The sequence below is a fragment of the Streptomyces sp. AM25 genome (assembly GCF_058146165.1).
The window spans coordinates 1-55,543 of record NZ_JBKIWN010000001.1 but is presented as its reverse complement, the minus strand read 5'-3'; the positions used below and the strand labels follow the sequence as shown (position 1 = coordinate 55,543).

Here is a 55,543-nt window from a genome sequence, read left to right as displayed (position 1 = left end):
AAGCAGCTCGGCGACCTCGGCCAGGGGCTCGCGCAGCGCCGAACCCGGCTGCCCGGTACCGGGCTCGACGCGGTCGGCCGGGTCGTCGGGCTGGTTCCCGTGCCTGGTCCGGCGCACGGCAGCCGCCAGCAACTCCTCGCGTTCCGCCGGCTGCAGTCCGAGCGCATCGGCAAGCAGCCGCACCGTGGTCACCCTGGGATCGGCACGCTCTCCCGTCTCCAGCCCCCGGATGGTACGCACGCCCACTCCCGCGCGCTCTCCCAGGGTCTCCTGAGTCATTCCCGCGTTGTGCCGCAATTGCCGTAACAGTGTGCTGAATTCAATGGCCACAGGTCACGCCCTCCCCCTCGGACATGCGTTTGCCCAGGCGGGACTCTAGCGCGGCACCGCAACCTCGTGAGGGTGCGGGCGCTGGAGACCGGGCGGGAGGACGCGCTGTTCCGCGACCCGCTGGTGCAGGCCTTCGCCACCGCCGGCGGCCTGTGGCCCTTCTCTGCCCGAGGATGCGGTGAGTTGCTGCTGGCGCGGATCGGTGCGCAGTCGGCGGCGGGCAGTCGGATGGGGCTGACGTTGGGCTCGCGCGGTGTGATCGAGCGTTCGGTGCGGATGCCGTGCCGGGATCGGCGGCGTCCCTGTGGGTCTCGGAGATGCCCGACGACCCGGTGGGCTGGCCGGCCGGGCACGGCTGGGAGGCCGACAGTCACACCCTGCGCGAGCGCGCTGCCGCCTACGGCCGCCCGATCAGCATTCCGCCGCAGGGCGGGGAGCGGCCCGGCGGACTGATCTCGGCGGTCCGCCGGTAGCGCGCCTCCCGGTCCCCTGGCGGACCAGAGCCCTGACAGAGCCCCGGGCCTGACGACTGATTGCCGACAGCGGATGGTCGCCGCCCGATGCGGACAGGGTGGAGGGCCGACGGATCCTACGGTTCCGGAGAAATCAGTGCTCTGGAGGCGTACATGGACGGCTATCGCGGTGTGCGGACAGCCCTGATCGTGGGTGCGGGTGCCGCCGGTCTGACGGCGGCCACTGCCCTCGCACGCACGGGGTGGCGGGTCGAGATCGTCGAGGCCGGCCCGTCAAGAACGACTTCCGGCTGGGGGCTGTGCCTGACCGGACCTTCGCTGCGCGCGCTGGCGGAGTTGGGGCTTGCGGACGCATGTCTGGCCGAGGGGCACGGCATGAGCGTGATGATGCATGTGGACGTGCACGGCGAACCCGCGTACCAGGTCCAGCTGCCGCGTCTGATCGGTGCGCGGCGGCCGGCGATGGCCGGCATCGCACGCCCCGTACTGCACCGCATCCTGCACACGGAAGCCGAGCGGCGCGGCGTGGTGGTGCACCACGGACTGACCGTCGTGGCGGTGGACCAGAAGGCGGAGCCGGTCCGCGCGCGGCTGTCGGACGGAACCGAGAGACAGGCCGCGCTCGTCGTCGGAGCGGACGGGATCCGTTCCTCGGCACGGGAATTGCTGGGCCTTCGGACCTCGCTCGGCTATCACGGGCAGATGGTGTGGCGGGCGCTGGTGCAGCGCCCGTCGTGGGGCACCGGAATCCATCAGTTCGCCGGCAAGGTCAATACGGCGGGACTCGTACCCCTCTCGGACAATCACGCGTACGTCTTCCTGACGGAGAACGGGGTGAGGCAGAGCATCCTCCCGGACACCGAACTCGCCCCGCGCCTGGGACAGTTGCTGGAGCCCTTCCCCGGCCGGGCGGCGGAGCTCGCCCCGCTGGTGTCCGCGTGCGAGTCAGTGGTGCGCCGCCCGGTGCAGACGCACTTCCTCCAGGGCGACGGGAGCCGCGGCAGCGGCGTGGTCATCGGCGACGCCGCCCACGCCCCCGCACCACAGATGGCCAGTGGCGCGGCCCTGGCCATCGAGGACGGCCTCGTGCTGGCCGAAGAGCTGGGGCGGCACGCGTCGGTCGGCACGGGGCTCAAGGCGTTCGTGAGCCGACGCGCACAACGGTGCCGAACGCTGGTGGAGGCCTCGGTGGCCATCGCCGCTCTGGAACAGGCCCAGCGGCACGACGAAGCGCATCTGCTGGTCGACGCCTGTCACCGCCTCATGGCCGAGCCCGCGTAGCCGGCCGCGGCGGCTGTTCGTATGCGACCGAGCCGGACCAGGCACCCGACCGAGTTGAACGCACGTCCAAGGGAGTGCACTCACCATGAGCAACAGCAGCCTGATCACCCACCTGCGGCACATCGATGTCGCCATGCCCAACTTCGCCGAGCAGCGCCGCTTCTACACCGAGCTGTGGGGCCTGACGGAGACCGCAGCCGACACGGGTGTCTCATTCTTGGCGGCCGAAGGCTCCCCGGAGCAGTACGTGGTGCGACTGCGCGAGGACGCCCACAAACGCACCGACCTCATCGCCTTCGGTGCCGGTGATACCGACGACGTCGACACCCTGGCCTTACAACTGATCGCCCAGGGCGTGCGATTGGTGCACGAGCCGAAACCGCTGGACACTCCCGGGGCGGCTACGCGGTCCGCTTCTTCGACAACGAGGGCCGCGTGGTCGAGGTCTCCGCCGGCGTCGCCACACGCCGGCACCGCAAGATCGAGGCCCGCGGGCCGATCCCCGTGCGCACACCGACAAGCTCCGAGACGACCCTCAACCCGGCCACCCGCGCTCCTTGCGCGCAGCCCTGGCGTTCATCGAAGCCAACATCGCCGGGCGCATCGCCCTCGGCGACATCGCCAAGGCGGCCGACTGCGCCCCGCGGACCATCACCTCCGCATTCCGCGACCGGCTCGGCCTGTCGCCCATGTCGCACGTACGCAACCTGCGGCTGGACCGGATCCGTCAGGACATCCTCACCACTACTGACAGTCATAGTGATACGCGGGTCCCCGGTGGTCGTGACTCAATCACTGACTGACAACGTCGGCGCCATCGCCTATCGATGGGGCATCTCCCACCTGGGCCGCTTCGCCGGCGACCACCGCGGCTGTTTCCACGAGCTGCCCTCCGACACCGCGGCCCGCCGGTAGCACCAACCATGTTTGTGTCGTCTGCCCGGTCCGCGCAGTGGGCGTCTCAAGGTCACGCCCCACGTAACCTCTTCCTGTGCCAGCCTCCCGCCTGTATCGCGTCGCCGTCCTCGTGCTCGAAGGTGCGAAGCCGCTCGATGTCGGCATTCCCGCGCAGGTGTTCACGACCCGCGCGAGCATGCCGTACGAGGTGCGGGTGTGCGGGGCGGCACCCGGTCTCGTGACCGGCGGCGACGGCCTGTCGTACTCCGTCGCCCACGGTCTCGACGCGCTGGCGTGGGCCGACATCGTCTTCGTTCCCGGCTACCGGCATCCGGACCGCGACGACCCGCCGCAGGCCGTCGTCGACGCACTGATCGCCGCCCACGACCGGGGCGCGCGGCTCGCCGCCATCTCGACGGGTGCCTTCGCGCTCGCCGCCACGGGCCTGCTCGACGGCAGGCGCGCCACGACGCACTGGCACTACACACGAGCCCTCGCGGCCAGGCATCCGCTCGTCCAGGTCGACGAGAACGTGCTGTTCGTCGACGAGGGCGGCGTGCTCACCTCGGCCGGCGCCGCCTCCGGCATCGACCTGTGCCTGCACATCCTGCGCGGTGACCTCGGTGTGGCCGCGTCCAACCACGCGGCCCGCCGCCTGGTCGCCGCCCCCTACCGCAGCGGCGGCCAGGCCCAGTACGTGCCGCACAGCGTTCCCGAGCCGCTCGGCGAGCGCTTCGGCGCCACCCGCGAGTGGGCGCTGCACCGGCTCGGCGAGCCCCTCACCCTCGACATACTGGCGCGGCAGGCCGGCGTCTCGCCGCGCACGTTCTCCCGGCGCTTCGTCGAGGAGACCGGCTACACGCCGATGCAGTGGGTGATGCGCGCCCGCATCGACCTGGCCCGCGAACTGCTCGAACGCTCGCAGCGCAGCGTCGAGCAGATCGCCGCCGACGTCGGCCTCGGCACCGGCGCGAACCTGCGCCTGCACTTCCAGCGCATCCTCGGCACCACCCCGAGCGAGTACCGGCGCACCTTCACCCGGGGCGAATGACCCGCCCGGCGCCGCGTGGCGCGATCGTGGCGCGATCCTTTCGAACCGTGGCGATCCCGCCACTGTCCGCGGCGCGAGCCGCGGGCGAGCCTGGTGGCGAAGGGAAGGGACAACACACACATGACTCGCATCGCCATCAACGGATTCGGCCGCATCGGACGCAATGTGCTGCGCGCACTGCTGGAGCGCGACAGCGCCCTCGAGATCGTCGCCGTCAACGACCTGACGGAGCCCGCCACGCTCGCCCGGCTGCTCGCCTACGACAGCACGGCCGGCCGGCTCGGGCGCCCGGTGACCGTCGACGGGGACGCCCTCGTCGTCGACGGCCGTCGGATCACGGTGCTGGCCGAGCGCGAGCCGGCGCAGCTGCCGTGGGCCGAACTCGGCGTCGACATCGTCCTGGAGGCCACCGGCCGCTTCACCTCGGCCAAGGCGGCCCGTGCCCACCTCGACGCGGGTGCGAAGAAGGTGCTCGTCAGTGCGCCGTCGGACGGGGCCGACGTCACGCTCGCGTTCGGGGTCAACACCGACGCCTACGACCCGGCCGTGCACACGGTCGTCTCGAACGCCTCCTGCACCACCAACGCAATCGCGCCGCTGGCCGCGGTCCTCGACGAACTCGCCGGTATCGAGCACGGGTTCATGACGACGGTGCATGCCTACACGCAGGAGCAGAACCTGCAGGACGGTCCGCACCGCGACGCCCGCCGCGCCCGGGCCGCCGGCGTCAACATCGTGCCGACCACGACCGGCGCCGCCAAGGCGATCGGCCTGGTGCTGCCGAACCTCGACGGCAAGCTGTCGGGCGACTCGATCCGCGTACCGGTGCCGGTGGGCTCGATCGTCGAACTCAACACGACCGTCGCCCGCGACGTGACACGCGACGACGTCCTGGCGGCGTACCGCACCGCAGCGGAGGGGCCGCTCGCCGGCATCCTCGAGTACTCGGACGACCCGCTCGTGTCGTCCGACATCACGGGCAATCCCGCCTCGTCGATCTTCGACTCGGCCCTCACCCGCGTCGACGGCCGCCACGTCAAGGTGGTCGCGTGGTACGACAACGAGTGGGGCTTCTCGAACCGCGTGATCGACACACTCGAACTCCTCGCCACCCGCTGACCGGAAGCCGGGGGCGGTACGCCGCCTCCGGCCGTTGCGCCCGTGGTGCGCGGCGCCGACTCCAGCGCCGGCAATGGGCAGCCCACCTGCTGAACGGTCCAGCATACAGTCGCCGGGCAGACCCCGAACAGCACGGCCGGCAAAGGAGCACACCATGAAATCCGTCCGAGAAGTCGAGGCCCTGGCGCACGACGCGCACACCGGACAGGTCGACAAGATCGGTGTGCCGTACATCGAGCACGTACGTGCGGTTGCCGCGGGCCTCGCGCCCTTCGGTGACGAACTCGTCATGGCCGGGCTGCTGCACGACGTCATCGAGGACACCGACTGGACCGCCGAGCGTCTGCGTGCCGCCGGTGTCCCGCCCCGGGTCGTCCGGATCGTCGAAGCGGTCACCAACGAGGCGGGCCTGACGTACGCCGAGAAGATCCGGCGGATCACCGGCGACGGGCAGGCGACACTCGTGAAGATCGCCGACAACGCGCACAACTCCCGCCCCGAACGGGCCGCCCGGCTGCCGCAGGAGAAGCGCGAGCGCCTCGCGACGAAGTACCGCGCCGCGCGTGCCGTGTTGTGGCCGGCCGCGGACCGGGACGACATCGAGGCCATCGTGCACGTCGTCAATCCCTCGCTGCTCACGGAGCTGGACGAGCACTGTTGATCTGAGGCGGCCGCGTCCCGGCGCGCGCCCCTCGGCGGCCGTGTCGAGGGGAGTCCGCCTCCTGGCCCCGCGTCCGCCGCGATGTCTGTTTGAGTCCACCCGACACCCGTTTGTGTTTACTTTGCGGATGTCCTGGCGTAGTGTGTCCGCGAAACCACAGGTTCGGGCATGGAACGGACACAAACCTGATGTACGCACCGGAGCGCCAACAGGAGATCCTGCGGCTCGCCCGTGAGAGCGGGCGGGTGGATGTGCTGTCCCTCGCGGAGACGTTCCAGGTCACCGCCGAGACGGTACGGCGCGATCTGAAGGCTCTGGACCGCGCCGGTCTGGTGCGCAGGGTGCACGGCGGCGCCATCCCGGCCGGCCGGCTGGACTTCGAGCCGGATCTCGCCGAGCGGGACGCCGTCGCCGCCGACGAGAAGCAGCGCATCGCCCGCGCCGCGCTGGCCGAACTGCCCGGCGACAGGGGCAGCGTGATCCTGGACGCCGGCACGACGTGTGCCAGGCTCGCCGCCGGGATTCCGCCGGAGGCCGAGCTGACCGTCGTCACGCACGGCCTGCCGGTCGCCGCCCGGCTGGCCGACTGCCCCGGGCTCACCCTGCACCTCGTCGGCGGCCGGATCCGGCACCGTACGCGCGCCGCCGTCGACGACTGGGCGTTGCGCGCCTACCGGGAGATCAACGCCGACGTGGTGTTCCTCGCCACCAACGGCTTCTCCCTCGAAGGCGGCCTGACCACCCCGGACCTCGCGGAGGCCGCGGTCAAGCGGGCGCTGATCGCCGCCGCCCGCCGGGTCGTCCTCCTCGCCGACTCCGCCAAGTCCGGGCAGCAGCACTTCGCCCGCTTCGGCGAGCTGTCGGACGTGGACCTGCTCATCACCGACACCGGACTGAGCCCCGACGACGCCCTCGCCATCGAGCGCGCGGGCACGGAAGTAGTGCGCGCATGATCCTCACCGTCACCCCGAACCCGAGCCTGGACCGCACGTACGAGATCCCGGCGCTGGACCGCGGGGCCGTGCTCCGGGCCACCGCCGACCGCATCGACCCGGGCGGCAAGGGCGTCAACGTCTCGCGGGCCGTTGCCGCGGCCGGACACCACACCCTCGCGGTGATGCCGCTGGGCGGCCCCGCGGGCGCCGCGCTGGCCGGACTGCTGGGCGCCGAAGGTATCGAGGTGGCGGGCGTGCCGGTGACCGGCCAGACCCGTTCCAACATCTCGGTCGTCGAGCCCGGCGGCACTCTCACGAAGATCAACGCCACCGGGCCGGAGCTGACCGCCGCCGAGTCGGAGGCACTGCTGGCGACGGTCGGCGAACGTTCCGAAGGCGCCGACTGGGTCGCCTGCTGCGGCAGCCTGCCGCCCGGCCTGCCGCCCGAGTGGTACGCGGAGCTCGTCGCACGGGCACACCGGGCGGGCGCCCGTATCGCCCTGGACACCTCCGGCCCGTCGCTGACCGCGGCGCTGCGCGAACGCCCGGACGTCGTCAAGCCGAACGCCGAGGAACTGGCACAGGCCGTCGGACGCCCGCTCGCGACCCTGGGCGATGCCGTCAAGGCCGCCGAGGAGCTGCGCGCGTCGGGCGCCCGCGCCGTACTGGCCTCGCTGGGCGCCGACGGACAGCTGCTGGTCGACGACGACGGCGCACACTTCGCCAGCGCCCCCGTCGCCACCGTCCGCAGCAACGTCGGTGCAGGCGACGCCTCGCTGGCCGGATTCCTCGTGGCCGGCGGCACAGGCGTACGGGCACTGGCCGCCGCGGTCGCCTACGGTGCGGCTGCCGTCCAACTGCCCGGCAGCCTCATGCCGGCCCCGGCCGACCTGACGCCGACGGCGGTCAGTACGACGGACGACGTCCCCCTCGCCCGCCCGCTGACCGAGCCGGTCCCGTGACCGCGCGAGGCCGCGCCGGCCCGGGAGGACCGGCCGACCGGACGCCGCCGAGCCGGAGCCGGAAACCCCGCCGCCCGCAGCCGGACCCACCGCCGGCCGGACCCGCCGTCCCGCACACCGGGCCCACCTGACCCGGCCGGCCCCGGCCCCCGATCCCCTGCCACCCTCCGTCCCACCCCCACCGCCCACAGCGGTCCGCGTGCAAGGGAGCCCGCGATGAGTGAGTTGATCACCGCGGAACTGGTCGACCTCGGCCTGTCCGCAGAAACCAAGGAAGCCGCCGCCCGGTCCCTGGCCGAGCGCATGGCCGCGCTCGGCCGCGTCACCGACCTGGAGGGCTTCCTCGCGGACGTGGCCGCACGCGAGGCCCAGATGCCGACCGGCCTGGACGGCGGCATCGGCATCCCGCACTGCCGCAGTGCGCACGTCACGGAGCCGACGCTGGCCTTCGGACGCAGCACCACCGGCATCGACTTCGGAGCGCCGGACGGCCCGGCCGACCTGATCTTCCTGATCGCGGCCCCCACGGGCGGCGACGCGGACCACCTGACGATCCTCGCGTCGCTCGCCCGCCACCTGATGGACGAGGCATTCACCGGCGCGCTGCGCTCGGCGACCGACCCGGCGCGCGCCGCCGCCCTGATCCGCGGCGACGAACCGGCGGCGGAAGCGGCCGACAGTGCGGAGCCGGACGAGGTACCGGCCGCCGAAGACCAGACTGAAGCGGCGCCGCTCGAACTCATCGCCGAGGTAGGGGAGAAGGCCGGTCGCGGCGACGCGAGTGCCCCGGCGCGCGCCACCACCGCGCCGATGGACAAGGGCAGCGACGAGGCCGACGGCTTCGGCACCCGACTGCGCAAGTGGCTGATGAGTGGCGTCAGTTATGGGACCTATGCAGGAAACCCTGGCGTTCGCGTCGGGGATGAATGCGTCTCAAGACTGCTCTGACGTGCGCTTAAAGGCGGACGATGTTGCTGCTCGATGTACTGGGTGGATGATCGCTAACGGTGCTCCGTCACGGGATGCCTCGAAATACGAGGGCGACCACAGGTGCATGGTGGCACGGTTGACGCATCCGGTGAACCCCTGGCGCAGTCGGCGAGTGGAGACGCCCTTGAGGCTGTTGACCAGCTTGGAGACGGCGCCCTTGGGTGGGTAGTTGATCAGGAGGTGGACGTGGTCGCGTTCGCTGTTGAAGTTCTTCGGTTTCGCTTTGAGTTCTCGCGCACATTGCGCGTGATCTCTTCGCAGTGCATCAGCATTTCGTCGTTGAACACCCCGCTCCGGTGCTTCGTCACGAGGACCAAGTGCACAGCATGGCCGGAACTACGTGTCTTCCCCGTATGTGGTCGTTCTGCTCGTCCGTGAGGCCAATCGCAGTAGGATCCCGGTCATGCAGCTCCGCTACAACTACCGGGTCTACCCGGACGCCGCTCAGTGCCGTGCGTTGGCAAGGGCGTTCGGGTGTGCCCGTGTGGTGTGGAACGACTGCCTGCGTGACCGGAAGGAAGCGCATGCGGCGGGGCTGGCATATGTGACGTCGGCCGAGCTGTCCCGGGTCCGCATCACTCAGGCCAAGCGCACCGAGGAACGCGCCTGGCTCGCCGAGGTATCGGCGGTCGTCCTGCAGCAGTCGTTGCGGGATCTGGACACCGCGTACAAGAACTTCTTCGACAGTCTCAAGGGCAGGCGGGAGGGCCGCAAGGTCGGCCCTCCCCGCTACAAGTCGAAGAAGGACCCCCGGCAGTCGATCCGGCTCACCATCAGCGCCTTCTCCCTTCAGGGCGACGGTACAGTGTACGTGGCGAAGGTCGGCCGTCTCAAGCTCAGGTGGTCTCGGCGGCTTCCGGCCGCGCCCACGTCCCTGACCGTCACCAAGGACAGCTGCGGCCGGTACTTCCTCAGCTTCGTCGTGGACACCGAACCGGACATCCTCCCCGAGTCGGGCATCGATGCCGGTATCGACCTCGGCTTGTCCGCCTTCGCCGTCTTGTCCGACGGCAGCAGGATCGACAGCCCCCGCTTCCTGCGCCGGGCTGAGAAGAAGCTCCGGCGTCTGCAGCGGGAGCTGTCCCGCAAGGCCAACGGATCGAAGAACCGGGCCAAGGCCCGCATCAAAGTCGCACGCCAGCACGCCAAGGTGGCGGACCGGCGCCGGGACTTCCACCACAAGGCATCCACACAGATCATCCGCGACAGCCAAGCGGTGTATGTGGAGGACCTCGCGGTGTCCGGCCTCGCCCGCACCCGGCTCGCCAAGTCGGTGCACGACGCGGGATGGTCCGCGTTCATCAGCATGCTGGAGTACAAGGCAGTCAAACATGGCCGTACTTTCGCCAGGGTGGACCGTGCTTTCCCGTCCTCCCAGGTCTGCTCGGCCTGCGGATTCCGGGACGGCCCCAAACCCCTGCACGTCCGGGAGTGGATGTGCGGCGCGTGCGGCACCAGGCACGACCGCGACTGTAACGCAGCCCGCAACGTCCTCTTCGAAGGACGCCGTATCGTCGCCGCCGGACGGGCGGAGACACCAAACGCCTGTGGAGCGCCGGTAAGACGGGCACACGTGCCTGCGCAGCGCGGTGAAGCAGGAAGCCCCCGGAAGGGTCACACGACCCAGGCCGGAACCCCTGGACTGTAGACCAGGGAGCACGTCAAATGGTGCCGTTCGTCGCCGCCGGAGGTCTGCTCATCGCCCTCGCCTTCGCGATCGGCGGGTACACGATCGACAAGGCGCCGTCCGTCGCCGAACACTTCGTCTGGACGGAATCCACGAGCTGGGCGGCCCTGTTGTTCCAGGTCGGCGGCGTGGCGTTCGGCTTCCTCGTCCCGGTCCTGGCCGGGTTCATCGCGTACGGCATGGCCGACCGGCCCGGCCTGGTCCCGGGCTTCGTCGGCAGCGCCATCGCGCTCACCATCAACGCGGGCTTCCTCGGCGGCCTGATCGCCGGTCTCCTGGCGGGTGGTGATGGCGATCCAGCAGGTCCGCATCCCCCCGGTGCTGCGCGGCATCATGCCGGTCGTCGTGATCCCGCTGGTCTCCTCGGCGGTCGTCGGCTTCCTGATGTTCCTCGTGATCGGCAAGCCGGTCGCCGCGCTCCAGGAGGCCCTGACCGACTGGCTGTCCGGCCTCTCCGGCGCCAACGCGATCATCCTGGGCGTCGTCCTCGGCCTGATGATGTGCTTCGACCTCGGCGGCCCTTTGAACAAGGTTGCCTGCGCCTTCGCCGTCGGAGGCCTCGCCCACCCCAACGAGGGCAGCCTGAAGGCGATGGCCGCGGTGATGGCGGCTGGCATGGTTCCGCCGCTGGCGATGGCGCTGGCTACGACCGTGTGCGGCCGGCTCTTCACCAGGGCCGAGCGGGCAGGGCCGAGAGGGAGAACGGCAAGGCGGCCTGGGTGCTTGGCGCCTCCTTCATCACCGAAGGCGCGATCCCCTTCGCCGCCGCAGATCCCCTGCGGGTCATCCCCTCCGCGATGGCGGGCGGTGCGGTCACGGCACGTGTCGATGGCCCTCGGCTGCAGTCTGCGGGCCCCGCACGGCGGCATCTTCGTGGTCCCGCTGATCGGCCAGCCGCTGCTCTACCTGCTGGCCATCGCGACTGGTACGGCCGTCACGGCAGCCTCGGTGATCCTTCTCAAGAGCCTCCGAAAGGCCCCTGCCACCCAGTAGCCCGGCGAGGTGAAGGTGACCGTCCCGGCCTGACGCCGGCTGATGCGCGGGGCCCCTCCTGGTTGGTGGGGCCCCGCGCGCAGGGCTCCGGCCCTGTAGAGCAGGCATCACGCGACCCTTTTCAGCGCCCGCAGCCGGGGCCGGCGGGAACCGCGTGAACCGGCAAGCGCACCTCGGGGTCGTCCAGGCACGCGCCGGTGCGCAGGTCGAACTCCTGCTTGTACATGGGCGAGGCGACCACCGGCACCCCGTCCCGGCTGCCCGTGATGCCGTCGGCGATCACGTCCGCACCGGAGAACGGGTCACGGTTGCCGACCGCGTACACCTTTCCGGCCCGGTCCTTGAACAGCGCGGCCTCGGTGCCGTCCGGCAGCACCGCAGGGCGGCCGCGGCCGGGCTCCAGGAACTGCGGGCCGGCGCCGGTCCGCTGGAATCGTGCCAGTGCCGCGGGGTCTTCCAGCACGGCCCGCCACTCGTCGAGGTACGCCGCCGCATGCCGGTCCATCTGGGCCTCCAACTCGGCGCAGATGCCCAGCGCATCGTCGATCAGGACGGACTTGAGGCGGTCCACGCCGCCGATGCGCTCGCACCACGCAGCGGTACGCTCCAGCCGCTCGGCCGTGCGCAGGTAGTACATCAGGAAGCGGTCGACGAGCCGGAACAGCTCTCCGGCGGTCAGGTCGGACGCAAGCAGGTCGGCGTGGCGCGGAGTGGTCCCGCCGTTGCCGCAGACGTACAGGTTCCACCCGCCGGCCGTGGCGATGACGCCGATGTCCTTGCCCCGGGCCTCCGCGCACTCGCGCAGGCACCCGGAGACCCCGCCCTTGATCTTGTGGGGGGTGCGCAGCCCGCGGTAGCGCAGCTCCAGGTCGATCGCGAGCTGGACCGAGTCGCCCTGCCCGAAGCGGCAGAACTTCGCGCCCACGCAGGACTTGACGGTGCGCAGCGACTTGCCGTAGGCATGCCCGGACTCGAACCCGGCATCGACCAACCTCCGCCAGATGAGCGGCAGTTGCTGCTTGCGGGCGCCGAACAGATCGATGCGCTGCCCGCCGGTGATCTTCGTATAGAGGCCGAAGTCGCGGGCCACCTCGGCGATCACCATCAGCTTCTCCGGGGTGATCTCGCCGCCGGGGATGCGCGGCACGACCGAATACGTCCCGTCCTTCTGCAGGTTGGCGAGGAAGAGGTCGTTGGAGTCCTGCAACGAGGCCTGCTCACCGTCGAGCACGTGCCCCAGACCCAGCTCGGGCGCCAGCGAGCCCAGCGCATTGGCCACGACCGGCTTGCACACGGCGCAGCCCTCGCCCGTGCCGTACTTCTCCAGCAGTTCGGTGAAGGAACGGATGCGCTCGGTGCGGATCCGCTCGAAGATCTCGGCGCGGCTCAGCTCGAAGTGCTCGCACAGGCCCCGGCGGACCTGCACCCCGGCAGCCTCCAGTTCCGTGTCGAGCAGGGCCTGCAGGGAGGTGATGCAGCCGCCGCATCCGGTGCCCGCCTTGGTGCAGCGCTTGATACCGCCGACGTCGGTGAGCGCGTTGCCGGCGATGGCGGTGCGTACCGCGCCCTTGGTGACGTTGTGGCAGGAACAGATCACGGCGTCGTCGGGCAGTGCGTCCGTACCCGGCAGCTGCGTGCCGGAGCTTGCGGCCGGTACGACGTAGGCTTCCGGCGGTGCCGGCAGGACGCGGTCCACCTGCGGCTTGAGGGAGCCGTACGCCTCGGTGTCGCCGACCAGGACGCCGCCCAGCAGCTGCCCCTGCGGGCCGAGCAGCAGCTTCTTGTAGACGCCCTCGCGCGAGTCGGAGAAGACCACGCAGACGGCGTCGCCGTCCTTGTCGGCGAACGGGGCACCGAACGAGGCCACATCGGCCCCCAGCAACTTGAGCTTGGTGGACGTGTCCGCGCCGGTGAAGACGGACCCGCCGGTGCCCGCCAGGGCGTCCGCTGCGACCTCGGCCATCTGGTATCCGGGAGCCACCAGGCCGTACACCTGGCCGTCCACGGTCCGGGCGCACTCACCGATCGCGTAGACGCACGGGTCGCCGGTACGGCAGTGCTCGTCGACGACGACACCGCCACGGTCCCCGACGGCCAGCCCCGCCTCACGGGCGAGTTTGTCCCGGGGCCGCACACCGGCGGAGAACACCACGACATCGGCACCGAGGATCCGGCCGTCGCCCAGCCGCAGCCCCCGCGTCACCCCGTCGTCGTCGGTCTCGATGCCGCTCGCGCCGACACCCGTGTGCACGGTCACACCCATCGACTCGATCGTGGCACGCAGCACGGCCGCGCCCCCGTCGTCCACCTGCAAGGGCATCAGCCGGGGCGCGAACTCCACGACGTGCGTGTCCAGTCCGAGGCTGCGCAGCGCACCGGCGGCCTCCAGACCGAGCAGCCCGCCGCCGACGACGACACCGGTGCCGGCGCCGTGCGCACGCGCGTACGTGGTCAGGTTCTCGACGTCGTCGAGGGTGCGGTAGGTGAAGCAACCGGGGGCGTCGGCATCCCCGACCGGGGGGACGAAGGGGGAGGACCCGGTGGCGAGGACCAGTGCGTCGTACGCGACGGTGGCCCCCGAGGCCGTGGTCACGGTGCGCCGCTCGCGGTCGATGCGCTCGGCCGGATCGCCCAGGCGCAGGTCGATGCCGTGCCGGGTGAGGAAGTCGGCGTCACAGAGGGAGAGTTCGTCCGCGGCCGTGCCGGCGAAGACCGACGACAGGTGCACGCGGTCGTAGGCGGGACGCAACTCCTCCGCAAGGACGACGACTTCCCAGGCTCCTGCCGCCGCGGCGGGGCCCGTGATCGCCCCGCGTTCGGCGAGCGCCTCCAGGAAGCGCTGGCCCACCATGCCGTGGCCGATGAGCAGCAGAGTGCGGGCCATGCGGTCACGCTCCGTCGATTCGAGTAGGTCGGGTACGTCCCTTCCGACGCTAGGCCGCACGCCGCGGCCCGAAGGCCGCAGAACGGTCCCAAGAGGGTGGGCCGGGAGGTCCCTGCCTACGGGCCGACCGGCCCCGTCCGGAGCCGCGGGGAAGCCGCAGGGGGCCGAAAGTCCTGCCGGAACGGGGCCGTGCGGCCCTCCGGCGGAGCCTCCCGGCGGCCCCGGCCCCGGGCCCGGGGAACGTAGCCTCGTGGCACGGGACGGTCACGGCGCGACGCTCGCGCACATCCGGCCGGAACGATCCCCGCCGAGGAGGAAGCCGCGTGCGCCCACCGCTGGTTCTGGCCGTGCACGGCAGCGCGGTGCCCGCCGCGGCAGCGACGAACGAACGGCTCCGTGACGCGGTGCACCGCCTCAGCGGGATACGCCCCGTGATCGGGCACCTCGACCACCGGGCCCCGTCCCTGCCGCAGGCCCTGGACGCAGCGGGTCCGGGCGCCGTGCTCGTTCCCCTCCTCCTCGGCGACGGCTACCACCGGACCGTCGACATCCCGGCCGTGGCCGCCGGCCGGGACTGCGTGCTCACAGCGGGGCTGAGCGGCGAGGAGGAGATCGCCCTCGCCCTGTACGACCGCCTGCGCGAGGCGGAGCACAGAGCGGGCGGCCGCGCCGACGCGGTGGTGCTGGCCTCCGCGGGTTCACGGCAACCCCACGGCAACGACGCCGCGTTGACCGCGGCCCGGCAGCTGCGCGCTCTGCTCGACGGGGAACACGGACGCATACCGGTGCTGCCCGCCTACTGCGCGACATCCGAACCTGCCGTGCCCGTGGCCGTGGACCGTCTGCACGCGGCCGGACACCAGCGGGTCGCCGTGGTCGCCCACCTGCTGGCGCCGGGCAGGTTCACCCGCGCCCTCCCGCACACCGGGGCGTGGACGGTCACGGCTCCGCTCGCCGACCACCCGCGCCTCGCCCGGCTCGTCTGCCGTTGCTACGAGCAGGCCACGACATGTGCGAACACGGGGTCCGTCAAAGAGGGACTGCACGGCCCAAGTGGAAAGATCGGCTCCCCGCATACGGTCCGCAGGGAAGGACCGTATCGACGGCGAACGGTGACGGATCCCGTGGACACAGGTACGGACGGTCTGCAGAACCCGACAAGGGTCTGATCCCCAAGGAGAGTGAGGATGTGCGAATACTGCGGCTGCCAGTCCCTGGCCGCCATCGCCGAACTGACTCGTGAACACGAGACGGTCGTCAATCTCATCGGCGTGGTACGCACGGCCCACCGCGACGGGAACACCTCCGGCATGGCGGAGGGTGCGCGGCGGATAGCCGCAGTCCTGGCCCCGCATACGGAAGTGGAGGAGCACGGTCTCTTCCCGGCCATGGCCGGAGAGTTCCCGGACCACATCGCCGGGCTGGAGGCGGAGCACCGCCGCATCGAGGCCGTCCTGGGCGAGGCCGCAGTCGGGGTCCCGGACGACCCCGACTGGCCGGACGAGCTGCTGGACGCCCTGGCCCTGCTGCGCGAACACATCCTCAAGGAACAGGACGGACTCTTCCCCGCCGCCCTGGCGAGCCTGGGACCGGAGCAGTGGGAGGCCGTGGAGGCGGTACGCGCCCGCGTCGGCGGTGCCCGGTAGGACGGCACCCGGCACCGAAGACGTTCTCCGCCGCGGGCGGCAGGGTCTGACGTCGCCCCGTGTCATCCAGGCCAACTGCACGTCGTACGGTGCCCTGTGACCTGCAGGCCCCCGTCCCGGCTTCCGCTGGTGGAACGGGGTCGACGTACTGGCCGTCACCGCCTCCAACCCGCCTGTGCCGCCCCGACGGTGAGGCGGTCGACGACACGCGTGACACCGGCCGGTCCGGTGGGCCGGCGGGGGAGCGTCACACGTCGGCAGGCACCCCGCGCGGGGTGCCGAGGAGTTCGCCGAGGTCGTGGACGACGAGGTCGGCGCCTTGGTGGAACAGCCTGGTGAGGCCGTTCAGGTCTTCAGGGGCGGCGATGCCGATGATCCGGCCGAACCCGCCTCGCCGGGCGGCGGCGATACCGCTCGGCGAGGCGTCCACGGCGGCGGTCTCGCCGGGCCGGGCACGGAGCATCCGCGCCGCCCTCAGCAGCAGCGCGGGGTCCGGCCTCGGCGGCAGACGCAGCCGGTTGCGGTCGTCGCCGTCGAGCACCACGTCGACCAGGCGCACCAGTTGACGCGTGTCCAGCAGCCTCCGGGCCCGTGCGGTCGCCGAGACGGCGGCCACGGCGATGCCCTCGGCGCGCAGGCCGCGCAGCAGGTCGGCGGCGCCATGGCGGATGCCCACGCCGTAACGCTGCAACAGGAGGTCGACCAGGGCCTGTTGCTGTCGTGCGAGTGCCCTCGCGGTCCGCTGTGCGGTGCGGGCGTCGGGGAATTCGACCCTGTGCGACTCGAGGAAGGCGCCCACTGCGCGCGCGGCAGGAAGCCCGGCGACGAGCCGGTCGAGTTCCGTCTCCGGGCCGGACAACCCCATCTGCAGATCATGCCGGCGGCCCGCCAGGTAGCCGTCGAGGACCGAGACCCAGGCAGCGGCCTGGAGTCTGGACAGGCTGGTGAGGACGGAGTCGATGTCGAGCGTCACAGCGCGGATCCGGTCGGGCAGCGCGGGACACCGGCCGGCGGGGCGAGCCGGGTCCGGGGCGGGCTGGCGCATGAGACCTCCTCGATGGCTGACGGGCCGACTGTCATCACACCGCCGGATGGGCGGGCAGCCCATGGGCCGAGAGTCCCTGCCGTGCCGCCCCCGGGCCTGGCGAAGGGGCCGGGGAAAGGGACCCAAGGGGTAGTGCACGTGCCCGTTCGGGCCCTTCCCCGCAGCGGGTGGCCGAACGGAGGCTGAGGGAGCACCGAGGAGGACATCGATGAGCACCATGCAGATCCGGCCCGGAACGGACATCGAAGTGGAACTGCGCGGGGACGTCCCCGCTGCGGCGGCCGCCCGAGCCCGCGACAAGATCATGCCCCTGGTCCGCTACCGGCAACAGCCTGTGCTGGGGGTGCGGGTGAGACTGACCCGGCGCCGGGACACCTCGGCCGCCTGCCCTGCACTGGCGGAGGCGACGGTCGATCTCGACGGGCGGTTGGTACGGGTGCAGGCCGCTGCGGCCTCCGTTCCGGAGGCGATCGACCTGCTCAAGGACCGCCTCGCCGGACGGCTGGCCCGGCTGCCCGGCCGGGACGAGGCATTCCGCCGGCGCGGGACCGCCCCGGTCCACCACCCCGAACCGCAGTCCTCCACCACCGCTTCGACGGTTTGATGACTCCGACAGCCCGACCGGTGACCTACCGCCGCTACCCCGGCGCACCTCCGAGCGGTCCGGAGGCACATGGACACCGGCGCCGTAGGCGCAGGTCAGCCTGTGGCGTCGGCGTCCTGGAAGTAGGAGTCCAGCACGGTGTCCAGGTCCGCAGTCCACTGCTTGGGCAGGTTCCGCCGGGGTGCCTCGATGTCGATGTTGTAGCTGCGGCGGCCGGTGGTGTGCACGGTGACGGTGAGGCGGCGGCCGAACCGGGGGGTGTTCATTTCCACCGCTCCGATCTCCGGCCAGCCGAACTCGGCGGTCTCGTCGTCGAGCCGGAAGGTGACGCCGGTGCCGTCGACGGTGATCGATCCGCGCCGGTCGGACACCTCGAAGACCGGGCCGTCGGCCACCGGCTGCGGTTCCTCCTCGGCGGCAGCTTCCGCTTCCGCTTCCGCTTCCGCTTGCGGTTCTGATTCGGCGCAGGCGTCCGGCAGGGCGTCCGCCGGCACCGGCGGTTGCTCCTCCGCCTCAGCAGGGCATGGCGGGGTCAGGCCGGGGACGAAGGACGGATCGGTTCCGGCGGCGTGCACGGGCGGGCTGTTGTGACCTATGCGGTGCTCCACGGCGGGCAGTATGACCGATAAAGCTGTGCGGGCGGTAGCGGGTCCGGTCGACCTCACGGGTGGTGGCCGGCATCTTGCCCCACTGTTGTCGACCGGCGGGGTCAGGGGCCGGGGTCCGGTTAGGGCGGCCGGTTGCCGGGAGTCCGGGCAGCGGGCGCCACGGCAACACCTGGGCGGCCTGTTCGGAGAGAACAGGTCGCCCACGGCTGGTCGGCGTCAGCTGCAGTGCGAATACATGCCGTCGGTGTCGTAGTGGCCAATGGAGAAGTTCCAAGTAGGGGTCTGTCCGGAGCACGAGTGGCCACCGGCGACGAAGTTCCAGTTGCCGTGGTAGAGACGGCTGTTGTGCACGCCGGTCACCGGAATGTACCCGGAGTCCCACCACCACGTACCGACATTCGGCTGCGGCGGCCCCGAGTTCGAATTGTGGTCCGAGCTGGACTTCACGTCGATCTGGCCGGAATGCCAGTTGCGGTTGACATAGTTGGTGTTCCACAGGTTGACCTCGGTGTACGCCTGCTTGCTGCAGGAATTCCACGCAAGGTAGAACTGCCCGATCGTCCGCGAGCCTGCCTTGATGCTCTGGATGGGCCCGAGTACCTGGCCACAGTCGGCTACGGAAGCGGCAGCGGTTCCGGTCCCGGCCGCGGCGAACGTGAGGCTCCCCGCAACAACAGCGAGCGCAGCCGCGGCCGCGCGAACACGGGTGCTGACGCGCATAATCCCCCCCCGCGAAGTTACAGAGGTGGTCGAAGGCCACCTGCTGGCGCGCTCATAGTTCCATCGAACTTGCGCACGGTCCAGCCTCGGCGGTGAACATCCCCGGACGGATATGCGCACCGGAGTTTCATGTGGCGAGAGCGATCCTGTGAGACGACGCCGTCCGCTATTCGAGCAGATCGGGCTCGGCCGGGTTTTGTTTCTCCGGTCATGATCGGAGAAACAAAACCTAGATCGGCCGGCTGTCCGGCGCCGCCCGGTGCGCGCCGTTCCGCGCCGTGCAGAGGGCGGCCAGCGGCAGGAGCGGCCGGCCGCCGCGGCCGGGCCCCGGCCCGAGGAGGAAGGGGGCGACGGTGTGGGCGATGTGCCAGCCGATCCGCAGCAGACCGGCCCGGGCCAGCATGAGATCGACCTCCCGGTGCGTGTGCATGCGGTCGCGTTTCCGGGCCGCCGCGAAGAACGGGCGCAGCCAGCCGGTGGCGAAGTGGTCGGCAATGACGACGTGCCCGTCGGCGGTCAGGACGCGTGCGATCTCCGCGAGGCCGCGCCGCTGATCCGCCCAGTGGTGGAAGGAGAGCGTACTGAGGACGAGGTCGAAGGAGGCGTCGGAAAAGGGGAGTTGCTCGACACGGCCCTGGACGAACCGCTCCCGGACGCCCTCGGCCGCGGCGTCACGGGCACCGCGGACCATCGCCTGCGCCGGATCGACCCCGGTCAGCACGGCGGCCGGAAAGCGGAGCCGGGCCTGCCGCAGCAGGGAGGCCGTGCCGCAGCCGATGTCCAGGATGCTGCCCGGGCGCGGGGCCACCAGCTCGGCGTGATGCAGCACCTCCCGCTGGACGGGCCGGAAGTAGCGCGCCTGGAGCCTGCTCCGGTCGTAGGTACGGGCCCAGGATTCGAAAGGGTCGATGTCGCGGTCCACTTCTAGGCACTCCCATGCCGGGCGAGGACGCGGGCGCGTACCGCAGGGTCGATGTTGGCGCGGCGCACGTCGCCGCCGTAATGGGCGACGACCCTGGGGTCCATCACCCGCCGCCACAGCGGCGGGATCCAGGCGAGCGGGATCAGGGTGAGGTAGCCGCGAGGGAGTCGTGGCGCGTCCTCGACGTGGCGCAGGGTCTGGTAGGGGCGCAGGGGGTGGACGTGGTGGTCGGAGTGGCGCTGCGCCTGGCAGAGCAGGATGTTGCCGACCATGGCATCGGTGTTCCAGCTGTGGTGCAGGGCGGGAGGCGCGTAGCGGCCCACGGCGGTCCGCTCGCGCAGCAGGCCGTAGTGCTGGAAGTAGCTGACGCTTTCGAAGACGACGACCGCCACGGTGGCCTGCGCGGCCAGGTACGGCGCCACCCGGATACCGAAGAGGGCGAGGAGGCAGGCGTAGAGGCAGACTGTCAACGCCCATGGACGCAGCAGGGCGTTGTGCCGGCTCCAGGGCGGGTGACCATGGCGGACGAGCCGTTCCGTCTCACTGCGCCAGGCATGGCGTGCCCGGCCGGTCACCACGCGGGGCAGGTACCGCCAGAAGCTCTCGCCGAGGCGGGCGCTGGACGGGTCCTCCGGCGTCGCGACCCGGGCATGGTGGCCCCGGCCGTGCTCGATCCGGTAGTGCCCATAGCCGAACGGTGCGCACAGCAACTCGCTGAGCAGGCGCTCCGGGCGTGCCCGGCCATGGCCGAGTTCATGAGCGGCGTTGAGCGCCACGGCTCCGGAGACGCCCGCGGCCCAGGCCAGCCCGGCCCCGTCCAGGGCGGACAGGGCGGACGGACCGGTGCGGGTCCACTGGGAGCAGGACCAGAGCAGCCCGGCGACGTACACGGGCACGAGCGCGTACAGGCAGGCCCGGTGATAGCTGCTGAATCGGTGCGGCTCCGGGGACGGTTGTCCGGCAGCAGGCTTTTCCCCGCCCAGCAGCCGCTCCAAGGCCGCGGCCAGGACGATGCCCGCCGTCGGCGCCCACCAACTGTAGGGGCCGAGCCCTGCGGCAATCCCCAGGGCAGAGAGAAACGGCAGGGCCGGGCCCAGCAGCATGAGAGGCCAGAGGCATTCCTTGGCTCTCATGGTGAGGACCTCGTCTCCGGCCGGGCGGCGAGGAGCCGGGGCAGCAGGATCTCGGCGAGGCCGCGGGCAGAGCCGTCGCCGTGGAGCAGTCCCAGGGCGGGCATCTCGCACTGGAACTGCTTGCGCAGGGTGGTCATCGCTTCGATGGTCATCAGTGAGTCCATGCCGTACTCCCGGAGGTTCCGTGTGGGGTCCAGTCGGTCGGCGGGGAGCTGCAGGATGCCGGCGACGAGTGCGGTGATGGCCTCCTCGAGTACGGCGGGAAGTGGTCAGCGCTGCCGGGTCGAATCCGAGACCGATTCCATGACGGCACCTCCCCGGCCTTGAATGCTCAACTGCAGTACTCACACAGGGTGGTTGATGCCCATATATCCTTCTAAGTATCCGCCAATCAGGTCGCCTGCTCAGGGAATCTTGAGGTCCTGAGGCAGTACGAGCGAGCCGCCTGCACCGGAGTGAGCATCGGCGCCTTGGACGGCCTGGCGCGGCTGTGCAATCAGCTTCTCGACCGGATTCCGACGGCCGAGGCGGCAGCCCAGCGCGATCAAAATGCATGGCAGCCGACATGGCCAGGCCGTTAACCTCCCCCTGGAGCCGAGGAGGTGCAGTGGCGCTAGGAAAGAAGGGGAGTCGGTGCATCGTCGTGGACGGGGTGACCTACTGGTGGCGGCTTCGTCGGAGGCCGACCTACAGCCAGGCACTGTGCTGGTCGCCTTGCACCTACGCTGCCGAGCGTGCTGAGCAACACGGGGCAACCCTGGTGATCACCACTGATCAACCACACCCCGGTAATTGGCTGGGCGGGCAAGCCGCCCCGGTGCGCCCCGCTGACGTCGCGCACCACATCCGCATCGCACTGGCCCGGGGGTGGAGACCGACGCACCCCGGCTCGCCCTTCGAGCTCGACCTCTCCGCCGGCTTCGTACCCAGCCCCTGAGCAGAGGCACGGCACGCGCCTGCCATCATCTCGACATGGCCCCAACCCTTCCCCGCACCGTCCGCGCCGTCAACACCGACCAACTGCTCGACCTGGCACAGGAGGCAGCCGACTGTGGCTTCAGCCAGCGGCTCCCGGTCGACTGGCTCCAAGAGCACCTCACCGCGGAGGCGACGCACTACCTGTTCCCCACACTCGTGCAACGGCTCACCCACCGCTCTGACGTGCCGCTGCAGTGGAGGTGCCAACAGCTGCTGACCGTCAGGACCGGCGAACAGATCTGGGGGCTGCTCGACATCCTTCCCGACACCTTCGACAAGATTCCGGAGACCTTGGACGCGGCGTCCAAGAAGGACATCGCCAGCCGCATGGAGCGGGCAGTAACCCACCGTGAGTGGGTGGAGACGAACTCCACCACGTGCTCACCCAGTTCAACGGGATCCTCGACGGCTCCGCGCTGATCGACCCGGCGCGACGCGTGAATTTCCGCCGACGGGTGACGTCGGCCCGCATCACGGGTGAGCGCGCTCAGGCGGAGGGAGCCGATGTTCCTCCCCGCGTACCCGCCACGATCGCGGCGAGGGGTATGGCCTCTCCTGGTAGTCGTACACCGTGACAGCCACCCCTCGGCCGGCCAGCCGGGCCCGGACCAGCGGCTTGATCTGCTCCCACCGGCCGCCCGCCAGGCCGCAGCCGATCCGCGGCATGTGCACGGACGCCCCGAGCCGCAGCGCGGCGTCACCCAGCCGCTGCAGCGCCTGGTCGATCGCTTCGTAGCGCACGGGTATCCCACACGAGCGGCGGGTGCGGATGCCGTGCCGGCCCACCAGGTTCGCCACCCACAGCTCGGGCTCGACCTGGACCAGTTGCATGGCGCCCAGAGCGAAGTCGTTTCCGTCCCGTTCCCGATGCCAGCGTCGGTACTCGGCCTCCGACTGCGGCCAGCGGCTGGAGAGGGCCACCATGAATCCCTTGCCCCAGCCGCCCGCGTTGTTGCATGCGTGGGCGATCACCCGTGGGCCTTCGCTTGCCGGGGCTTTCGCATCTCCCTTTGCGTACTGCACCGTGTTGATCACCGGCCCACGGTAGAGGCGGCCACTGACATGCGTACTGCTGCCAGTGATCCACCGCTGACCGTTGATCCGCACGCTGCGCCTGTGCGCGGGATGAGCGGAGGACGACCTCGCCCGTGCCCTTGTCTGCCCTGGGGTGACCAGGTGCTCAATGGTCTTGAGCAGCGCCGGGAAGCGGGCATCAGGCAGGAAGGCCTCCCGTGGCGGCCCCTCGGGTGGTGGTCAGCCGGCCCAGCGTCCGGACAGGAAGGTCAGGGCGAGGACGGTCATGCAGGGCGCCGCGACACAGAGATAGGTGGTCAACAGCCGGGGATTTCGCAGGGTCCAGGCGGCCAGGAGGACCCACAGAGGCCACCACAGGAGCGTGGCACGGGGGATGGAGGTGTACCAGTAGGACGTTCCCAGGGCCCACAGCGTCAGGCCTGTGTAGACGGCCTCGGGCCAGCGCCGCTGACGGATCAGCAGGGCGCACAGGGCGATGCCGACGAGCATGGCGAGCAACTCGGCCTGGCTCATCACGGCGTATCCGGTGCCCAGGGTGTGGCCGAAGGCGGCGTTCCAGGTGTTGTGCCAGGCTTCCCAGGGGGCGTGGAAGTCGCGGTACCAGCCACGGACTTCCGCGCTGTGCCAGGCCATCCAGTCGCCGGTGTGGGCGTACAGATAGCAGCTGTACAGGAGCGCGGGCAGCGCGGGCAGGGCCAGCCATGGCAGGGCCCGCCAGTGGGTGCCGGTGCGGGCGGAGAGCACGAAGTGGACGGCGAGAGCCGCGGCGAGGAACAGGCCACTGACGCGGACGGCGGTGGCCAGGCAGGTCAGCAGTGCCGCGAGCGGCCAGTTGAGCCGCCGGGCGGCCAGCCAGGCGGGGAGCGCCAGGGCCAGAAACAGCGCTTCGGTGTACCCGGCCGCCAGGAACACCGCACACGGCGAGAGCAGGAAGATCAGAGCGGTGCGTCGGCCCGCGTTCTCGTCGGGCAGGTGCAGCCTGGCAATGCGTGCCAGGGCCAGCACAGCGATGCCCCCGGCAAGGAAGGAGATCAGGGCGCCCGCGGCGGCCCAGTCGGGGATGACGGTGTGCACGGCGCGCAGCGTGAGCGGGAAGCCGGGGAAGAAGGCTTCCCTGTTGTCCCAGGTACTCAGCCAGGGGCCGGCCTGGCCGGGGAAGTATCCGTCCCGGGCTATGTGCAGATAGTGCTCCCAGTCCCACCGCTGCCACACCGCCAGCGGGGAGGCGGCATGTTGGGCGCGGGGATCATCGGGGAACAGCCAGGCGGCGCAGTAGGCGGTGGCCCAGACACCCACCCGGGTGAGCAGATACAGCCGGAACACCTCGCGGTCGTCGGAGCTCAAGGACAGCACCCGACGGCCGGTACGGATCCGCCGCCACCAGCCGCGCGGGGGCCGTACCGCCGTCGTGGGCGGCGACGGTGTACGGCGCGGTGCCGCAAGGCCCGCGTCCGCGAGGGCGGGTGGCTGATCCCTGCGGCGACGTGAGGGCGAGAGCTGCGGGGGCGACGGGGGCATTGGGGACCTCCTGGAGGGGATCGGGGCATGCGGAACCGCCCGGTGGCGGCAACCGGGAGCGTGGCGGCGGAAGTCAGCGCGGCGGGGGGCTGAACGACGGCGAGGGGTTGATCGACGGCGGGGCCGTCGACGGGGGAGGGCCCGGCGGGGACGTGGTGGGTGGCGGTGTGGTGGATCCGCCTGGGGAGGCATGGCCGGTTGGGGGAGGGGCGGGCTCCGTCACGGTGCCGCGCGGCACCGTCGGCAGGGGGGACGGCGCGGGCGACGGGGAGACCGGCGGTGAGGGGGAGTCGGCCGGGATGATGGTGCCGGTCTTCGTGGGAAGGAGCGCGGCGACGGCAGCGCCGGTACCGCCGAAGGCCAGACATCCGGCGATGGCCAGAACCGCCGTCCGGCGTCGGCGGCGCCGCCGTCCGCGCTCGGCGATCCGCGCGAGGGGGGCGGGGCACGCGCGGGACTGGCCGTCGGCGGCCGCTTCCTGGAACAAGGACCGCAGCGGGTCGTGGGGCTCAGGCACCGTGGGTCTCCTCCATGCGCGGGTCCTGCAGACGATGGGCGAGCGCGGCCCGGCCCCGGACCAGATGCGTCTTGATGGTGCTGGTGGACAGACCGGTCTCACCGGCGATCTGCTCGACGGTCAGATCGCACACGTAGTGCAGCGTCAGCGTCCGGCGCTGCTTGGCGGGCAGCTCGCGCAATGCCGCCACCAGCGCCACCGTCTCCGGCCCCGGCCCCTCGGCGTGGGGCGGGGCACCGCTGCGCTGCCAGGCGTCTGCGGTCCGACGCCGCCTGCGCCAGCGGCTCACCGCCAGCCGCCAGGCGACCGTACGGATCCACGCCTCGGGCCGGCCGTCCCGGTCCAGCTGACGCAGCCGCGCCCAACCTCTGACGAACGCCTCCTGCACGACGTCCTGTGCTTCATGCTGATCGCCGAGCATCACATACAGCTGCCCGGTCAGCCGTGCGACCGTCTGCGCGTAAAACTCTTCGAACTCCTCGACGGTCAACAGTCACTCCTGGATCTTTTCGGTCTCACCCGGCATACGCCGGGCGGGCCACATCCGGTCGACACCGGACACCCGGAAATCAGCGTGACGATCGTCACGCCGCGCACACGGCTGACACGCGTCCCCACAGCTCTGCTCCACCCCCCGGCCGATCGACGGCCATATCAGCACCACCGGTCTCGCCTGGTGGCTGCGCCGCAAGGGCGCCCGCCCGGCGACGCCCCCGCCCCGGACTGGGCCACAGCCGGCACCGCCGAGGACATCGGATGCTGCACCGGCCGCCACCTGGAACACCTGACCGCCCGCGGCATCGACACCTGCCGACCCGCCGTCAGCCTCGCCCGCGGTGCGGGCACCAGCGCCGATGTCGCCGCGGTGCTGCTCGGCTTCGTAGGCGCGAGGCACACCCACCGCTACCGCCTGACCACCTGGCCGTCCGCGTCTTTGCCCTCGGCCCCGTCACTCAGTCCGCCACGACCGCCACTGACGACCGGCTCCCCGCCCTCCTCGCCCTCGTGCCCCACGGCACTTACGCCGACCTCGACGGGACCGCGGCCGCTATCGCCGCCTTCGGCAGCCCTGCCTGCGACGTCGCCGCCGGGCACACCCTGCTCTCGGCCGTGTCGGCACGATGCTGCACCGGGCCCACGCCGCGCTCCACGCCACGGACGCCGTCCAGGGGACGGGCAGTGACAGGGCGAACGCGGCGGCGGGTGACGGGCTCGGCGAGGCGCGCGAGTTGGTCGGGCAGGCCCGCGACCACGTCCTGGTCGTCTGCGCCCTCACGCAGTTGCAGATCGACCTGCCGCAGGAGCGGCCGACGTGTACACGGCGCTGGCCAGCGCGGCGGACGCACTCGGGGCGACCGCCGGCGCCTGGCCGCCCGGCCCCACGGCAAGGCTCGGGGACGCGTGCCGGGACCTGAGCAGGGCCGTGATGCTCCTGGCACCGTTCCTCGGCCCGAAGTCCACGGCCGGGGCGGATGCATCAGGTGGCTTCCCCGGCCGTGATGAAGTCCCTGCCGTAGGTGACGATCCGTCCGTGCCCGGCCCGGAAGACGAGCTGGATCTGGTGGGCGGTGGTGCGTACGCCCAGTGTGGCGGCTCGGTGACTGTGAAGGGCTGGGCTGTTCTGGTCCCGTGTGCCCTCCCCCGGTGGGGAGTTGGGGCTGCCGCACACTTCGGAACACCCCCTTGCCGACCGCCCCGGATACGGCCGAACCGGATCCTGGCCTCCGGTCCGGTTCGGCCATGTTCGTAGGCTTCCACGTGTGAAGGCATTCCAGCAGTTCCGATACACGACTCCACCGTTGTTCGGGGACGAGATCATGGCCCGTCCCCACCGTGTCTACGCCGAACTCCGTGAAGCGGGCCCGGTCCACCGCACGATGACGCCGGGCGGCGCCCCGGTCTGGCTCGTCACCCGCTATGAGGACGTGCGTGCGGCTCTGACGGACCCGCGGCTGTCCCTCGACAAGGCCAACGCGATGACCGACGGCAGCTACACGTCCTCGATGCCGTCGGAGCTCGATGCCCATCTGCTGAACATGGATCCGCCCGACCACACCCGCCTTCGCCGGCTGGTGTCCAAGGCGTTCACGCCGCGCCGTATCGAGGGCCTGCGTGAGCGCATCCAGGCCCACACCGACGAACTCCTGGATGCCGCCACCGGCTCACCGGTCGACCTGATGACGGCGCTGGCCTATCCGCTCCCGATGGCTGTCATCTGCGACCTGCTCGGCATTCCCGCCGAGACCCGTCGCGACTTCCGGGCCTGGACCAACACGCTGGTCGCGCCGGAAGCGGACGCCGCGACGGCCTCCAGAGCGGCACTGAAGCAGATGCACCGGCTTCTCGCCCGCATCATCGCGGCCAAGCGGGCCGAGCCGGGCGACGACTTCCTCTCCGCAATGATCGAGGCCCGCGACGCGCACGACCGGCTCACCGAGCCGGAGCTGATCGCTATGGCCTTCCTCACCCTCTACGCGGGCTACGACAATGCAGTACACCTCATCGGGACCGCCATCCTCGCCCTGCTCACCCATCCCGAACAGATGACAGCAGTCCGCGACGGCCGGATCCCGCTTCGCGCCGTGCTGGAAGAGACTATGCGCTGGAACGCCCCCTTCCCGCTGGCCGCACGCCGCTTCGCCCTGGAAGAGCTCACCATCGCCGGAGTCCGTATCCCTGCCGGCGCACGTGTCTGGCTCTCCCTCCTCTCAGCGAACCGCGACGCCGAACAGTTCACGAGCCCGGACACCTTCGACAGCACCCGCACGCCTGCACACCTCGGCTACGGTCACGGCATCCACTACTGCCTCGGCGCACCCCTCGCACGGCTCGAAGGTGAAATCGCCCTGTCCACCCTGCTGCACCGCTTCCCCCACTTCACCTTGGCCGTGTCTGCCGACGAACTGACGTGGGTCTCCTCGTTCCACAAGCGCGGCCTGCAGTCGCTGCCCGTCACCTGGTGAACGCCGTCGTTCCCGGCCACAGGACAGCTCGCCCTCCCGGCATAGGAGAGCCACGGGAGGGCGGCTGCACGGCCAACGGCCTCAGCTGGCTGCGTCGGAGCTGTAACTGCCTGCCGAGCAAGGCCGACGAACACAGGGGTCCAAGCCCGGACGCCGATCCTGCGATCCGGACAGCTCAAGCACGTCCTAGGGCTTCACCTCAAGGCGAAGGCTGACATTCGACCATGCCCGTTGTCCTCCGCTAGCCAGCCGGCCACGCCCCGTGCACGGACTCAGAGCGTGGCCGCACGCTCGCCGTCCCCTCCGAGTCCGGGTGCGGGGCGCTGACATGGGCGACAGCTGGTTCCCCGCGCGGCCTGGAGCCAGGGATCCACAGCGTGGCGGAGCCTGAACCCTCGGTCCGACGGAAACCACCTTGGTGGGCAGCCGCTGAGCTGCGATGATGCCCCTGTTTCCTAAGCGGAGGACATTTGTTCATTTTCGTATGTGCGGGGTGCGGCGCCGAGCTGACCACCCCGCTGTCCCAAGTCGCGCTGCCGGCCCACGCCCATCAGAAGTACGGGAACGGGATCCAGCTTCCGGTGCTCATGGAGTCGGGCACCTTCGCCGTGGACCCAGAGCCCTGGGGGCCGCCCTGGCGGCCGTGGGAGGAGACCGACCCGGACCAGGCGGCGGCCCGCGGCATTTACGCCCCGGTCCACGCCCTGTCCGACGGCGCGCCCGGAGCGATCGTCATCGCCCCCGGAGACACCCGCGGCACCCTGCTGCTCCCGGAGAGAGCCGGCGGGTACTGCTGCGGCCTCGACGGGGCCGACGGCCCCAACATGGCCTGCGCGGCGTGCGCCCTGCCCGTGGCGACCCGGATCGACGACTGCTCACTCTGGCAGGCAGTGTGGCTCGCGCCAAACGCCGTGCGCGGCCTGCCTGTCGACGCCGGGGACGCCGCACCGCACTCCTGGGCGAAGTTGATGACGGAGAGGAAGGGCGCGCCCCCGTTCGAGCCGATCGCCACGTGGGGATCGCAGCTGGGGACGAACCACTACTGGTCGTGGAGCCCACAGTGGGAGGCGGCAGTTGGCCGGGCACTCGCCCACCTGCTGGCAGCCTCGCAAGGCAGGCCGGTAACCGTCCCGGACGGCCTGAGCGAGGACGTGTTCCAACGCACCCTCGACGCCCTGCTGCCCGCGGGTCCACCCGCGCGCCGCGCCGTCCTGGCCGGACCCGGACGGCCCATCCCCGATGCGCTTGCGGACATCCTCCTCGTGCCAACCCACCCGCAGACGGGGGAAGTCTGGGCCCCGGCCGGGCCGGCCGCCTCGGCGTACTTGGTGCCGCTGCCCTTCGGAGTGTGGTTGTGGCTGGCCTTCCCCGCACCGCACTTGCCCATCCCCGCAACGGGCGGCATGCCCGACGGCACCCTTCGCGACGACCCACCCCCGCCGCGCCCCCTTCAGCTGTTCCGGGCGGACCCGGAAGCGTTCCAGCACACCCTGGTTCGGCTACCGGCCGCTCGCAGCCCGTGGATTCGTACCATCCTCGAGAACCTCACGCAGGACAGATCAGCCGGCATCTTCTAAGCGGATCCGGTGAAGTTGGTTGGGGTGCGGCTCTCCTGGAGGGACTGGCTGATATGTGCTGCTGCCGCTCCTCGTAAAGTGGATCGTGTGTTCGGGTGCGGCTCTTCCTGAGTGAAGTTGCAGTCTGCGCTGTGTCGCCTTGACTGATTGCCGCTGAAGATTGATCGCCCGCGTCAGGTAGGCTCCCGGCCCCATGGAACAGTTGCCTGAGAGCGTGGATCGCGACATTCTGCAGGAACGGATCATGTTCGCGCTCAAGACGATCCGCGAAACACGAGGGTGCACGCTGCACCAGGCACTCGACGTCTTTACGCAGCGATATGAGGAGCTCCGAAGTGACCGCCCGGACGACTTCCACCTGAGCCGTGAAGACTACGGCCGAGGGTTCTACTCCTGATCCCCATCACGGAGTGGGCCGCTGACCAGCGCGGCCAATGTTCCGTGGCACGAACCGTCGCCGGTCAGGGTTCGCCGTCAATCGGTGAGCGTGTATCTGTCCTGGTCACAGGGTGGGTAGAGGCGTTGGTGTTCCCGGGCGAGAGGATGTTGCCAGTAGGTGTCAAGGTCACCATTGGACCTGACGGCGCGGAGTTTGAGTAATCCGGGCCATTGCTGCCAACGGCGATCTCGATGCCTACTGGCGATATAGCGTCGCCGCCGAGCATCAGCGCCTCTACCCGGTCCATGGCCAAGGGGAATACAGCCTTACCGCATGACCACATGGTGCTGCTCCGCCGGGACTCAACGCTCACCCAAGTTCGCCCATCGAATGCAGTTGTGCGAATTCGTCGGCGAGCATGCCCATTACGACGAGATCGCGGTGTTGACCTGCGCAGAACACGTGATCGCGGAGGTGGCCCTCCTCGACGAAACCGAGTTGGCGGTGAAGCGCCAACGACGCCTTGTTGTGCGCGAAGATCCTTGTTTCGCACTTGTGGTAACGCCGCTCGGCGAACATGAAGCGCAGCAGCATCACTACGGCTTCTGTCGCGTAGCCCTTGCGCTGATGATCAACGCTGATCGTGATGCCGTTCTCGAACCGGCCCGCGCGGGGGTCAGCGTGAAAGGAGCCGACAGACCCCACTATCTCCCCCGTATCCACGGCTTCGACTGCCAATCCAAAGCTGTCGCCATCGGACTTGGAGAGAGTTTGCTCCCTTGCCCAGGTGCGGAACCCCTCGGCGGAGCGGGGTGGATTCAGGAGGTCACCGAACCGCTCCTCCTCCACCGCGAAGCGCATGAACGCTGTCCAGTCGTCGGGCTCAATACCCCGCAGGCGCACCCGTTTACCAGTCCAGAACGATGTCATCCCCTATTTGATCACGCCACCGTTTGCGATGCATAGACCCTCCGCAGCCCTGATCTGGCTCCACCGGTCATACCGGTGGAGCCAGGAAACGCGCTTGATCCTGACCATCACTTCAGAGGAACCGCACCCCCAGCAGCCACAGCCAGAACGGCGGCCAGTGCCTCCAGATGCCCGTCGAGCAGGTCCCTGCCGTCATGCCGGTCGGGACTCCAAGGCCCCTGAACGCACGCCGCTGAGCTTCCCGCATGCGGTATGGCAGCACTTCGTCACCACCCTGGCCGTCACGGAAGGCGACCTCTGCGCCTGAACCACCGCAACACCGCCGGCGCTGGTGGCCTGTCGTCGCCTGCGCCGCCCTGAGAGAGCTGGGAATAGCACTCCCCAAGGCTTGACGCAGACCACGGGAAGGGGCCCGGGCGCTGATGGGCACTCGGGTGTCAATGATCTGCGGGGCGGGAGACGAAGGTTGTGATGGGCTCCGCCCTCGTGTGCTTCCTCCGGACGGCAGCACGGCGCCGACCTGCGCGGCGACTCAGGCTGCTTCGGCGCGTACCAGGAGCGTGCCGAGCGGTTCGCCGTTCGGCGGGGGGACGATGCGGGCATCAACGCTGCCGAAGCCGTTGCGTTTGAGCAGGTCGGCCCACATCTCGGGGGTGTACTGCCAACGCAGCACGGTCAGTTCCCGTTCGCGGCCTTCCAGCCATCTGCCGCGCATCTGCTGCGGACCGTAGGTGTCCGGGCCGGGTTCGGCGTGGCTGAAGACGAAGCAGCCCCCGGGGGCGAGGCGCTTGGCGACGAGCGGGAAGAGTTGCTCGGGGTCGGTGAACCACACGGCCCCCCACATCGAGTACACCGCGTCGTACACGGCCGTGTCGCCCGTCAGGAAGTCGAGCACGTCGGCGTGGACGAAGCACACACCCGCAACGTGGGCCCACCAGCGGCGGGCACGCTCGACCTGGAAGGCCGAGAAGTCCACACCGGTCACCTCGATACCGCGGCACGCCAGGTGTACGGCGTCGGTGCCTTCGCCCGGACCGAGTTCCAGCACGCGCCGGGGATTGCCGAGGACTTCCGGACCGGGGCCATGGCCGGGGAACTGCGTCCACTCGAACGGGCCGACCGGCGGCGCCGACTGCTTGCCCTCTCCCCGGTGCGGCTTGTACAGGTCCCAGTATTCGGCCGGTGTGAGGGGCGGGCGGGGCATGGGGCTCCTCGGGGTGACGGTGTGCCACGTGAGCTCGTCACCGTACCGCCGGCCGCATGCCGCTCGGGGCCCCTTGTCGCAACTCGCCCCGCTCCGGCCCGTGTGTGGGCCCGAAGGCGCTCACGGCGCCCCCGGGCCTGACCGTTTCGTTTCACTCAGTGACAGTTCGTCCCCGGAGCGCACGGCCCGCACTTGGCGTAGTCGGCCTCCCAGAGTTTCCAGTCCACCTCGAACCCGTTGCCGTCGATGACCTTCGCGGTGCGCTCGACCGAGCCGTCGTACTTGAAAGCGATCTCGGGGATGTGTTCCAGGAAGCGGCCCTGGAAGTGCTCGGCACAGAACTCACGGTAGTTCCGGGTGTCCAGGATGAAGACGTGCACCGCGATGTCCACGGTGCGGCCGCAGCACATCTCCAGCTGCTGCCCCCACTTCTCCATCGCCGTGATCAGGTACGACACGGCCGCGTGGAACAGCCTGTTCGCGTAGACCTCGTCAAAGGGGTAGTCCCGCATCAGCAGCTGGATCTCACGGTCCCACACCTCCGGCCTGACGAAGTCCCGGGGGTCGCGCACCTTCGGCCTGGCCTCCACTGCTGTCGCCATGCTGCCCTCCCTGAGGTTGACGATGCACTGCGCCCGATCTGCACTTGCGGGCGCACTTTCAGTGCAGCCCCCCGCGGCCCCGCGCGGTGATCCATTGCCGCAGACCGCACGCGGTGTGCAGATGCTGCACACGCGCTCGACGCCCCGCAGAGCCGCGCGTACCGTGGGCGGGCCAGGGCCGCGCGCCCCGTGGAGGTGTGATGCACACCGAGCCACTGTGGAGAACCCGCCAGGCCACCGAGCTGATCACCCATCACCAGCCCGGCGCCCTCATCCGACTCGGCCGCACGCACCAGGGATGGCGCCAGGCCGACCTGGGCCACCGAGTCGGCTGCTCAGCCTCCACCATCTCCCGTCTGGAGCAGCACGGCACCGCCAACCTGAGCCTGCTGCGCCGCGCCGCGCGCGAAGTCGGGCTGCCCACGGACGTGCTGGCCGCCGCTGTCGGCCTCGGCGTGACGGGAGCCACTACAGTGGCGTCACCCGGTCCACGTTCCGCCGAGGAGGACCCGTTGCGCCGCCGCACACTGCTCGCCGCCGCCGGAATCGCCGGTCCTCTCCAGCTCCTTGCCGGTATCGACGACGCACTCGCCACCATCCCAGGCCCGCGCTCAGCTACGGCCCCCGTCGGCGGCCGGCTGGCCCGGGCCCAGGCCCTGTTCGACACCGGCCGCCACACCCAGCTGCTCGAAGCGCTTCCTGCTCTCCTGGCCGACGCGCACGCCGCAGCCCGCACCCGGCAGGACAGCAGCTACGCGACCTTGTCGGCCTGCTACACCCTGGCCTCCTCCGTCCTGACGAAGGTGGGCCACTACGAACGGTCGCGGCTGACCGCGGACCGGGCCCTCACCTACGCCGACCTCTCCGACAACCCCATCGCCACCGCCGCGGCCTCACGCGAACTGAGCATCGTGCTCCGCCACCAGGGCCAGCCCCAGGCCGCCCAGCACCTGGTCGACAACGCCCTGGTCACCGTCGAGCAGACCGGCCTGGCCACGCAGGCCCAGGCGATGGCGTACGCGCAGATGCTGTGCACCACCGCCTACACCGCCGCCCGGGCTGGCCACCGCGACCAGGCTCTCACCTTCATGCACGAAGCCGCTCGGGCAGCCAAAAGGCTGCCCGAACACCCGCCAGCGGGCGCCCCGTTCTCCATCAGCCCCTCCGCCGTCACCCTCTACGCAGTCGGCGTGCACTGGGCCCTCGGAGACGCCGGAGCTGCTCTCCACGCCGGCCGCACGCTCCACCCCGGACAGTTCCCCACCGCCGAACGCCGCGCCCGCATGCACACCGACCTCGCCCGCGCCTGGTGGCAATGGGGCAAACCCCAGCAGACCACCAATGCCCTCCTCGAAGCCCTCCGCGCCTCACCCTCCGAAGTCCGCGACCGGCCCGCCATCCGGCAAGTCGCCACCGACCTCGTCCAGCGACACCCCCGCACCCCCGGCACACGAGAGCTGTCCCACGCGATCGGTCTGGCTCATCACTGACCTGCCATCCGGCGTTCCGCCGGCTACTACTGCTTGTGGGAGCGCTATCGTGCCCACCGTGGCCAGCGCTTCCGCCGATGGATGCGCTCGCCTGCCCCGCCGCCCTCGACCCGGTGGTCTGAGGAACCGAGGCGTCCCCGCTACGGACCGCCCCCGTCCGGCGGGATACTAGTACTGCAACGACACTCCGTGACGTTGTGGGCAGCGCATCGTTGATCGCTGCGTGCGGTCAGAGATAACTGACGGATGGTCAGGGGCATTTGACGACTTCGTGGCCCGGTTCGCGGGCCGGTTCGGGCGGGTGGAGTCCCGGCGGCGGATGGTGTCCTACCTGCGGGGACTGCTCAGCGAGAACGAGCGGAAGAACGGCTGGACGCTGGCCGAGGCCGCCGGTGACACCGGTCCTCAGGGCATGCAGCGGCTGCTGAACCACTACTTGTGGGATGCCGACGCTGTGCGTGACGACGTCCGTGACGCGGTGGTGGAGCATCTCGGGGATCCCGAGCGGGGAATTCTCATTCTCGACGAAACGGGATTTCTGAAGAAGGGCGTCCGGTCCGCGGGCGTGGGCAGGCAGTATTCCGGGACGGCCGGCCGGATCGAGAATTCCCAGGTCGGGGTCTTCCTGGCCTACGGATCGGGCAGGGGCCGGGCGCTGATCGACTGCGAACTGTATCTGCCGAAAGACTGGACATCGGATCGTGAGCGTTGCCGGGCGGCCGGTATTGGTGACGATGTCGAGTTCGCCACCAAACCGGACCTGGGCCTGCGCATGCTCAAGCGCGCGGTGGCCTCCGGGATGCCGTTCGGCTGGGTGACCGCCGATGAGCTCTACGGCCAGGTGAGCCGCATCCGGTTGTGGCTGGAGGAACACGACATCCCGCATGTCCTCGCGGTCCCGAAATCACAGATGGTCATGACCATGGAATTCTTCGGGCAGGCCCGGGCCCATGAACTGGTCAGTCAACTGCCTGATGACGCCTGGACACGTCTGAGCTGTGGTGACGGTGCTCACGGCCCGCGCGAGTACGACTGGGCCACAGCCGCGATCCGCCCCTGGCGGCGCGAGGGCTGGGACCACTGGCTCCTCGCGCGGCGCAGCCTCACCGACGACACGGACATCGCTTACTACATCTGCTTCTGCCCGGCCGGGACTTTCCTTGATGAACTCGTGTCCGTCGCAGGGTCCCGGTGGATGGTCGAGGAATGCTTCCAAACTGCGAAGAACGAGACGGGACTTGACCACTACCAAGTCCGCGGCTACACAGCTTGGTACCGGCACATAACTCTCTCCATGGCCGCCCTCGCCTTCCTCGCAGTCCTGCGAGCGGAGGCAAAAAAGGGGATCCCGACACCGGCAGCGAGCAGTCCCTCATACCCGTGACCATGAACGAGGCCCGGCGGCTCTTCAACCGCATTTCCTCTCCCATCCGCCATGCCGTCCAGCATGTCATTGCCTGGTCGCTATGGCGCAGAAGAAGCCAAGCCCGAGCCCGCATCAGCCACTACAAACGCAGAGGGCATCACGGAGTGTCGTTGCAGTACTAGCTGTGCTCAATCCCCTGATCAGTGACGCTCAGTGGCGTCTGCCTCGAGGGTGCTTCTCGTGGCCACAGTCCAGGGCAGGTCATGGTCATGGGGGATGGCCTGTCAGTGCGCTGACGGGCCATCGCAGAGGTTTCGATCAGCTGGCCTCCGGTGCGGGGCAGCTGACGGGCTTCGACGGCAGGGTTCCGCTCATCAGGTATGCGGTTACTGGTTCGTCGACGCATGTGTTGCTTCTCGATGCGTACAATCCGTGATTGTGGTCGTCGACGGATATCAGTACGTTCCCGAGCCGCTCGGCCATCGCCGCGCCGCCTTCGTATGGGGTCTGGGTATCCCTCTTGGCCTGTACCACGATCCCGCGGGGGTAGCCGTCGCGGCTGATGTCGGTCGGGGCTTCGGGGAGAGTGAAGGAGCGGAAGGCAGGGGGCAGGGGCAGGGAGCCCATGGGGCCGAATCCATAGGAGAGACGGTCACGGTTTTCCCTGACCTGCTCACGGTAGGTTTCGATGTCCTGAGGCCACTCGCCCTCGGCCAGGATGGTGTATTTGGCGTCTTCGATCACGTCGCGCCCCGTCGTTTTCTTCGGCACGGGCGGAACCTTGCCGGACCGCTGACCGTCACTGGCCGATTTCAGCGCGGCTACACGCTCCGCCAGCTCCTGCCGCTTGGCGATGTCTGCAGCGTCAAAGCCCGTGAACATGTCGAAAATCGTCTGGTTCCAGCCGTCGATGGGCTTCTCGGCGAGCCGTGCCGAGACAGCCTCCACCGTCTCCATGACCTCGGAGGCCGATGATCCCAGCCCGAAGGTCTCGTCGCGCTCCGCCGCCCAGCCGGCCCACTCCTCGACATGGCGCCGCGATTCCTCCGCCTTCGACGTCATGTACGCATAACCGGTCTTGTCGGGATGGAGCGAGGAGTCGAGAACGCTCCGGTCGAGCCGGGAGGCGAACATGCTGCCGTACACGGCCCCGAGGCAGGTGCCGTAGGAGTACCCGACATAGCTGATCCGCCACTCGCCCAGAGCCGCACGGATCACATCCATGTCCCGGGCTGTGTTCCGGGTGTTGAAGTGCTTGCGCCGCTGCCCGTCCAGCCTGTCACAGGACGCTTCGAATTCTTTCGCCCAGGCCGCGAAGTCATCGAAGTCCGCATCGGACGGCCGCGATTTAATGTCGGGCAGGTCCAGGTCATCGCACCGCAGAGGCGCCGACTGCCCGACACCTCTGGGATCGAATCCGATGAGGTCATAGGCGGTATTCAGCGGAGTGTCCTTAAACTGCTCCTTCGGCGCCGACTTCCCGTCCGGCCTCATGACCCCTGCCCCTCCCGGACCGCCCGGGTTGTAGAACAGAGCACCCCGCCGCGCCTTGCTATCGGTGGCTTTCTGGCGGCTGATGGCCACCGATATGCGTTCGCCGTCCGGCTGGGAGTAGTCCAGGGGGACTTCAACGGACGCGCACTCGACCTCCACGTCGAATGAGCAAGGGCTCCAGTTGATCTTCTGCTCGTAGAACGAACGAAGATCCCCGGGGATATCGGGTTCCCCGGCGGCTGCCGGAAGAACAGAACTGACTGCCGCGCCCAGAGTGCTGACGCCGACTGTGATGGCTCTCCTGAAACGGGAGATCCCTGAATGCTCCATGATCCGTATCACCTCAATGTGATCTTCCTTCTCCTTTTCTCCTGGGATGCTATGCACGGTCATGCCGACATATATGACGAGCCGGTGACCATCCTGTGCTCGCTCAAGGACTTGCAGCTCGCGGTGTCAGCGCAGAGCGGTGGGGGCGAGGCGGATGGTGTGCGGCTGTTGCTGGACAGACCGGATGCGGATCGGCCTGGGCTGGGCGGCGGCATCGGGCCGTTCGACGGGGTGGGGCTCAGTGCGGGGCGGCCTCGGAGATGAGCCGCTCGTAATCTCTGACATTTCTGCGGGCTCGCATGACCCATGAGATCGCGCGTTCGATGGTCCAGTGCCGTGGGATCACGGTGAATCCTCGGGTTCCCGGGGGCCGTTGGACGGGATGGACGTCGATGCCCAGGCGGGCGCCGTGATCGATGGCGGTGGTGCGGTAGCCGGCATCCACCCACGCTTTGCGGACTCGTGGGTGGGCTGCGGCGATGGGGGAGAGCAGGTGGGCGCCGGCCGCGGTGTCGGACACGCTGGCGGCAGTGACCAGGACGGTCAGCAGCAGACCGAGGGTGTCCGTCCCCAGGTGGCGCTTGCGGCCGATGATGCGTTTGCCTGCGTCGGTGCCCTGCTCCGACAGCGGCACGTTGGCGGAGGTCTTGACCGTCTGGGAGTCCAGCACGCACGCGGAGGGTTCCGTGTCGCGGCCCTCGCGCTCACGGACCAGGCGCCGCAGGAGTCTGCTGAGCTGCTCGAATACTCCGTCCTCCTGCCAGCAGGCAAAGTAGTGATAGGTCGTCGGCCAGGGCGGGAAGTCGTGCGGGAGGTAGCGCCAGGGGATGCCGGTGCGGTCCACGAACAGGATGGCGTTCATCAGGGTGCGCAGGTCGTGCTCGGGCGGGCGGCCGATGTTCAGGGCCCGTTCGTGGCGCTCGGCCCGCCAGGCGGTCAGCACCGGCTCGATCAGCTCCCACTGCTCGCCGGAAAGGTCGCTCGGGTAGCGGCCGCGTGCCGTCATCTTTCCGAAGTACTGCGCCCAGGCCGCGGAGTCCAGCTGGTAAACGGCTTCAGCACGGGGTGATTTGGGATCAGACAGGAGCACCAGGGCCGAAACATCTCCCTGGCGCCACATGGCCTGACGGCTGACTCGCGAAGCCCTTCAGCCCCAGCATGCCGAGCCGGAGAAACCAGTGCCTATGGCACTGAGGCAGGGCGAAACGCTCAGTCAGTGGGGGTTTCATCCTTAGAGTCCGCGAATGGCCGCTCTATGCGCCCCGGTCAATGGGACTGCGGTGCCAGGAGATGCTGGTCCGACGGAGGAGACCTGCTGCCCCGCCCTTTCCTCCCGCTCAACGCCCATCGCCCTGTCTCATCCCAAGAAGCCCGGACCGCGGCCGCCATCCCGGCCCGAGCAGCAGCCACTGGCCCCCGCCGAACCGGAGCAGTACGCCAGAGACATGACGAACCGCCAGGCCTACCAGAGGAGCGCATGGGCGACCAGGTTGTGCGGTCGGTCCGCGTGCTGGCACCTGCCCCCGCGCGGCCGCCCCGTCCCGCGGCCGGTCACGTCCGCTGGAGTGGTGTAATGACGGCCACTCGGCGATCTCTTGCTGAGGTTATGCGGTGAGTTGGGCGGTGACTTCGGATTCGTCGGTTTCCGACTCGATCGGGTGGAGGCGGGCTTTGGCGAGGAGTTCGCGGCCCATGTAGCGGCGGGCTTCGGTCCATTCGTCGTTCTGCTCGGCGAGGACGGCGCCGACGAGGCGGATGACGGCGGTGCGGTCGGGGAAGATCCCGACGACGTCGGTGCGGCGTCGGATTTCCTTGTTCAGCCGCTCCTGGGGGTTGTTCGACCAGATCTGCCGCCAGACCTCGTGCGGGTAGGCGGTGAAGGCCAGCAGATCGTGCCGGGCGGCATCCAAGTGGGCTGCCGCTTGGGGGAACTTGGCCTCCAGGGCGTCCAGGACGTGCGTCATCTGGGCGTGAACGGCTTCGGCGTCGGGCTGTTCGAACACCGTCCTGAGCAAGGTCGCCACCCATGGCTGGACTGACTTCGGTGCCTGCGAGAGCAGGTTTCTCGCGCAGTGGGTGCGGCATCTTTGCCAGCCGGCGCCGGGCAGGGCGGCTCCGATGGCGTCGACGAGGCCCGCGTGAGCGTCGGAGATGACGAGCTGGACGCCGCCCAGGCCGCGGGCGACGAGCGACCGCAGGAAGGCCAGCCACCCGGCCCGGTCCTCGGCGGTGGCAACATCGATGCCCAGGATCTCGCGGTAGCCGTCGGTGTTCACCCCGGTCGCGACCAGGGCGTGGACGTTGACGATGCGGCCCCCTTCGCGGACCTTCTGGGTCAGGGCGTCCAGCCAGACGAAGGTGTAGGGGCCGGCGTCCAGCGGGCGGTTGCGGAACGCGGCCACCTGCTCGTCCAGGTGCTTGGCCATAGTACTGACCTGGGACTTCGACGGCTGGGTCACTCCGAGGGACTCGGCGAGCTTCTCGACCCGGCGGGTACTGACCCCGAGCAGGTAGGCGGTGGCGACCACGCTGACGAGGGCCTGCTCGGCCCGGCGGCGCCGTTCGAGGAGCCAGGACGGGAAGTAACTGCCCTGCCGCAGCTTGGGGATGGCCAGTTCCACCGTTCCGGCACGGGTGTCCCACTCGCGAGGGCGGTAGCCGTTGCGGTGGTTGACCCGTTCGTCGCTGACCAGCCCGTATCCGGCGCCGCACAGAGTGTCGGCTTCGGCGGACATCATCGACTCCGCGAAGGCCTTGATCATCGCGCGGAGCAGGTCGGGACTCGCCGAGGCAAGGTTCTCCTCGGCCAGGGCGTGCAGAGGCAGACTGTCAGGTGCGGTCATCGTGCTGATCTCCTTCGAAGACTTGGCGTCTTGAAGATCAGCCGGTGGCCGTCCATCTATGCGGGCCCTTACTCCGTTACCGGATCAAACCCCCGGAACGGGCGGGAACCCGTACACCACTTCCGTGGACGCAACCCCGCGGGCCGAGGTCCTGCCTGACGGCATAGCCCGCCCGCCGGCCCTCCGGCCCGCCTCACGGACTGCCGGACCGCCGCCGGTCGATACGGCAGTTGTGGCAGCCGTCGAGCGTCAGGCCCGCACTCTTCCTCGCGAACCCGCCGACCGCTTCATCGGATCCGCATCCGACCCGCTCACGGATCATGCTCCACGCCGCGGTCGCCGGGCCGCGCTCGACGCAGTACTTGTCCGTGCCCGACTGCGAGCCCGTGCCGAACAGCCCCAAAAATGGAGGGCAACCGGAATACGGCAGCAAGAGGCAACAGGGCCGGGCCGCCGGCGGTTGGGCTGATCTGTCGGTCCGTGGGTTCGTAGGCGAGGGGTAGCGGGAACCGGGGTCGTCCTCTGGCGGCGGTCGGCACCAGCCGTGAACCCGCGTGCGGCCCGCCCCCTGAGGTCCCAGGCGGGGTACGGGCCGACACGGGTGCAGTCGCGGCAGCCAAGGCCGCGTCCCTGCGGCACAGGGCGCTACACCCCAGCAGAGGCCCCCGCCCGCCGTACCGGCCGGGACCTTGATCGGTACAACGAGCAACCGGCGGCAAGGGTCACCGGTTCCGGCCGGCTCGTCAGGCCACGTACTCCTGAGTGGCCGCGCCGGTTCTGGGTACTGAACGCCCCCTTCCTGAAGGGGTCTGGCATGCCGTGACCGGGCTCAGCGGTTCTAGAGTTTGGTCATTTTGGTGTATGGGCTCAGGATTCGCATTTGCGTCGAGCCGAAGTCCACGAGTGCCGCGATTCCGTCCTCGATGGCGATTATCCGGCCGAGGCCGTAGACGTCGTGTGTGACCTGGTCGCCCACGGCGAAGTGCTTGGGGACCGGTGTGGCCGGGGCCTTGAAGGGGCTGGTGGGCAAATGGCGCTTCGGTGCAACAGGCTTTGTCATTGCCCCCAGTATGCGCCCTGCGAAGGGTGCTGGCGGCTGTCTGGCAGGGGCAGGAGTGGTTGATTGCTGGACTTCGCTCCGGCAGGCCCTGGTGCCGGCCGACCCGTGGACACCACGAAGGGTACGGGCGGTTCAGCCTCGTTGGAGGCTGAACCGCCCGTACCCTTCGTGGTGTCCACGGCGTCATATAGCGGGCGCCAAACACTGGAGGCAATACCTCGTGCTGATCGCTCAGCGTCCGTCACTGACTGAAGAGGCCGTCGATGAGTTCCGCTCCCGGTTCGTGATCGAGCCGCTGGAGCCGGGCTTCGGCTACACCCTCGGCAACTCCCTGCGCCGCACCCTGCTGTCGTCGATCCCCGGCGCTGCTGTTACCAGCATCCGGATCGGCGGCGTGCTGCACGAGTTCACCACCGTGCCGGGCGTCAAGGAGGATGTCACCGACCTGGTCCTCAGCATCAAGCAGCTGGTCGTCTCCTCGGAGCACGACGAGCCGGTCGTGATGTACCTGCACCAGCAGGGCCCGGGTCTGGTCACCGCCGCGGACATCGCCCCGCCGGCCGGCGTCGAGGTGCACAACCCCGACCTGGTCCTCGCCACGCTCAACAGCAGGGGCACGCTGGAGATGGAGCTGACCGTCGAGCGCGGTCGCGGCTACGTCTCCGCCGCGCAGAACAAGCATGAGGGCCAGGAGATCGGCCGGATCCCGGTCGACTCCGTCTACTCGCCGGTTCTCAAGGTCACCTACAAGGTGGAGGCGACCCGTGTCGAGCAGCGCACCGACTTCGACAGGCTGATCGTCGACGTCGAGACCAAGCAGGCGATGCGTGCGCGTGACGCCGTGGCGTCCGCCGGCAAGACCCTGGTCGAGCTGTTCGGTCTGGCCCGCGAGCTGAACATCAACGCCGAGGGCATCGACATGGGCCAGTCCCCGACGGACACCGCCCTGGCCGCCGACCTGGCATTGCCGATCGAGCAGCTGGAGCTCACGGTCCGCTCCTACAACTGCCTCAAGCGCGAGGGCGTCTACTCGGTGGGTGAACTCCTGGCGCGCTCCGAGGCCGACCTGCTGGACATCCGCAACTTCGGTGCGAAGTCGATCGACGAGGTCAAGGCGAAGCTGGCCGACATGGGCCTGGGACTCAAAGACAGCCCGCCCGGATTCGACCCGGCCGCCGCTGCCTTCGACGCGGACGATGACACGAGCACGGGTTTCGCGGAGACCGGGCAGTACTGAGGAAGATCCATCGTGATGTGTGCACCAAGGCAGAACTGCCACGTACAGCGGTAACGTTCCGTTCCCCGGGCGGCACGATGCGCCCCCAAACCCGTGGAGGTTCTGTGATCCCGCTGCCGCCGCACCGCACCAAGGGCGCCGTCCTGCTCGGGGCAGAGCCGGGAGGGGCCGGCCCGTTCGGCCCGTACGGCGACGACAGTGCAGAAGCCGAGGAGGGCGGGGATGAGCCGGGCCGGGGCCCCTCACAGGGGTAGCCGGATCATCGGCCACGAAACAACGTCTTGAGCCGGACGTCGCCTGTCCCTGCCGTACTCTGGCTGCCCTCCGACTTCGTCATCGCCTTGCCCATGAGTTCGGGGGCCCAGCCGAACCAGGATTGGGCGGCGTCGCCGTTGCAGAACCGGAAGAGGGCCTCCAAGACCACCTCGGCCTTGATGAGGAAAGGGGGCGGGCACGGAGCTCCGCGGAAACACAAACCGGGGTCCGCACCATGACAGTGCGGACCCCGGTGAGCGGATAACATCCGGCGATCAGGCAGGGACGATGTTCTCCGCCTGCGGGCCCTTCTGGCCCTGCGTGACATCGAAGGAGACTCGCTGGCCTTCCTGGAGCTCGCGGAAGCCCTGGGCCGCAATGTTCGAGTAGTGGGCGAAGACGTCGGGACCGCCGCCGTCCTGCTCGATGAAGCCGAAGCCCTTCTCGGCGTTGAACCACTTCACAGTTCCCTGTGCCATGACCTTCTCCTTACGTAGGCAGAGGCCCCACCCGGAGATGCCGGAAAACAAATAATGCGCCTGGGGGAGAAACATTCCCGTCAGGCGCACACAGGTTCATGGGTACCGTAACTGCAACATCGAAACCGTAGCACGGCCTCTCGGCGGCCCAGGCCAGATCCCCGAACCACAGGGCCTTCACTTCACGCGATCGGTTACACGCCGCCTCCCGGGCCGCCGACGAGATCGTCCTCGCGCCCGGCCTGCTCGCACACACCCGTCCACAACTCCCGTTCCGTCTCGCCGTCGTCGTCCATGACCCACGCGGCGGCGTCCGCAAGCATTGCGGCCCGCCCGCCTGTTCAACGAGGCAAGGGGGCGGGAATCGTCGTACCAGGGGCCCCCGGCCGCCGGACAGGCCGGAGCAGGTGGAGGACCCGGCACAGGACAGAGCACCGGAGGAGCCATGCGGCAAGGTCTGCCGACGGTGCCCGCAGGAAGCTCCCTTGCGGGTCTCACCTGCCATGACGACGGCACCGGCCGGCTCCGCGGTCATCACGAGGAGCTGGACACCGACCGCCTCCCGCAGTTCGAAGCGTGGTTCCGCCGCGAAGCCGGCGCCCGCGGCTACACCCCACGCGTCCTCGACGAGGTCTGGGAGACCGTCGAGGCCTTCGGCGCGTACGGCTTCTGCCGCGCCCACGCCGTCGCCTTCGCCGTGCCCGCCCTGCAGTCGGCCTACCTCAAAGCCCACCACCCCGCCGCCTTCTACGCAGGCCTGCTGGAACACGACCCCGGGATCTGGCCCGCCTTGTTTCCGCAGTCGCTGTGTCCCGCGCTGGTCATGTCCCATTGGGCTGGTTCGGGACGAGGCATCGTGTCGGATCAGAGCCGGCGGTTGTGTCGCTCTGCCGACCCGTCGGATGTCCCTCTGGAGAGTGTCGGGCCGGGCAGGGGGCGTCGTCAGTTGCAGCCGCAGCCGGACGCGGTCTTGGCCTCGGCGACCGTGGCAGTCGGGTCGGTGGCCTGCTCGGCCGGTGTGCAGCAGGCGGTGACGCCGCAGCAGTTGTCCGCCTCTGCGGCTGTGTTGTCGGCCGTGATGGGCTTGGTGGCGCGGACGATGGCGGAGTGCATGCCGTCGGCGACCGCGTGGGTGGGGATGACCTCGATGTCGGTGAACCCGGCGGCTTCGAGGCCCTGGCGGTATTCGGTGAAGGAGAGGGCGCCGGCGATGCAGCCGACGTAGTCGCCGCGCTCGGCCCGCTGCTCGGGGGTGAGGGTGTCGTCGGCGACGACGTCGGAGACGCCGACGCGGCCGCCGGGCCTCAGAACGCGGAAGGTCTCGGCGAACACGGCCGCCTTGTCGGTGGACAGGTTGATCACGCAGTTGGAGATCACCACGTCGATCGTCGCGGCAGGCAGAGGGACTGCCTCAATGGCGCCCTTGAGGAACTCGACGTTGGTGGCCCCGGCCTTCTTCTGGTTGGCGAGGGCGAGGGCGAGCATCTCCTCGGTCATGTCCAGGCCGTAGGCCTTCCCGGTGGGGCCGACGCGGCGGGCGGAGAGCAGGACGTCGATGCCGCCGCCGGAGCCGAGGTCCAGGACTCGATCGCCTTCGTGCAGGTCGGCGACGGCGGTGGGGTTGCCGCAGCCGAGCGAGGCGGCGACGGCTTCGGCGGGCAGTTCGTCGCGGTCGGTGGCGGCGTAGAGGGGGGAGCCGAAGTTGTCGTCGACCTCGATGGCCTGCGGTCCGCAGCAGGCGGTGCCGCCTTCGGTGACCTGGACGGCGGCCGCGGCATAGCGCTGGCGGACGGTCTCGCGCAGGTCGGTGTTCTGCTCGCTCATGACGATGGCTCCTCGATGACAGGGTCTGGCGGGACCCGGACCGGGCTGCATTGACGTTCCTCGATGCGACCTTGCACCCTGGATCGAAAAACGTCAACATAGAAGCATGTCGAAACAAGAGCTTGTGGTACTCGGCCAGGACGACACTGAGGCGTGCTGCCCGACGCTGCTGAGTGCGCCGATGGACCAGGACCAGGCCGTCGAGCTGGCGAAGGTGTTCAAGGCCCTGGGCGACCCGGTGCGGATCAGGCTGCTGTCGATGATCGCCTCGCGGGAGGGCGGGGAGATCTGCGTCTGTGATCTGACCCCGGCTTTTGACCTGTCCCAGCCGACGATCTCCCATCACCTGAAGCTGCTGAAGCAGGCCGGTCTGATCGCCTCCGAACGGCGTGGAACGTGGGTGTATTACCGGCTGCTGCCGCAGCAGACGGACAAGCTCGCCGCGATCCTGACGCGTCCAGGCAACCCGGATGTCCAGCCCCTTCAGCCCCTCGGCGAGCCCGCAGGGGCCGCGTCGTGAACGAGACGATCACCGCTCCGTCCGGCTCGGTAGCCGGACGGCTGTCGCTGGTGGACCGGTTTCTCGCGGTGTGGATCCTCACCGCGATGGCCGCAGGCCTCGGCCTGGGCCGCCTGGTCCCCGGCCTCGGGGACGCGCTCGCGAAGGTCACCGTCACCGGAGTCTCGCTGCCGATCGCGCTCGGCCTGCTCGTGATGATGTATCCGGTCCTGGCCAAGGTCCGCTATGACCGCCTGGACACCGTCACCCGCGACCAGCGCCTGCTGATCCCGTCCCTGGCCATCAACTGGGTCATCGGCCCGGCGCTGATGTTCGCGCTGGCCTGGCTGTTCCTGCCCGACCTGCCGGAATACCGGACCGGCCTGATCATCGTCGGGCTGGCCCGCTGCATCGCCATGGTCATCATCTGGAACGACCTGGCCTGCGGCGACCGCGAAGCCGCCGCCGTCCTGGTCGCCCTGAACTCCGTGTTCCAGGTCGCCGCGTTCAGCCTGCTGAGCTGGTTCTATCTGTCCGTGCTGCCGGGCTGGCTCGGACTGGAGACGACCGGGCTGGACGTGTCGGTGTGGGAGATCGCCCGCAGCGTGCTGATCTTCCTCGGCATCCCCCTCGCCGCCGGATTCCTGACCCGCAAGCTCGGCGAGCAGGCCAAGGGCCGCGCCTGGTATGAGACGAAGCTGATCCCCCGCATCGGCCCGTTCGCCCTGTACGGACTGCTGTTCACGATCGTCGTGCTGTTCGCCCTGCAGGGCGACGCGATCACTTCCCAGCCGCTCGACGTGGTGCGGATCGCACTGCCGCTGCTGGTGTACTTCGCCGTGATGTGGGCCGGATCCATGGCCCTGGGCAAGGCCGTCGGCCTGGACTATCCCAAGGCGACCACGCTGGCGTTCACCGCCGCGGGCAACAACTTCGAACTCGCCATCGCGGTAGCCATCGCGACGTTCGGCGCGACCTCCGGACAGGCTCTCGCGGGGGTTGTCGGCCCGCTCATCGAGGTGCCCGTGCTGATCAGCCTGGTCTATGTCGCGCTCGCCGCCCGCCGGTACTTTCCCAGCTCTCAGCCCCTTTCGGCCCCTGCGGGCGTCGCCGAGGAAGGCTCCGCCCGTGTCTGAACCTGTCTCCGCCCGGCCGTCGGTGCTGTTCGTGTGTGTGCATAACGCCGGACGTTCGCCGATGGCTGCCGCCTTCCTTGCTCACCTCGGCGACGACCGGGTCGAAGTCCGGTCCGCCGGATCGGCCCCTGCCGGCTCGGTGAACCGGGCCGTCGTCGAGGCCATGGCTGAGGTCGGCGTCGACATCTCCGCCGAGGTCCCCAAGGTGCTGACCGGTGAGGCCCGCCCAGCGTGAGCGCGACCTGCTTCGCCCGCATCCCGCCGGCAGCCTCCGGCGCAACCAGGGCCGACAGGATCCGCTGATATTCCGGCACGAGTGCCTCCACGCCGACCCCCTCGACGCGATACGGCACCACCGACCCCGTCACCGCGGCCACCCGAACCTGCCCCGCCATCCCGGCGACCGGCTTGGCCAGCACCTCGGCGACGGTCTCCCGGGCCTGACCGAGCCGCTCCAGCTGCTGTTCTGTGGCATCGAGTGCCGCCTGGAGCCGTCCGGCCTCCTGCCGCAACCGGGCGATTTCTTCGCGGACTCTCTTCTCCCGGGCCTCCAGTAGACCGAGCACCGACGGCATCAGTCACCTCCACGAACGTGACACGAGCAGACGAACACCCGAACTCTGCCGTCGCCAACTGGAGTTCATGCCCGACCAGCAGAAACTCAACGACCACATTCGGAAAGCGGATGGCTTCTTAAAAATATCCGAGGGTTCTTCGGGCAAGTTCGGTACGTAAGACACGAGTTCGGCCCTAACCTCGTCGTGATCACGACGAGGTTAGGGCCGAACTCGTGTCTTACGTACCGAACTTGCCAGCCTTCGGGCAGAGGACGCTGACAGCCGAGCTCCCTAGCAGCCAGAGCTCTCAGGCTGACGCCGTTCCGGGCCTGTAGGTGCCGAACGACCACACGTTGCCCTCGACATCACGAGCCGTGTATTGCCGCGAGCCGTAGTCCTGGTCAGTCGGCTCCATGAGAATCTCCGCGCCTGCCTGCCGGGCCCGTTCGCAGTGCGCGTCGGTGTCCTCGACAAGCACGTACACGCCAGCCGGGCCCGCATCCGTCAACGCTTCGCGGAACGCGCCGCCGAGGCCCTTTGTGTAGAGCAGGAGCATGCCGTTCCCGTGGGCGAGCTCGGCATGCACCACCGTGCCGTCCTCGTCCTCGTGCACCGCGCTCCTGATGAAGCCGAAGGCTGTCGTGAGCTGGTCGATGGCCGCTTTCGCGTCCCTGTACCCCAGCGCCGGGCAGACCATGGGCGTGGGTGTCATGACCATCACCGTTCCTCTCCGTAGAGGCTCCGTCGAGACCCGGATCACATTCTTGCAACTTGCCCTGACGGTCAAACCCTTCGAAGCCCTCTTCGAACTTGCCGTACATGCCTTACTGTCACAGCGACAACCTGCTCACCCAGCTCACCGCACTGACCGTGTGGCAGACCACCTCGGCCTGGTGGACCGGCTACGGCCACGCACGCGCCTTCCGCACCGAACACGGCCACCCCAACATCCCCTCCGCCCACCACACCGAAGACGGGTTCGCCCTGGGACAGTGGATCCTCAACGCCCGCCAGCACCGGCGCAAAGGCTGGCTGCGGCCCGAGCGCACCGAAGCCCTCGACAAGATCGGCATGATCTGGGGCACCACCGACGTTCAGGCCAGTTCCTGCGCTGGCTGCGGGGAGAGGCGCTTGGGCGGGGAGAGGTCGATGAGCGCCCACACGGTCGGCCCCTCGGCGCTGGTGTCTGTGCCGCACTCGGTCACGACAGGGTGTGCGGCGACCTGCCGGACCGTCTCCGGCGCTGCCGACGCCTGACCGGGCAGGTGCGTGAGTACAGCGACGAGGACCTGTGCATCCTTCGGGGCCATGTGGATGCTGATCCGGCCCTCGCCGCCGGTGACGGCCTCGGCGACGAGCACCGTGACGACGTTCTCCACCGCGCTCTCGTCGGCGCGGTAGCCCCAGTCGCGCAACTGCTCCAGGATCCGCATGGAGGCCTTCTTCGGCGTCCACCGTGCCGCCTCCATGGGCCAGTTGACGCCACGCCGGTTGGCCATCGTCATCCGGCTGCGGTAGGCGGCCGGCGGGGGAGGGACGGCAGCCGGATCCCGCTCGGGCGGCCACGGCGACGGCGGTGACTTCGGCGGTGGCGGCGTCTTGGGCGGGTAGCTCGGGGGCACCTTCGGTCTGCCGGCCTCTGCGCGAGCGGCAGAGCGCTGTGGCTGCTCGGTCACCGTTCCTCCCCGGCTGTAGGCCTCGGCCCAGCACCGTACCGCCGCCGGAGAGAATCCGGCCAGGGGAACCAGGACATCCCGGCTCAAGGACGGCGGATCATCCCGTGCGGCGCTGCCTCGGCGCGCTCGTGGTGGCCGCGCAGGTGCTCTTCATCGCGGGCTTCTTCCGTTTGGCCGGGCCGGTGCGGCTGGCCGTGTCGGCCTGGTAGCCGGTAGTTGGCGCGGGGACCCCCGAACCCAGGTCTCGCCAAGCCGGTAGGCTCACCGCCTCATGGAACAGCTGCCCGAGAGCGTAGACCGCGACATTCTGGAGCACCGGATCATCTTCGCCCAGGTCCCAGGCGGCCCGAAGTCGCCCGGCCCCGGCCTTCTTCCTATCGGAACGAGGCCGCAATACGGACATGCGCTCTTGGTACGACGGGATGGACCTCGGGCCAACTGAAGCTGGCAACAGCGCACACTGCTGCGTCGGCTGTCTCAGCAGTGTGCGTCATAGCGGATGCAGCCGGGCACCCTGTGGTTGTCGTCCCACTGGTGCTGTGCGGCCACCAGCACCCCGCCAGCCAGGAGGGCCACGAGCAGGTGTGCGGTCACCGTCCAGCGGGCACGGAAGATTCCCGCGAGAAGCGCGATGATCAGTACGGCGGCCAGCAGCACCTGCACCCGCCCGATGTGCGTGAGGCCGGCCGCGTCGATCCGGCTTCGGTCGCCTTGCGCCGCCCACACCTCCATGCCGAGGCCGAACATCCAGTCCAGCACGAGCCACGCGGTCTCCAGCAGGCACAGGAGGATTGCGAAGGCGAGGTCCGCGCTCAGGGGGGTCCGGTGCGACCAGGGGCGCCAGCGTTTCGGTCCCATAAGGATGTTCGTCATAACCGCAGAGTGCCAAGCCCCGGCGCCGGTGCACATGAGCATCCGTACTCTGTTTCTGTGTCTCGCCGGGCCGGAGGGCCGCGGCTATTAGACGATGAGGCCGCCGCCGCGGCGGATGAGTGGCTCGGGCTCGTACAGGGCGAGCAGGATCGCCTCGGCCCGGTCCGGGGACTTCATGCCGCGGGCTTTCATGGCCTTCTTCGGCTCGACGACGACGTGGCCGCCGGAGTTGTAGCCGAGCTTGGGGGTGGTGAGCTGGATCGCGGCGTCCCGGTCGACGCGCAGGCGCAGCCGGCCAACACCGGTCTGGGGGCCGGGCTGCAGCAGGGCGCGGGTGGCGAGCCACATCTCGTCCCGCTTCCTGAATGGGCGTATGATGGCGCCGGGATCGTCATGGCCGGGGGACTCGGAGACCATGACGCTGGCGATCTGCGCGTGGTGGCGGCGGGAGGCGGCCCAGGTCTCCAGCATGCCGACCGCGCCGTGGCCGAGGCCGTTCTCGTCGACCTTCACGTGCACGGGGGCGGTGGAGTCGAGCGCGTCCGCCAGGCGCTGCGCCTGCTCGATCTCTTCCAGGATGCGGGTGGCGACCTTGACCTGGTTGTCGTTCTCCATGCCGGAGGAGTGGTGGCGGCGTTCGACAACGTCGCCGATCACGCGGTAGATGGTGAACTCGTCGCCGCCGTCGGCTGCGACGTCGACGCCGAGGCGGACCCAGGATCCGTGCCGCACGGTGTGGGTCGCGCTCTCGTCGTCGAGGCCGAGGTCGCACAGGCGCACCCAGCCCGGGCCGGCGGGGTCGTCGGCTTGTTCGGCGTACTCGACCCAGGCCGGGGGATCACCAAGCCGCCGCCCTTGGGGAACTTGGCGTGGACCTTGGCGATGACGTAGGGGTGGTCGAGGCCGTACTCGCGCAGGGTGCGGTCGACCCAGTCCTGGTCGGGCAGGTGGATGGCGAGGGAGTGCTTGGGCACGCCGTCGGGGAAGTCCCGGCAGTACGGGACGTGTTCGCCGGTGATGGCGGGGCTGTCGAAGGTGGCGATGGGGATGGTGACGGTGGTCGGCTCCTTGGGGTCCTCGCCTTCCTCGCAGAGGGTTTCGAACCAGGAACGCGGGTCGTCCATCGCGGGGTTGCCGATCGCCAGCATCTTCGCGTCGCCGGTGAGGCGGCGAGGGTGAGCACGACCACGGTGGTCAGGTTCTCGCGCAGGCCGGCGGCGATGTCGGGGTCGGTGAACACGGTGGCCAGGACGCGGGTGGTGGCTGCGAGCGCGGTTGTGGTGAGGGCAGCGGCGCCGGGTACGTTCGCGCGCCGGGTGGTCCATCTGCACGCCGTCCTGATCCGGGAGTGAAGGCCGCGACCCCTGTGAAGACTGTGAGGGCGAACGACCGAGGTCCCGTCCCGAAAGGATCACCACGGTATGCGTCAGCGCGCCTTCCTCCCGGTCACCGCCGCCATCCTCCCGCTCCTCCTGGTGCTCGGCCTGCCCGCGCCCGCCTCCGCCGGTGGTGAGGAGCAGACGGGCCCGGTGACCGGAACCTGCGTCGGGCGGATCCACTACACCTTCGACCCGCCCCTCGGCATCACCAACCGTGAGACGACCACCAGTTGGCGGGGCGACTACTCCTGTTCGGAGCTGCCGCTGCTCCAGGGCCGGACCTGGCACGGCACTTTCAAGGGCTCCGTCAAGTCCGTCACCGGATGCCTGCAGGCGAACCCCGGGCAGGCCGTCACGCCCTCGATCACCGAGATCGATCACTGGACCGACCCGCACGACGGACACCGGGTCGGCAAGAGCACCCTGACCGGCACCGTCTCCACGCTGCCGCGCGAGGACGGCACACGCGTGGCCGAGTGGACCGGCACCGTCACCGACGGGACGTGGTTCAAGGGCCACCACTTCAACGGCAACAATGTCTACAGCTCGTTGACCGGCGGAAAGCTCTGTCTGGCCGGTGGCGAGACCGACCACAACGACGGCACGGCCCTGGTCACCTTCCTCCCTCTCTGACGAACCCGGATGAACTCTGACGAGCCCAGGCGAGCTTCACGACCGTCGGACCGGCGTGAGCTCACGGGCGGTTCGAGCCTCGTAGAAGGCGGGCTGGAGCCTGCCCGTCAGGACCCGCGCCGCCAGCCGGGAGAGGCTTCTTCACGGGCAGTGGCAAAACCGCACCAGCAAGTTCGACCCGTACCATCCCCACCTGGACCAACGCATCGCCGAGGGCTGCACGAACCTGCTGCAGCTCCACCGTGAACTCCGAGCAAGTGGGGCCCGCTGCAGCTACAGCGTCCTGCGTGACTACGCCCACCTCCTCTGCCCCAGGAAGATGCCGCTGGCGCTGCGTGGAATCCGCTGCGGCGTGGATCCGGAAGAGCCGGTGCTTCCTGCTGCGCTGACCGGTGATCAGGCGCAGCGGTAGTGTGGGCTTCGTCCGTAATGGCGGGGTCGAAGCCGTCGAGCCGCTGCCCGTAGAGGCGGTCTCCGCGACCACGGCCCGGTACCGATGCAGGTGGCCGGGTATGTACGGCGGCTCGTAGCTCAGCTCGTCCCAGCGGCGCCGTTCCAGCGCAAAGTCGAATTACCTGCAGCACGAAGTCCTTGGTCCGCGCACGCTCGGCCGGGGTGCCGCCCCAGTCGACGTCCGTCAGGTTGAATCCGACGGCCCCCGTCCCATGACGTTCTGGTCCTGCAGGGCAGAAGTACGGTGAATCGGAAGTCCCATGGCTGGCGGGCGAGGTCCGGGACGGCCAGCCACAGGACGTCGAGGAGGTGGCTGTCCCGCCGTTGGACAGGTGCAGCTCGTCTCCCGTATCGCCACTGGCGAAGACGTTCCCCATTGCGCCGGCCTCGGGACTTCCCTTGTGCCGCCCCGCCTCGGGCGCATCAGGGGCCCCGGGGATCAGCCATCGTACCTGGGCTGCAGCGTCACATGTCGAGGGTGTCGAAAGTGACCAGGACGCTGTCCCGGTCCTCGTAGCGCACGGAGACCGTTGCCGCGTCGACCTGCGGGTAACGCGCTTTGCCGATGCTGAGTTCGAGGCCGTCGTCGCTCACCAGCACGCCGTCGGACCCGGCTGCGGGAATGTGGTTCCGCTCCCCGGGCAGGGAGACGAGCCATGCGTGGGCGTCCTCGCGGGGCATACGGAAGCTGCCGTACATGTGGCTGGCGAACGTGCTGGGCTCCTTCGTGCACTGGTGGTCACGGGATTGCGCGGGGAGCTCCCAGCCGATGTAGGACAGTGCTTCGCCGCACGCGATGGCGCGGGGCTGCTCCGTGACGGAGAGCAGGGCCGCGCTGCCGTAGCTGAACGCGATGCACAAGCCGGCTGTGCAGGCGATGACCGTTGCCAGGGGGAGCCACCGCCGCGCCTTCCCGTGGCGTGGCAGGCTCAGGGCCCGCAACTGCGCAGGAGGGGTTGCCGGATGGGCAGGGAGCGGCTCCGTGTTGTTCAGGTCTTGCATGCATTTGCCGTTCTTGGGGTGATCACAGACTAGTTATGACGATCAGTCCTGCTGTGCCGGTTCCAGAAAACTGGAACGGTGCTGCAGCGGGGCAGAGCATCGGGTAGCCAGCCACACCGATGGGCAGCTGGCCCGGCATGGCCCTGTGCTCGTTGCCTGGTTGCGGATCCCCACCCCGTGAAGCGGGCGCCGGCTGCCGCGCGAGCCGGAAGGTCAGTGAGGCGAGAGAGGATGCGTGCATGCCTCACACGCTTCCCCTGCCGATACTGTCCTGGCTCGTCGACCACCACCAGCTGGACCTGACCGCCCTGTACTCCAGCGGGTGGGGCATGGAACGCGACGCCGCAGCGCTGGCCCCGAACGGCGACCTGTACGCGCTTTGTTCTTGCAGGCTGTCACCCGGTGTGGGGGAGTGGTCGTGTTTTTTGGTGGCTGGATGTGTTTGGGGGGTCTTGTCGGGTGGTGGGTTGGCACAGTGGAATGTGCTGGTGGTTGCGGCGGTGACACCCTGGCGCGGTGGCCGGACTCGGGTGGGGACAGGCGGTACCGGCCGCGCCGCTTGCCGCGCCGTCCCGGCCCAGGTGCCGTGGAGCACCGGGACGTGGATTCGGAAGGGGAGAAGGCCTGTGCGAAGGACGGATTTCGGGTTCAAGGTGCCTGCATTCCCGCACTTGCTCCGGCGCCGTGGGGTGTATCCCGCTGTCGCTGCCCTGGTGGGTGCGGCCTTGGTCGGAGCCGCGCCATCGGCTGCAGCCGCCGCGCACCCGGCCGTGACGGCCTCGCAGCCGGGCATCTCGATACTGGCCGCAGCTGTGAACTACCGCACTCAGGGCCTGACGAGCAGGCCCACCTCCGACATGGGGACCTCCAAGGTGGTGCGTGGGATCTACCTGTCGGACGGCCACTACGACTGGGAGTTCCGCGTGGGTGCCGAGGGTGGGTCCATGGGTACGGAGGTGGCCCGCAACCTTCATCTCGTCGACGCCACGTATGACTGGCGTTGCTATCTCACGCCCGGCGACGGTACGTACACGGGTAAGTGTGTTCTGCAGCGTGATACCGGCGGTCCGGCCGTCCTGCAGACGGGCAGCTTCCACATTCCGCGCGATGGGAGATGGACCTGGGGCGGCCTCCTCAACCGCACCGGCAGTTGACCGCCCCTCGCCGCGCCCGTAGCCGCTCTGTGCGGCTGCGGGCGCCGCGTCGCGATTTCGACGGCTTTGCTGCCACGCGCACTATCAGCCGATGAGCATCCCGTCAGGTAGTGGCCGCATGGCGGCCTGCTCCGTCAGGAGCTGTGTCACTTCCTGTTTCTGCTGGTCGCTGTGGTCGCGGTCGGCTGAGTGGTGTGGTCGGCGCGTAGTGCGGTGAGTGTCCCGAGGGCGGAGACGGCTGCGAAGCCGAGCAGGAGGCAGCGCGCGGAGGTGAGCGTTGAAGGGCCGCCGAGGTTGACCAGGAGGCCGGCGACCGCCGCGGCGAACGCTGTCGACATGGTGAGCACGGTTGCGATCGCCGCGGCGGTTTTTTCTCCCTCCTCCTTGTCGGGCGTGCTGGCCATCGCGGCGACGGTCAGGTGGGGCATGGCCAGGCCGATTCCCGTGCCGGCGAGGAGAAGAACGGGCAGCCATGCGATGACCAGGAGCAGTGGTGCGTCGCGGTGCTGCATCAGGGCGAGCGTGGCGAGTCCGGCTGTGAGGAGAGCGGGGCCGGTCACCCGGAGCCGTCGGACCGTCTGCTGCCGGCGTGCTGAGGAGCTGAGGACTTGGCTTGTTGACCAGCCGAGGGATAGTGCCGCTCCGAAGAAGCCGGCAGCAACTGGCGGCAGTGCGCCCAGGCGTTGTCCGAACAAGGGCAGGAACGTCTCTACGGCGACGCCGGCGGCGAGGAACGCAATGGTCAGGTAGACCCACCGCAGAGCAGAGCCCCTCTGGTAGGCCGAGCGCGGCAGGACTGAGGGGCCTCGCGTTCTCCGGACAGTCGTCTGACGGTCTATGTCACGCGGCGATTCGCAACTGCTCGTACTCGGCATGAACTTCGCGCGGAGGGCGGTAACCCACTGCCGAGTGGAGGCGCTTGCGATTGTACCAGAATTCGATGTAGCGAGTGATGTCCTGCCGCGCGGTCTCGCGGGTCAAGTACGTTACGCGGGATACGCGTTCATTCTTCAGGACTCCGAAGAATGATTCGGCCATCGCGTTGTCGAAGCGGATTCCGGTGCGTCCGGCGGATCTGCGCAGCCCGAGCTGCTGCAGTGTCTTTGCGAACTCGGCCGACATGTAGTTGCTGCAATGCCACTTAGATAAGGGGTAGTTG

The 55,543-nt window shown here is 69.5% G+C and carries 57 protein-coding genes and 8 pseudogenes (1 of these 65 cut by a window edge); 33 read left to right on the top strand and 32 right to left on the bottom strand.

Going from position 1 to position 55,543, the window contains the following annotated elements:
* On the bottom strand, positions 1-330 hold the start of the coding sequence (locus tag ACLHRZ_RS00325; RefSeq protein ID WP_490416103.1) for a helix-turn-helix domain-containing protein. Its footprint begins 2,049 nt before the window's first position; only the first 330 of its 2,379 coding nucleotides appear in the window; the start codon lies at positions 328-330; the stop codon falls past the left edge of the window.
* 177 nt (positions 331-507) lie between these two features.
* Here ACLHRZ_RS00325 and ACLHRZ_RS00320 point away from each other — a divergent pair.
* The 10 genes and pseudogenes from ACLHRZ_RS00320 to ACLHRZ_RS00275 form a co-directional block, all read left to right on the top strand.
* Positions 508-803 (top strand): annotated as a pseudogene (locus ACLHRZ_RS00320) (SAM-dependent methyltransferase); the annotation flags it as partial.
* 153 nt (positions 804-956) lie between these two features.
* Positions 957-2,084: an FAD-dependent monooxygenase gene (locus ACLHRZ_RS00315; RefSeq protein WP_490416102.1), complete on the top strand. Its 1,128-nt coding sequence runs from the start codon at positions 957-959 to the stop codon at positions 2,082-2,084.
* 557 nt (positions 2,085-2,641) lie between these two features.
* Positions 2,642-2,887, top strand: coding sequence for a hypothetical protein (locus tag ACLHRZ_RS00310; RefSeq protein WP_490416101.1), 246 nt, complete (start codon positions 2,642-2,644; stop codon positions 2,885-2,887).
* Positions 2,868-2,999, top strand: coding sequence for a hypothetical protein (locus tag ACLHRZ_RS00305; RefSeq protein WP_490416100.1), 132 nt, complete (start codon positions 2,868-2,870; stop codon positions 2,997-2,999). Before ACLHRZ_RS00310 ends, ACLHRZ_RS00305 begins: the two co-directional genes overlap by 20 nt.
* Positions 3,000-3,075: 76 nt before the next feature.
* On the top strand, positions 3,076-4,032 hold the full coding sequence (locus ACLHRZ_RS00300) for a GlxA family transcriptional regulator (protein ID WP_490416099.1): 957 nt from the start codon (positions 3,076-3,078) through the stop codon (positions 4,030-4,032).
* Positions 4,033-4,152: 120 nt separating this feature from the next.
* Positions 4,153-5,151, top strand: coding sequence for a type I glyceraldehyde-3-phosphate dehydrogenase (gene gap / locus ACLHRZ_RS00295; RefSeq protein ID WP_490416098.1), 999 nt, complete (start codon positions 4,153-4,155; stop codon positions 5,149-5,151).
* Between the two features lie 154 nt (positions 5,152-5,305).
* Entirely contained in the window at positions 5,306-5,812 is a 507-nt protein-coding gene (locus ACLHRZ_RS00290) for an HD domain-containing protein (RefSeq protein ID WP_490416097.1), read from the top strand.
* A 188-nt stretch (positions 5,813-6,000) separates the two neighbouring features.
* A complete protein-coding gene (locus ACLHRZ_RS00285; protein ID WP_490416096.1) occupies positions 6,001-6,765 on the top strand; it encodes a DeoR/GlpR family DNA-binding transcription regulator in 765 nt (254 codons plus the stop codon).
* Positions 6,762-7,709, top strand: coding sequence for a 1-phosphofructokinase (gene pfkB, locus ACLHRZ_RS00280; RefSeq protein ID WP_490416095.1), 948 nt, complete (start codon positions 6,762-6,764; stop codon positions 7,707-7,709). The genes ACLHRZ_RS00285 and pfkB overlap by 4 nt, the downstream gene beginning before the upstream one ends.
* A gap of 216 nt (positions 7,710-7,925) precedes the next feature.
* Positions 7,926-8,594 (top strand): annotated as a pseudogene (locus ACLHRZ_RS00275) (PTS sugar transporter subunit IIA); the annotation flags it as partial.
* Positions 8,595-8,671: 77 nt separating this feature from the next.
* Here ACLHRZ_RS00275 and tnpA read toward each other — a convergent pair.
* Positions 8,672-9,027, bottom strand: a pseudogene (gene tnpA, locus ACLHRZ_RS00270) (IS200/IS605 family transposase); the annotation flags it as partial.
* 75 nt (positions 9,028-9,102) lie between these two features.
* On the opposite strand from tnpA, the gene ACLHRZ_RS00265 reads away from it, so the two are divergent.
* Together ACLHRZ_RS00265 and ACLHRZ_RS00260 are read left to right on the top strand one after the other, a co-directional pair.
* A complete protein-coding gene (locus ACLHRZ_RS00265; protein WP_490416094.1) occupies positions 9,103-10,347 on the top strand; it encodes an RNA-guided endonuclease InsQ/TnpB family protein in 1,245 nt (414 codons plus the stop codon).
* A 5-nt stretch (positions 10,348-10,352) separates the two neighbouring features.
* Positions 10,353-11,379, top strand: a pseudogene (locus ACLHRZ_RS00260) (PTS fructose transporter subunit IIC); the annotation flags it as partial.
* Between the two features lie 121 nt (positions 11,380-11,500).
* On the opposite strand, the gene nirB reads toward ACLHRZ_RS00260, so the two are convergent.
* Positions 11,501-14,263 carry a nitrite reductase large subunit NirB gene (nirB, locus tag ACLHRZ_RS00255; protein WP_490416093.1) on the bottom strand — a complete coding sequence of 921 codons (2,763 nt, stop codon included), beginning with the start codon at positions 14,261-14,263 and terminating at the stop codon, positions 11,501-11,503.
* A 323-nt stretch (positions 14,264-14,586) separates the two neighbouring features.
* On the opposite strand from nirB, the gene ACLHRZ_RS00250 reads away from it, so the two are divergent.
* Positions 14,587-15,432 carry a sirohydrochlorin chelatase gene (locus tag ACLHRZ_RS00250; RefSeq protein ID WP_490416092.1) on the top strand — a complete coding sequence of 282 codons (846 nt, stop codon included), beginning with the start codon at positions 14,587-14,589 and terminating at the stop codon, positions 15,430-15,432.
* Positions 15,433-15,450: 18 nt separating this feature from the next.
* Complete coding sequence (locus ACLHRZ_RS00245) at positions 15,451-15,909, top strand: hemerythrin domain-containing protein (RefSeq protein WP_490416091.1); 459 nt, start codon at positions 15,451-15,453, stop codon at positions 15,907-15,909.
* Between the two features lie 247 nt (positions 15,910-16,156).
* On the opposite strand, the gene ACLHRZ_RS00240 is transcribed toward ACLHRZ_RS00245, so the two are convergent.
* Complete coding sequence (locus ACLHRZ_RS00240; RefSeq protein WP_490416090.1) at positions 16,157-16,954, bottom strand: HAD family hydrolase; 798 nt, start codon at positions 16,952-16,954, stop codon at positions 16,157-16,159.
* Positions 16,955-17,162: 208 nt separating this feature from the next.
* Between ACLHRZ_RS00240 and ACLHRZ_RS00235 the strand changes: the two genes are divergently transcribed.
* Complete coding sequence (locus tag ACLHRZ_RS00235) at positions 17,163-17,558, top strand: HPF/RaiA family ribosome-associated protein (protein ID WP_490416089.1); 396 nt, start codon at positions 17,163-17,165, stop codon at positions 17,556-17,558.
* Positions 17,559-17,653: 95 nt separating this feature from the next.
* Here the strand turns inward: ACLHRZ_RS00235 and ACLHRZ_RS00230 are convergent, their stop codons facing one another.
* From ACLHRZ_RS00230 to ACLHRZ_RS00210, 5 genes are all read right to left on the bottom strand, one after another.
* Entirely contained in the window at positions 17,654-18,166 is a 513-nt protein-coding gene (locus ACLHRZ_RS00230; protein ID WP_490416088.1) for a hypothetical protein, read from the bottom strand.
* Between the two features lie 216 nt (positions 18,167-18,382).
* Complete coding sequence (locus tag ACLHRZ_RS00225; protein WP_490416087.1) at positions 18,383-18,886, bottom strand: hypothetical protein; 504 nt, start codon at positions 18,884-18,886, stop codon at positions 18,383-18,385.
* 229 nt (positions 18,887-19,115) lie between these two features.
* Positions 19,116-19,808, bottom strand: coding sequence for a class I SAM-dependent methyltransferase (locus tag ACLHRZ_RS00220; RefSeq protein ID WP_490416086.1), 693 nt, complete (start codon positions 19,806-19,808; stop codon positions 19,116-19,118).
* 2 nt (positions 19,809-19,810) lie between these two features.
* The gene (locus ACLHRZ_RS00215) at positions 19,811-20,941 is read right to left on the bottom strand and encodes an alkane 1-monooxygenase (protein WP_490416085.1); all 1,131 of its coding nucleotides are present in this window, start codon (positions 20,939-20,941) and stop codon (positions 19,811-19,813) included.
* Complete coding sequence (locus ACLHRZ_RS00210) at positions 20,938-21,183, bottom strand: acyl carrier protein (RefSeq protein ID WP_490416437.1); 246 nt, start codon at positions 21,181-21,183, stop codon at positions 20,938-20,940. Before ACLHRZ_RS00210 ends, ACLHRZ_RS00215 begins: the two co-directional genes overlap by 4 nt.
* Positions 21,184-21,701: 518 nt before the next feature.
* Here ACLHRZ_RS00210 and ACLHRZ_RS00205 point away from each other — a divergent pair.
* Both ACLHRZ_RS00205 and ACLHRZ_RS00200 read left to right on the top strand, forming a co-directional pair.
* Positions 21,702-21,878: a hypothetical protein gene (locus ACLHRZ_RS00205; protein WP_490416084.1), complete on the top strand. Its 177-nt coding sequence runs from the start codon at positions 21,702-21,704 to the stop codon at positions 21,876-21,878.
* Between the two features lie 35 nt (positions 21,879-21,913).
* Positions 21,914-22,339, top strand: a complete 426-nt coding sequence (locus ACLHRZ_RS00200; protein WP_490416083.1) for a hypothetical protein — start codon at positions 21,914-21,916, stop codon at positions 22,337-22,339.
* 138 nt (positions 22,340-22,477) lie between these two features.
* On the opposite strand, the pseudogene ACLHRZ_RS00195 reads toward ACLHRZ_RS00200, so the two are convergent.
* The 5 genes and pseudogenes from ACLHRZ_RS00195 to ACLHRZ_RS00175 form a co-directional block, all read right to left on the bottom strand.
* A pseudogene (locus ACLHRZ_RS00195) lies at positions 22,478-22,951 on the bottom strand (macro domain-containing protein); the annotation flags it as partial.
* Positions 22,952-23,173: 222 nt separating this feature from the next.
* Positions 23,174-24,472 (bottom strand): mannosyltransferase family protein, encoded by a 1,299-nt coding sequence (locus ACLHRZ_RS00190; protein WP_490416082.1) that lies wholly within the window; start codon positions 24,470-24,472, stop codon positions 23,174-23,176.
* A gap of 73 nt (positions 24,473-24,545) precedes the next feature.
* On the bottom strand, positions 24,546-24,989 hold the full coding sequence (locus tag ACLHRZ_RS00185) for a hypothetical protein (protein WP_490416081.1): 444 nt from the start codon (positions 24,987-24,989) through the stop codon (positions 24,546-24,548).
* Positions 24,982-25,479: a SigE family RNA polymerase sigma factor gene (locus ACLHRZ_RS00180; RefSeq protein ID WP_490416080.1), complete on the bottom strand. Its 498-nt coding sequence runs from the start codon at positions 25,477-25,479 to the stop codon at positions 24,982-24,984. The genes ACLHRZ_RS00185 and ACLHRZ_RS00180 overlap by 8 nt, the downstream gene beginning before the upstream one ends.
* A gap of 987 nt (positions 25,480-26,466) precedes the next feature.
* A complete protein-coding gene (locus ACLHRZ_RS00175; protein WP_490416079.1) occupies positions 26,467-26,658 on the bottom strand; it encodes a hypothetical protein in 192 nt (63 codons plus the stop codon).
* Positions 26,659-26,749: 91 nt separating this feature from the next.
* On the opposite strand from ACLHRZ_RS00175, the gene ACLHRZ_RS00170 reads away from it, so the two are divergent.
* The 3 genes from ACLHRZ_RS00170 (at position 26,750) to ACLHRZ_RS00160 (ending at position 29,926) form a co-directional block, all read left to right on the top strand.
* Positions 26,750-27,952: a cytochrome P450 family protein gene (locus tag ACLHRZ_RS00170; protein WP_490416078.1), complete on the top strand. Its 1,203-nt coding sequence runs from the start codon at positions 26,750-26,752 to the stop codon at positions 27,950-27,952.
* Positions 27,953-28,422: 470 nt separating this feature from the next.
* Complete coding sequence (locus ACLHRZ_RS00165; protein WP_490416077.1) at positions 28,423-29,529, top strand: hypothetical protein; 1,107 nt, start codon at positions 28,423-28,425, stop codon at positions 29,527-29,529.
* Between the two features lie 193 nt (positions 29,530-29,722).
* Positions 29,723-29,926: a hypothetical protein gene (locus ACLHRZ_RS00160; protein WP_490416076.1), complete on the top strand. Its 204-nt coding sequence runs from the start codon at positions 29,723-29,725 to the stop codon at positions 29,924-29,926.
* A 351-nt stretch (positions 29,927-30,277) separates the two neighbouring features.
* Here ACLHRZ_RS00160 and ACLHRZ_RS00155 read toward each other — a convergent pair whose 3' ends face one another.
* The 3 genes from ACLHRZ_RS00155 to ACLHRZ_RS00145 form a co-directional block, all read right to left on the bottom strand.
* On the bottom strand, positions 30,278-30,838 hold the full coding sequence (locus tag ACLHRZ_RS00155; RefSeq protein ID WP_490416075.1) for a GNAT family N-acetyltransferase: 561 nt from the start codon (positions 30,836-30,838) through the stop codon (positions 30,278-30,280).
* Positions 30,839-31,370: 532 nt separating this feature from the next.
* Complete coding sequence (locus ACLHRZ_RS00150; protein ID WP_490416074.1) at positions 31,371-32,042, bottom strand: class I SAM-dependent methyltransferase; 672 nt, start codon at positions 32,040-32,042, stop codon at positions 31,371-31,373.
* A gap of 155 nt (positions 32,043-32,197) precedes the next feature.
* Positions 32,198-32,644: a glycine-rich domain-containing protein gene (locus ACLHRZ_RS00145; protein WP_490416073.1), complete on the bottom strand. Its 447-nt coding sequence runs from the start codon at positions 32,642-32,644 to the stop codon at positions 32,198-32,200.
* 200 nt (positions 32,645-32,844) lie between these two features.
* Here ACLHRZ_RS00145 and ACLHRZ_RS00140 point away from each other — a divergent pair, with 200 nt between their 5' ends.
* Entirely contained in the window at positions 32,845-34,134 is a 1,290-nt protein-coding gene (locus tag ACLHRZ_RS00140; RefSeq protein WP_490416072.1) for a helix-turn-helix domain-containing protein, read from the top strand.
* A gap of 223 nt (positions 34,135-34,357) precedes the next feature.
* Positions 34,358-35,518, top strand: coding sequence for an IS701 family transposase (locus tag ACLHRZ_RS00135; RefSeq protein ID WP_490416071.1), 1,161 nt, complete (start codon positions 34,358-34,360; stop codon positions 35,516-35,518).
* A 300-nt stretch (positions 35,519-35,818) separates the two neighbouring features.
* Here ACLHRZ_RS00135 and ACLHRZ_RS00130 read toward each other — a convergent pair whose 3' ends face one another.
* The 4 genes from ACLHRZ_RS00130 to ACLHRZ_RS00115 all read right to left on the bottom strand — a co-directional run bounded on the left by ACLHRZ_RS00130 (position 35,819) and on the right by ACLHRZ_RS00115 (position 41,227).
* A complete protein-coding gene (locus ACLHRZ_RS00130) occupies positions 35,819-37,387 on the bottom strand; it encodes an alpha/beta hydrolase (RefSeq protein ID WP_490416070.1) in 1,569 nt (522 codons plus the stop codon).
* A 175-nt stretch (positions 37,388-37,562) separates the two neighbouring features.
* Positions 37,563-38,330: an IS5 family transposase gene (locus ACLHRZ_RS00125; protein WP_490416069.1), complete on the bottom strand. Its 768-nt coding sequence runs from the start codon at positions 38,328-38,330 to the stop codon at positions 37,563-37,565.
* Positions 38,331-38,928: 598 nt separating this feature from the next.
* Entirely contained in the window at positions 38,929-40,167 is a 1,239-nt protein-coding gene (locus tag ACLHRZ_RS00120; protein ID WP_490416068.1) for an IS256 family transposase, read from the bottom strand.
* A gap of 838 nt (positions 40,168-41,005) precedes the next feature.
* Complete coding sequence (locus tag ACLHRZ_RS00115; RefSeq protein WP_490416067.1) at positions 41,006-41,227, bottom strand: hypothetical protein; 222 nt, start codon at positions 41,225-41,227, stop codon at positions 41,006-41,008.
* 220 nt (positions 41,228-41,447) lie between these two features.
* Between ACLHRZ_RS00115 and ACLHRZ_RS00110 the strand changes: the two genes are divergently transcribed.
* Both ACLHRZ_RS00110 and ACLHRZ_RS00105 read left to right on the top strand, forming a co-directional pair.
* The gene (locus ACLHRZ_RS00110; protein WP_490416066.1) at positions 41,448-42,464 is read left to right on the top strand and encodes a DNA-directed RNA polymerase subunit alpha; all 1,017 of its coding nucleotides are present in this window, start codon (positions 41,448-41,450) and stop codon (positions 42,462-42,464) included.
* A gap of 104 nt (positions 42,465-42,568) precedes the next feature.
* On the top strand, positions 42,569-42,718 hold the full coding sequence (locus ACLHRZ_RS00105; protein ID WP_490416065.1) for a hypothetical protein: 150 nt from the start codon (positions 42,569-42,571) through the stop codon (positions 42,716-42,718).
* Positions 42,719-42,994: 276 nt separating this feature from the next.
* Here the strand turns inward: ACLHRZ_RS00105 and ACLHRZ_RS00100 are convergent, their stop codons facing one another.
* Positions 42,995-43,198: a cold-shock protein gene (locus ACLHRZ_RS00100; protein ID WP_360475640.1), complete on the bottom strand. Its 204-nt coding sequence runs from the start codon at positions 43,196-43,198 to the stop codon at positions 42,995-42,997.
* 194 nt (positions 43,199-43,392) lie between these two features.
* Positions 43,393-43,521, bottom strand: coding sequence for a hypothetical protein (locus ACLHRZ_RS00095; RefSeq protein ID WP_490416064.1), 129 nt, complete (start codon positions 43,519-43,521; stop codon positions 43,393-43,395).
* A gap of 224 nt (positions 43,522-43,745) precedes the next feature.
* Here ACLHRZ_RS00095 and ACLHRZ_RS00090 point away from each other — a divergent pair.
* Positions 43,746-43,985 (top strand): annotated as a pseudogene (locus tag ACLHRZ_RS00090) (hypothetical protein); the annotation flags it as partial.
* 155 nt (positions 43,986-44,140) lie between these two features.
* Here the strand turns inward: ACLHRZ_RS00090 and arsM are convergent.
* On the bottom strand, positions 44,141-45,022 hold the full coding sequence (gene arsM / locus ACLHRZ_RS00085) for an arsenite methyltransferase (protein WP_490416063.1): 882 nt from the start codon (positions 45,020-45,022) through the stop codon (positions 44,141-44,143).
* Positions 45,023-45,128: 106 nt separating this feature from the next.
* Between arsM and ACLHRZ_RS00080 the strand changes: the two genes are divergently transcribed.
* From ACLHRZ_RS00080 to ACLHRZ_RS00065, 4 genes and pseudogenes are all read left to right on the top strand, one after another.
* Positions 45,129-45,542 (top strand): ArsR/SmtB family transcription factor, encoded by a 414-nt coding sequence (locus ACLHRZ_RS00080; RefSeq protein WP_490416062.1) that lies wholly within the window; start codon positions 45,129-45,131, stop codon positions 45,540-45,542.
* Entirely contained in the window at positions 45,539-46,657 is a 1,119-nt protein-coding gene (gene arsB / locus ACLHRZ_RS00075) for an ACR3 family arsenite efflux transporter (protein WP_490416061.1), read from the top strand. The genes ACLHRZ_RS00080 and arsB overlap by 4 nt, the downstream gene beginning before the upstream one ends.
* Positions 46,650-46,880, top strand: a pseudogene (locus ACLHRZ_RS00070) (arsenate reductase/protein-tyrosine-phosphatase family protein); the annotation flags it as partial. The gene arsB and the pseudogene ACLHRZ_RS00070, both read left to right, overlap by 8 nt.
* Positions 46,873-47,214, top strand: a complete 342-nt coding sequence (locus ACLHRZ_RS00065; protein WP_490416060.1) for a hypothetical protein — start codon at positions 46,873-46,875, stop codon at positions 47,212-47,214. The pseudogene ACLHRZ_RS00070 and the gene ACLHRZ_RS00065, both read left to right, overlap by 8 nt.
* Before the next feature lie 307 nt (positions 47,215-47,521).
* On the opposite strand, the gene ACLHRZ_RS00060 is transcribed toward ACLHRZ_RS00065, so the two are convergent.
* A complete protein-coding gene (locus ACLHRZ_RS00060) occupies positions 47,522-47,926 on the bottom strand; it encodes a VOC family protein (RefSeq protein ID WP_490416059.1) in 405 nt (134 codons plus the stop codon).
* A 107-nt stretch (positions 47,927-48,033) separates the two neighbouring features.
* Here ACLHRZ_RS00060 and ACLHRZ_RS00055 point away from each other — a divergent pair.
* Positions 48,034-48,282: pseudogene (locus ACLHRZ_RS00055) on the top strand (helicase associated domain-containing protein); the annotation flags it as partial.
* Positions 48,283-48,308: 26 nt separating this feature from the next.
* Here the strand turns inward: ACLHRZ_RS00055 and ACLHRZ_RS00050 are convergent.
* The 4 genes from ACLHRZ_RS00050 to ACLHRZ_RS00035 form a co-directional block, all read right to left on the bottom strand.
* Positions 48,309-48,719 (bottom strand): hypothetical protein, encoded by a 411-nt coding sequence (locus tag ACLHRZ_RS00050; protein ID WP_490416456.1) that lies wholly within the window; start codon positions 48,717-48,719, stop codon positions 48,309-48,311.
* Between the two features lie 648 nt (positions 48,720-49,367).
* Positions 49,368-49,763: a DUF6234 family protein gene (locus tag ACLHRZ_RS00045; RefSeq protein WP_490416058.1), complete on the bottom strand. Its 396-nt coding sequence runs from the start codon at positions 49,761-49,763 to the stop codon at positions 49,368-49,370.
* Positions 49,764-49,850: 87 nt separating this feature from the next.
* A complete protein-coding gene (locus ACLHRZ_RS00040; RefSeq protein WP_490416057.1) occupies positions 49,851-50,495 on the bottom strand; it encodes a hypothetical protein in 645 nt (214 codons plus the stop codon).
* Complete coding sequence (locus ACLHRZ_RS00035; RefSeq protein WP_490416056.1) at positions 50,417-50,911, bottom strand: hypothetical protein; 495 nt, start codon at positions 50,909-50,911, stop codon at positions 50,417-50,419. The genes ACLHRZ_RS00040 and ACLHRZ_RS00035 overlap by 79 nt, the downstream gene beginning before the upstream one ends.
* A gap of 27 nt (positions 50,912-50,938) precedes the next feature.
* On the opposite strand from ACLHRZ_RS00035, the gene ACLHRZ_RS00030 reads away from it, so the two are divergent.
* Positions 50,939-51,115, top strand: coding sequence for a hypothetical protein (locus ACLHRZ_RS00030; RefSeq protein ID WP_490416055.1), 177 nt, complete (start codon positions 50,939-50,941; stop codon positions 51,113-51,115).
* 69 nt (positions 51,116-51,184) lie between these two features.
* Entirely contained in the window at positions 51,185-51,775 is a 591-nt protein-coding gene (locus ACLHRZ_RS00025) for a hypothetical protein (RefSeq protein WP_490416054.1), read from the top strand.
* 918 nt (positions 51,776-52,693) lie between these two features.
* Here ACLHRZ_RS00025 and ACLHRZ_RS00020 read toward each other — a convergent pair.
* Positions 52,694-53,089, bottom strand: a complete 396-nt coding sequence (locus tag ACLHRZ_RS00020; RefSeq protein WP_490416053.1) for a hypothetical protein — start codon at positions 53,087-53,089, stop codon at positions 52,694-52,696.
* Between the two features lie 953 nt (positions 53,090-54,042).
* Here ACLHRZ_RS00020 and ACLHRZ_RS00015 point away from each other — a divergent pair.
* Positions 54,043-54,384 carry a hypothetical protein gene (locus ACLHRZ_RS00015; protein ID WP_490416052.1) on the top strand — a complete coding sequence of 114 codons (342 nt, stop codon included), beginning with the start codon at positions 54,043-54,045 and terminating at the stop codon, positions 54,382-54,384.
* A gap of 146 nt (positions 54,385-54,530) precedes the next feature.
* Here the strand turns inward: ACLHRZ_RS00015 and ACLHRZ_RS00010 are convergent, their stop codons facing one another.
* Both ACLHRZ_RS00010 and ACLHRZ_RS00005 read right to left on the bottom strand, forming a co-directional pair.
* Positions 54,531-55,259, bottom strand: coding sequence for an MFS transporter (locus ACLHRZ_RS00010; RefSeq protein ID WP_490416051.1), 729 nt, complete (start codon positions 55,257-55,259; stop codon positions 54,531-54,533).
* Positions 55,225-55,543 (bottom strand): integrase core domain-containing protein (locus ACLHRZ_RS00005; RefSeq protein WP_490416050.1); only part of this gene is annotated, 319 nt, incomplete at its 5' end. The genes ACLHRZ_RS00010 and ACLHRZ_RS00005, both read right to left, overlap by 35 nt.

Coding starts and splice junctions, on each gene's coding strand:
- ACLHRZ_RS00125 (WP_490416069.1), bottom strand. CDS start 38,330: ATGACGGCACGCGGCCGCTACCCGAGCGACCTTTCCGGCGAGCAGTGG.
- ACLHRZ_RS00100 (WP_360475640.1), bottom strand. CDS start 43,198: ATGGCACAGGGAACTGTGAAGTGGTTCAACGCCGAGAAGGGCTTCGGC.
- ACLHRZ_RS00240 (WP_490416090.1), bottom strand. CDS start 16,954: ATGCGCCAGCCCGCCCCGGACCCGGCTCGCCCCGCCGGCCGGTGTCCC.
- ACLHRZ_RS00045 (WP_490416058.1), bottom strand. CDS start 49,763: ATGACGAACATCCTTATGGGACCGAAACGCTGGCGCCCCTGGTCGCAC.
- ACLHRZ_RS00095 (WP_490416064.1), bottom strand. CDS start 43,521: ATGCTTGCGGACGCCGCCGCGTGGGTCATGGACGACGACGGCGAGACG.
- arsM (WP_490416063.1), bottom strand. CDS start 45,022: ATGAGCGAGCAGAACACCGACCTGCGCGAGACCGTCCGCCAGCGCTAT.
- ACLHRZ_RS00025 (WP_490416054.1), top strand. CDS start 51,185: ATGCGTCAGCGCGCCTTCCTCCCGGTCACCGCCGCCATCCTCCCGCTC.
- ACLHRZ_RS00120 (WP_490416068.1), bottom strand. CDS start 40,167: ATGACCGCACCTGACAGTCTGCCTCTGCACGCCCTGGCCGAGGAGAAC.
- ACLHRZ_RS00290 (WP_490416097.1), top strand. CDS start 5,306: ATGAAATCCGTCCGAGAAGTCGAGGCCCTGGCGCACGACGCGCACACC.
- ACLHRZ_RS00265 (WP_490416094.1), top strand. CDS start 9,103: ATGCAGCTCCGCTACAACTACCGGGTCTACCCGGACGCCGCTCAGTGC.
- gap (WP_490416098.1), top strand. CDS start 4,153: ATGACTCGCATCGCCATCAACGGATTCGGCCGCATCGGACGCAATGTG.
- ACLHRZ_RS00225 (WP_490416087.1), bottom strand. CDS start 18,886: ATGCGCGTCAGCACCCGTGTTCGCGCGGCCGCGGCTGCGCTCGCTGTT.
- ACLHRZ_RS00190 (WP_490416082.1), bottom strand. CDS start 24,472: ATGCCCCCGTCGCCCCCGCAGCTCTCGCCCTCACGTCGCCGCAGGGAT.
- ACLHRZ_RS00115 (WP_490416067.1), bottom strand. CDS start 41,227: ATGACAAAGCCTGTTGCACCGAAGCGCCATTTGCCCACCAGCCCCTTC.
- ACLHRZ_RS00130 (WP_490416070.1), bottom strand. CDS start 37,387: ATGACCGTGCATAGCATCCCAGGAGAAAAGGAGAAGGAAGATCACATT.
- ACLHRZ_RS00245 (WP_490416091.1), top strand. CDS start 15,451: ATGTGCGAATACTGCGGCTGCCAGTCCCTGGCCGCCATCGCCGAACTG.
- ACLHRZ_RS00060 (WP_490416059.1), bottom strand. CDS start 47,926: ATGACACCCACGCCCATGGTCTGCCCGGCGCTGGGGTACAGGGACGCG.
- ACLHRZ_RS00150 (WP_490416074.1), bottom strand. CDS start 32,042: ATGCCCCGCCCGCCCCTCACACCGGCCGAATACTGGGACCTGTACAAG.
- nirB (WP_490416093.1), bottom strand. CDS start 14,263: ATGGCCCGCACTCTGCTGCTCATCGGCCACGGCATGGTGGGCCAGCGC.
- ACLHRZ_RS00160 (WP_490416076.1), top strand. CDS start 29,723: ATGGAACAGTTGCCTGAGAGCGTGGATCGCGACATTCTGCAGGAACGG.
- ACLHRZ_RS00050 (WP_490416456.1), bottom strand. CDS start 48,719: ATGACGATGGCCAACCGGCGTGGCGTCAACTGGCCCATGGAGGCGGCA.
- ACLHRZ_RS00140 (WP_490416072.1), top strand. CDS start 32,845: ATGCACACCGAGCCACTGTGGAGAACCCGCCAGGCCACCGAGCTGATC.
- ACLHRZ_RS00215 (WP_490416085.1), bottom strand. CDS start 20,941: ATGAGAGCCAAGGAATGCCTCTGGCCTCTCATGCTGCTGGGCCCGGCC.
- ACLHRZ_RS00315 (WP_490416102.1), top strand. CDS start 957: ATGGACGGCTATCGCGGTGTGCGGACAGCCCTGATCGTGGGTGCGGGT.
- ACLHRZ_RS00080 (WP_490416062.1), top strand. CDS start 45,129: ATGTCGAAACAAGAGCTTGTGGTACTCGGCCAGGACGACACTGAGGCG.
- ACLHRZ_RS00145 (WP_490416073.1), bottom strand. CDS start 32,644: ATGGCGACAGCAGTGGAGGCCAGGCCGAAGGTGCGCGACCCCCGGGAC.
- ACLHRZ_RS00155 (WP_490416075.1), bottom strand. CDS start 30,838: ATGACATCGTTCTGGACTGGTAAACGGGTGCGCCTGCGGGGTATTGAG.
- pfkB (WP_490416095.1), top strand. CDS start 6,762: ATGATCCTCACCGTCACCCCGAACCCGAGCCTGGACCGCACGTACGAG.
- ACLHRZ_RS00010 (WP_490416051.1), bottom strand. CDS start 55,259: ATGCCGAGTACGAGCAGTTGCGAATCGCCGCGTGACATAGACCGTCAG.
- ACLHRZ_RS00235 (WP_490416089.1), top strand. CDS start 17,163: ATGAGCACCATGCAGATCCGGCCCGGAACGGACATCGAAGTGGAACTG.
- ACLHRZ_RS00035 (WP_490416056.1), bottom strand. CDS start 50,911: ATGCTGGCGATCGGCAACCCCGCGATGGACGACCCGCGTTCCTGGTTC.
- ACLHRZ_RS00200 (WP_490416083.1), top strand. CDS start 21,914: ATGGCCCCAACCCTTCCCCGCACCGTCCGCGCCGTCAACACCGACCAA.
- ACLHRZ_RS00285 (WP_490416096.1), top strand. CDS start 6,001: ATGTACGCACCGGAGCGCCAACAGGAGATCCTGCGGCTCGCCCGTGAG.